The organism is Enterococcus songbeiensis, assembly GCF_005405265.1.
GTDB lineage: Bacteria > Bacillota > Bacilli > Lactobacillales > Enterococcaceae > Enterococcus_C > Enterococcus_C songbeiensis.
Genome location: NZ_BJDS01000020.1, coordinates 1 through 57,671 on the forward strand (window position 1 = coordinate 1; position 57,671 = coordinate 57,671).

The 57,671-nt window shown below is 39.5% G+C and carries 59 protein-coding genes and 1 other annotated feature; of the genes, 9 read left to right on the forward strand and 50 right to left on the reverse strand.

The features are described 5' to 3' along the window. The first annotated feature begins 247 nt into the window (after positions 1–247). The 3 genes from FFM66_RS09305 to FFM66_RS09315 all read left to right on the forward strand — a co-directional run bounded on the left by FFM66_RS09305 (position 248) and on the right by FFM66_RS09315 (position 1,821). The gene (locus FFM66_RS09305; RefSeq protein WP_048603062.1) at positions 248–571 is read left to right on the forward strand and encodes a DUF1827 family protein; all 324 of its coding nucleotides are present in this window, start codon (positions 248–250) and stop codon (positions 569–571) included. Between the two features lie 262 nt (positions 572–833). Beyond that, positions 834–1,181, forward strand: coding sequence for a hypothetical protein (locus tag FFM66_RS09310; RefSeq protein WP_048603063.1), 348 nt, complete (start codon positions 834–836; stop codon positions 1,179–1,181). Positions 1,182–1,284: 103 nt separating this feature from the next. Further along, positions 1,285–1,821: a ClbS/DfsB family four-helix bundle protein gene (locus FFM66_RS09315; protein WP_137605735.1), complete on the forward strand. Its 537-nt coding sequence runs from the start codon at positions 1,285–1,287 to the stop codon at positions 1,819–1,821. Between the two features lie 132 nt (positions 1,822–1,953). On the opposite strand, the gene FFM66_RS09320 is transcribed toward FFM66_RS09315, so the two are convergent. The 3 genes from FFM66_RS09320 to FFM66_RS09330 all read right to left on the reverse strand — a co-directional run bounded on the left by FFM66_RS09320 (position 1,954) and on the right by FFM66_RS09330 (position 6,335). Continuing rightward, entirely contained in the window at positions 1,954–3,531 is a 1,578-nt protein-coding gene (locus tag FFM66_RS09320; RefSeq protein ID WP_137605736.1) for a peptide chain release factor 3, read from the reverse strand. Between the two features lie 193 nt (positions 3,532–3,724). Beyond that, positions 3,725–5,098 (reverse strand): hemolysin family protein, encoded by a 1,374-nt coding sequence (locus FFM66_RS09325; RefSeq protein WP_048603069.1) that lies wholly within the window; start codon positions 5,096–5,098, stop codon positions 3,725–3,727. 103 nt (positions 5,099–5,201) lie between these two features. Continuing rightward, the gene (locus tag FFM66_RS09330) at positions 5,202–6,335 is read right to left on the reverse strand and encodes an AI-2E family transporter (RefSeq protein WP_048603159.1); all 1,134 of its coding nucleotides are present in this window, start codon (positions 6,333–6,335) and stop codon (positions 5,202–5,204) included. Between the two features lie 126 nt (positions 6,336–6,461). Here FFM66_RS09330 and FFM66_RS09335 point away from each other — a divergent pair, with 126 nt between their 5' ends. Next, on the forward strand, positions 6,462–6,893 hold the full coding sequence (locus FFM66_RS09335) for a GNAT family N-acetyltransferase (protein WP_048603070.1): 432 nt from the start codon (positions 6,462–6,464) through the stop codon (positions 6,891–6,893). A 38-nt stretch (positions 6,894–6,931) separates the two neighbouring features. On the opposite strand, the gene FFM66_RS09340 is transcribed toward FFM66_RS09335, so the two are convergent. From FFM66_RS09340 to recX, 4 genes are all read right to left on the reverse strand, one after another. Further along, positions 6,932–7,921, reverse strand: a complete 990-nt coding sequence (locus tag FFM66_RS09340) for an N-acetylmuramoyl-L-alanine amidase family protein (RefSeq protein WP_137605737.1) — start codon at positions 7,919–7,921, stop codon at positions 6,932–6,934. 138 nt (positions 7,922–8,059) lie between these two features. Continuing rightward, entirely contained in the window at positions 8,060–8,593 is a 534-nt protein-coding gene (gene ntdP, locus FFM66_RS09345) for a nucleoside tri-diphosphate phosphatase (protein WP_048603072.1), read from the reverse strand. A gap of 91 nt (positions 8,594–8,684) precedes the next feature. After that, positions 8,685–9,839, reverse strand: a complete 1,155-nt coding sequence (gene mutY / locus FFM66_RS09350; RefSeq protein WP_137605738.1) for an A/G-specific adenine glycosylase — start codon at positions 9,837–9,839, stop codon at positions 8,685–8,687. After that, complete coding sequence (recX, locus tag FFM66_RS09355; protein ID WP_137605739.1) at positions 9,832–10,629, reverse strand: recombination regulator RecX; 798 nt, start codon at positions 10,627–10,629, stop codon at positions 9,832–9,834. The genes mutY and recX overlap by 8 nt, the downstream gene beginning before the upstream one ends. Before the next feature lie 106 nt (positions 10,630–10,735). Between recX and rlmD the strand changes: the two genes are divergently transcribed. Beyond that, on the forward strand, positions 10,736–12,112 hold the full coding sequence (gene rlmD, locus FFM66_RS09360) for a 23S rRNA (uracil(1939)-C(5))-methyltransferase RlmD (RefSeq protein WP_048603075.1): 1,377 nt from the start codon (positions 10,736–10,738) through the stop codon (positions 12,110–12,112). Between the two features lie 7 nt (positions 12,113–12,119). On the opposite strand, the gene FFM66_RS09365 is transcribed toward rlmD, so the two are convergent. The 12 genes from FFM66_RS09365 to FFM66_RS09420 form a co-directional block, all read right to left on the reverse strand. After that, the gene (locus FFM66_RS09365) at positions 12,120–12,317 is read right to left on the reverse strand and encodes a hypothetical protein (RefSeq protein ID WP_048603076.1); all 198 of its coding nucleotides are present in this window, start codon (positions 12,315–12,317) and stop codon (positions 12,120–12,122) included. 98 nt (positions 12,318–12,415) lie between these two features. Then, positions 12,416–16,771, reverse strand: coding sequence for a PolC-type DNA polymerase III (locus tag FFM66_RS09370; RefSeq protein WP_137605740.1), 4,356 nt, complete (start codon positions 16,769–16,771; stop codon positions 12,416–12,418). Between the two features lie 111 nt (positions 16,772–16,882). After that, positions 16,883–18,601 carry a proline--tRNA ligase gene (locus FFM66_RS09375; RefSeq protein WP_137605741.1) on the reverse strand — a complete coding sequence of 573 codons (1,719 nt, stop codon included), beginning with the start codon at positions 18,599–18,601 and terminating at the stop codon, positions 16,883–16,885. A 39-nt stretch (positions 18,602–18,640) separates the two neighbouring features. Next, complete coding sequence (gene rseP / locus FFM66_RS09380; protein WP_048603080.1) at positions 18,641–19,909, reverse strand: RIP metalloprotease RseP; 1,269 nt, start codon at positions 19,907–19,909, stop codon at positions 18,641–18,643. A 146-nt stretch (positions 19,910–20,055) separates the two neighbouring features. Next, positions 20,056–20,853, reverse strand: a complete 798-nt coding sequence (locus FFM66_RS09385) for a phosphatidate cytidylyltransferase (RefSeq protein WP_048603081.1) — start codon at positions 20,851–20,853, stop codon at positions 20,056–20,058. Next, positions 20,853–21,653, reverse strand: a complete 801-nt coding sequence (gene uppS, locus FFM66_RS09390) for an undecaprenyl pyrophosphate synthase (RefSeq protein WP_048603082.1) — start codon at positions 21,651–21,653, stop codon at positions 20,853–20,855. Before uppS ends, FFM66_RS09385 begins: the two co-directional genes overlap by 1 nt. Before the next feature lie 150 nt (positions 21,654–21,803). Continuing rightward, positions 21,804–22,361, reverse strand: coding sequence for a ribosome recycling factor (gene frr / locus FFM66_RS09395; protein WP_048603083.1), 558 nt, complete (start codon positions 22,359–22,361; stop codon positions 21,804–21,806). Positions 22,362–22,363: 2 nt separating this feature from the next. Further along, a complete protein-coding gene (gene pyrH, locus FFM66_RS09400) occupies positions 22,364–23,086 on the reverse strand; it encodes a UMP kinase (RefSeq protein ID WP_048603084.1) in 723 nt (240 codons plus the stop codon). A 132-nt stretch (positions 23,087–23,218) separates the two neighbouring features. Beyond that, positions 23,219–24,100 carry a translation elongation factor Ts gene (gene tsf, locus FFM66_RS09405; protein WP_048603085.1) on the reverse strand — a complete coding sequence of 294 codons (882 nt, stop codon included), beginning with the start codon at positions 24,098–24,100 and terminating at the stop codon, positions 23,219–23,221. Between the two features lie 114 nt (positions 24,101–24,214). Beyond that, positions 24,215–25,012, reverse strand: coding sequence for a 30S ribosomal protein S2 (gene rpsB, locus FFM66_RS09410; protein WP_048603086.1), 798 nt, complete (start codon positions 25,010–25,012; stop codon positions 24,215–24,217). Between the two features lie 649 nt (positions 25,013–25,661). Continuing rightward, positions 25,662–25,889, reverse strand: coding sequence for a hypothetical protein (locus FFM66_RS09415; protein WP_137605742.1), 228 nt, complete (start codon positions 25,887–25,889; stop codon positions 25,662–25,664). After that, positions 25,889–26,539, reverse strand: a complete 651-nt coding sequence (locus FFM66_RS09420) for a hypothetical protein (protein WP_137605743.1) — start codon at positions 26,537–26,539, stop codon at positions 25,889–25,891. Before FFM66_RS09420 ends, FFM66_RS09415 begins: the two co-directional genes overlap by 1 nt. A gap of 185 nt (positions 26,540–26,724) precedes the next feature. Here FFM66_RS09420 and FFM66_RS09425 point away from each other — a divergent pair, with 185 nt between their 5' ends. After that, positions 26,725–27,027 carry a helix-turn-helix domain-containing protein gene (locus FFM66_RS09425; protein ID WP_137605744.1) on the forward strand — a complete coding sequence of 101 codons (303 nt, stop codon included), beginning with the start codon at positions 26,725–26,727 and terminating at the stop codon, positions 27,025–27,027. Between the two features lie 714 nt (positions 27,028–27,741). On the opposite strand, the gene FFM66_RS09430 is transcribed toward FFM66_RS09425, so the two are convergent. The 13 genes from FFM66_RS09430 to FFM66_RS09485 form a co-directional block, all read right to left on the reverse strand. Further along, positions 27,742–27,975, reverse strand: coding sequence for a hypothetical protein (locus tag FFM66_RS09430; RefSeq protein ID WP_137605745.1), 234 nt, complete (start codon positions 27,973–27,975; stop codon positions 27,742–27,744). Between the two features lie 441 nt (positions 27,976–28,416). Continuing rightward, positions 28,417–30,822 carry a phage tail protein gene (locus FFM66_RS09435; protein WP_246038435.1) on the reverse strand — a complete coding sequence of 802 codons (2,406 nt, stop codon included), beginning with the start codon at positions 30,820–30,822 and terminating at the stop codon, positions 28,417–28,419. 59 nt (positions 30,823–30,881) lie between these two features. Beyond that, positions 30,882–31,157, reverse strand: coding sequence for a hypothetical protein (locus FFM66_RS09440; protein WP_137605746.1), 276 nt, complete (start codon positions 31,155–31,157; stop codon positions 30,882–30,884). Positions 31,158–31,160: 3 nt separating this feature from the next. Beyond that, complete coding sequence (locus FFM66_RS09445) at positions 31,161–31,823, reverse strand: hypothetical protein (RefSeq protein ID WP_137605747.1); 663 nt, start codon at positions 31,821–31,823, stop codon at positions 31,161–31,163. After that, entirely contained in the window at positions 31,824–32,066 is a 243-nt protein-coding gene (locus tag FFM66_RS09450; RefSeq protein ID WP_137605748.1) for a hypothetical protein, read from the reverse strand. Further along, entirely contained in the window at positions 32,063–32,644 is a 582-nt protein-coding gene (locus FFM66_RS09455; RefSeq protein WP_137605749.1) for a hypothetical protein, read from the reverse strand. The genes FFM66_RS09450 and FFM66_RS09455 overlap by 4 nt, the downstream gene beginning before the upstream one ends. Beyond that, positions 32,641–32,886 carry a hypothetical protein gene (locus tag FFM66_RS09460; protein WP_137605750.1) on the reverse strand — a complete coding sequence of 82 codons (246 nt, stop codon included), beginning with the start codon at positions 32,884–32,886 and terminating at the stop codon, positions 32,641–32,643. The genes FFM66_RS09455 and FFM66_RS09460 overlap by 4 nt, the downstream gene beginning before the upstream one ends. Next, positions 32,879–33,097 carry a hypothetical protein gene (locus FFM66_RS09465; RefSeq protein ID WP_137605751.1) on the reverse strand — a complete coding sequence of 73 codons (219 nt, stop codon included), beginning with the start codon at positions 33,095–33,097 and terminating at the stop codon, positions 32,879–32,881. The genes FFM66_RS09460 and FFM66_RS09465 overlap by 8 nt, the downstream gene beginning before the upstream one ends. Further along, the gene (locus tag FFM66_RS09470) at positions 33,094–33,534 is read right to left on the reverse strand and encodes a hypothetical protein (RefSeq protein ID WP_137605752.1); all 441 of its coding nucleotides are present in this window, start codon (positions 33,532–33,534) and stop codon (positions 33,094–33,096) included. The genes FFM66_RS09465 and FFM66_RS09470 overlap by 4 nt, the downstream gene beginning before the upstream one ends. 722 nt (positions 33,535–34,256) lie before the next feature. After that, complete coding sequence (locus FFM66_RS09475) at positions 34,257–35,144, reverse strand: hypothetical protein (protein WP_137605753.1); 888 nt, start codon at positions 35,142–35,144, stop codon at positions 34,257–34,259. Positions 35,145–36,033: 889 nt separating this feature from the next. Further along, positions 36,034–36,921 carry a tyrosine-type recombinase/integrase gene (locus tag FFM66_RS09480; protein ID WP_246038436.1) on the reverse strand — a complete coding sequence of 296 codons (888 nt, stop codon included), beginning with the start codon at positions 36,919–36,921 and terminating at the stop codon, positions 36,034–36,036. Next, entirely contained in the window at positions 36,887–37,009 is a 123-nt protein-coding gene (locus tag FFM66_RS11500; protein ID WP_281276028.1) for a hypothetical protein, read from the reverse strand. Before FFM66_RS11500 ends, FFM66_RS09480 begins: the two co-directional genes overlap by 35 nt. A 418-nt stretch (positions 37,010–37,427) precedes the next feature. Beyond that, complete coding sequence (locus FFM66_RS09485) at positions 37,428–37,661, reverse strand: hypothetical protein (protein ID WP_137605755.1); 234 nt, start codon at positions 37,659–37,661, stop codon at positions 37,428–37,430. Positions 37,662–37,905: 244 nt separating this feature from the next. Here FFM66_RS09485 and FFM66_RS09490 point away from each other — a divergent pair, with 244 nt between their 5' ends. Beyond that, positions 37,906–38,376, forward strand: a complete 471-nt coding sequence (locus tag FFM66_RS09490) for an arginine repressor (protein ID WP_137605756.1) — start codon at positions 37,906–37,908, stop codon at positions 38,374–38,376. 47 nt (positions 38,377–38,423) lie between these two features. Here FFM66_RS09490 and argS read toward each other — a convergent pair whose 3' ends face one another. From argS to arcA, 4 genes are all read right to left on the reverse strand, one after another. Further along, positions 38,424–40,115, reverse strand: coding sequence for an arginine--tRNA ligase (argS, locus tag FFM66_RS09495; protein ID WP_137605757.1), 1,692 nt, complete (start codon positions 40,113–40,115; stop codon positions 38,424–38,426). Positions 40,116–40,182: 67 nt separating this feature from the next. Beyond that, positions 40,183–40,374 (reverse strand) — a binding site (T-box leader). A 192-nt stretch (positions 40,375–40,566) separates the two neighbouring features. Continuing rightward, positions 40,567–41,511 (reverse strand): carbamate kinase, encoded by a 945-nt coding sequence (arcC, locus tag FFM66_RS09500; RefSeq protein WP_137605758.1) that lies wholly within the window; start codon positions 41,509–41,511, stop codon positions 40,567–40,569. 116 nt (positions 41,512–41,627) lie between these two features. Then, positions 41,628–42,647, reverse strand: coding sequence for an ornithine carbamoyltransferase (gene argF, locus FFM66_RS09505; protein ID WP_137605759.1), 1,020 nt, complete (start codon positions 42,645–42,647; stop codon positions 41,628–41,630). A 76-nt stretch (positions 42,648–42,723) separates the two neighbouring features. Continuing rightward, complete coding sequence (gene arcA / locus FFM66_RS09510) at positions 42,724–43,956, reverse strand: arginine deiminase (protein ID WP_048603092.1); 1,233 nt, start codon at positions 43,954–43,956, stop codon at positions 42,724–42,726. Between the two features lie 479 nt (positions 43,957–44,435). On the opposite strand from arcA, the gene FFM66_RS09515 reads away from it, so the two are divergent. Continuing rightward, positions 44,436–45,107: a Crp/Fnr family transcriptional regulator gene (locus FFM66_RS09515; protein WP_048603093.1), complete on the forward strand. Its 672-nt coding sequence runs from the start codon at positions 44,436–44,438 to the stop codon at positions 45,105–45,107. Positions 45,108–45,225: 118 nt separating this feature from the next. Here the strand turns inward: FFM66_RS09515 and tsaD are convergent, their stop codons facing one another. From tsaD to FFM66_RS09555, 8 genes are all read right to left on the reverse strand, one after another. Then, positions 45,226–46,233, reverse strand: a complete 1,008-nt coding sequence (gene tsaD, locus FFM66_RS09520; protein WP_137605760.1) for a tRNA (adenosine(37)-N6)-threonylcarbamoyltransferase complex transferase subunit TsaD — start codon at positions 46,231–46,233, stop codon at positions 45,226–45,228. Continuing rightward, positions 46,230–46,700 carry a ribosomal protein S18-alanine N-acetyltransferase gene (rimI, locus tag FFM66_RS09525; RefSeq protein ID WP_048603095.1) on the reverse strand — a complete coding sequence of 157 codons (471 nt, stop codon included), beginning with the start codon at positions 46,698–46,700 and terminating at the stop codon, positions 46,230–46,232. The genes tsaD and rimI (FFM66_RS09525) overlap by 4 nt, the downstream gene beginning before the upstream one ends. Beyond that, the gene (rimI, locus tag FFM66_RS09530; protein ID WP_137605761.1) at positions 46,693–47,235 is read right to left on the reverse strand and encodes a ribosomal protein S18-alanine N-acetyltransferase; all 543 of its coding nucleotides are present in this window, start codon (positions 47,233–47,235) and stop codon (positions 46,693–46,695) included. The genes rimI (FFM66_RS09525) and rimI (FFM66_RS09530) overlap by 8 nt, the downstream gene beginning before the upstream one ends. Then, positions 47,219–47,932 (reverse strand): tRNA (adenosine(37)-N6)-threonylcarbamoyltransferase complex dimerization subunit type 1 TsaB, encoded by a 714-nt coding sequence (tsaB, locus tag FFM66_RS09535; RefSeq protein WP_137605762.1) that lies wholly within the window; start codon positions 47,930–47,932, stop codon positions 47,219–47,221. Before tsaB ends, rimI (FFM66_RS09530) begins: the two co-directional genes overlap by 17 nt. A 114-nt stretch (positions 47,933–48,046) precedes the next feature. Next, positions 48,047–49,033 (reverse strand): LacI family DNA-binding transcriptional regulator, encoded by a 987-nt coding sequence (locus tag FFM66_RS09540; protein WP_137605763.1) that lies wholly within the window; start codon positions 49,031–49,033, stop codon positions 48,047–48,049. Positions 49,034–49,045: 12 nt separating this feature from the next. Then, a complete protein-coding gene (galT, locus tag FFM66_RS09545) occupies positions 49,046–50,524 on the reverse strand; it encodes a UDP-glucose--hexose-1-phosphate uridylyltransferase (RefSeq protein ID WP_137605764.1) in 1,479 nt (492 codons plus the stop codon). Between the two features lie 15 nt (positions 50,525–50,539). Continuing rightward, positions 50,540–51,529, reverse strand: a complete 990-nt coding sequence (gene galE, locus FFM66_RS09550) for a UDP-glucose 4-epimerase GalE (RefSeq protein ID WP_048603100.1) — start codon at positions 51,527–51,529, stop codon at positions 50,540–50,542. A 78-nt stretch (positions 51,530–51,607) separates the two neighbouring features. Beyond that, positions 51,608–52,768, reverse strand: coding sequence for a galactokinase (locus FFM66_RS09555; RefSeq protein WP_137605765.1), 1,161 nt, complete (start codon positions 52,766–52,768; stop codon positions 51,608–51,610). A 143-nt stretch (positions 52,769–52,911) separates the two neighbouring features. Here FFM66_RS09555 and FFM66_RS09560 point away from each other — a divergent pair, with 143 nt between their 5' ends. Beyond that, positions 52,912–53,079: a DUF3042 family protein gene (locus FFM66_RS09560; RefSeq protein ID WP_069959616.1), complete on the forward strand. Its 168-nt coding sequence runs from the start codon at positions 52,912–52,914 to the stop codon at positions 53,077–53,079. A gap of 22 nt (positions 53,080–53,101) precedes the next feature. Here the strand turns inward: FFM66_RS09560 and FFM66_RS09565 are convergent, their stop codons facing one another. From FFM66_RS09565 to FFM66_RS09590, 6 genes are all read right to left on the reverse strand, one after another. Beyond that, on the reverse strand, positions 53,102–54,901 hold the full coding sequence (locus FFM66_RS09565; RefSeq protein WP_137605766.1) for an FAD/NAD(P)-binding protein: 1,800 nt from the start codon (positions 54,899–54,901) through the stop codon (positions 53,102–53,104). Further along, positions 54,898–55,251 (reverse strand): DUF488 domain-containing protein, encoded by a 354-nt coding sequence (locus tag FFM66_RS09570; RefSeq protein WP_137605767.1) that lies wholly within the window; start codon positions 55,249–55,251, stop codon positions 54,898–54,900. Before FFM66_RS09570 ends, FFM66_RS09565 begins: the two co-directional genes overlap by 4 nt. Before the next feature lie 99 nt (positions 55,252–55,350). After that, positions 55,351–55,749: a rhodanese-like domain-containing protein gene (locus FFM66_RS09575; protein WP_048603104.1), complete on the reverse strand. Its 399-nt coding sequence runs from the start codon at positions 55,747–55,749 to the stop codon at positions 55,351–55,353. A 15-nt stretch (positions 55,750–55,764) separates the two neighbouring features. Further along, entirely contained in the window at positions 55,765–56,730 is a 966-nt protein-coding gene (locus FFM66_RS09580) for an ROK family glucokinase (RefSeq protein ID WP_048603105.1), read from the reverse strand. A gap of 6 nt (positions 56,731–56,736) precedes the next feature. After that, complete coding sequence (locus FFM66_RS09585) at positions 56,737–56,943, reverse strand: YqgQ family protein (RefSeq protein ID WP_048603106.1); 207 nt, start codon at positions 56,941–56,943, stop codon at positions 56,737–56,739. Between the two features lie 190 nt (positions 56,944–57,133). Beyond that, complete coding sequence (locus FFM66_RS09590) at positions 57,134–57,499, reverse strand: nuclear transport factor 2 family protein (RefSeq protein ID WP_137605768.1); 366 nt, start codon at positions 57,497–57,499, stop codon at positions 57,134–57,136. Between the last annotated feature and the right edge of the window lie 172 nt (positions 57,500–57,671).

Here is a 57,671-nt window from a genome sequence, read left to right on the forward strand (position 1 = left end):
GTTTGCCACAAAATTAGCAAACAGCTCTCTAAAAATTTTATTATATTTCCGTGTCCACTTGACGGGGAGCCAACCATTTCATCAAGTGCTTGCCTTTTTTTACTTAAAATAGAAGGATGTATAAATAGGAAACTATTCTACTGTTTTTTTGATGTTTTTTTTCAGAATAAGGGTTATCCCTTTCCAATTTCTCAAAAAAAAATATATAATAGACTTAATCAAAGGTACACTACGAGGGGTGAAAAAAATGAAATTAATCAATGTAACCAACAGCCATTCTCGCATGGTCAAAAACCAACTTGAAAATACAGATGCTGAGTTAGTTAAAGTTTATACCGATGGAAATACTACCGTTGTGTACACCGTTGCCCCATCACATAATGAAATTCTTTTAATTAACAAAAAGCGTAATCTGCGTTCTTCAGAAATCCATGAAGTAAAGGAGTATTTCTTGAAAAAAATGCCCACCGGCTCTTATTATAAAGATTCGATTCAAGTCATCGAGATGCCCGGCTTGGTTGAAATTTCTATTAAAAAACCAGTGCTCACCGAAAAAACTGCCAGTCTGTAATTTGTCCATTCGTCTAAAAGCTGATTTAAAGATCAGCTTTTTTTATACCCTATTCTCTAAAAAGTTGCCTTTAAAGAAAACAAGAAGAAACGCCTGACTAAAAGCACGTTTCCCCTCTTTTCTTCGCTGAAACCTTGCTCCTGTTTAGGGAAGAATCTATGCTAAGTTTAGCATAGAGAACTTTTTTATTGAAGTGTTTTTTTACATTAAGCATGTTTTTTTAACTGATTTATTAAATTTTTTAGATTGGGAGAGGAACAACATGAATCGTTTAGAGGGACAAAAAAAGTTTGCGGAAAAATCCACCATTCGTTCCAGCGAATACAATCGTATCAACACGAACGGAACACAAGGCAGCAATCCAATTCAAAAAGGAAATTCTTTACTTTCCTTTAATCCAAAAAGTTGGCAAACAAATGGATTGGGTTTTTGGCTGATTAGTGTTGCTTTTGGTATACTCTTTTTCTTGCTTATTCCTCCATTAGGCAAACACATCTTCAGTAATACTTTTTACTACGGCACAGCGTATTTATTTTTGTCTCTCTTACTTTCCGTCGGACTGGCTTTGTTGGTGAGAATGGTTCTAATATGGATGAGTAGGAAGAAATAAGTGTACCCTTCTTCCTGATAGATACTTCACTCAAAATGAGGATGTTTGCTAGAAGTATAATCCATCTGCGCTATAATAAATATAAAAACGGGAGGACATACCTATGGCAAGACCAAAAACAAAAGCGGAGCTAATCCAAACAGGAACTGAAGAATACGAGAAATTACTCGCACTAATCAATTCTATTCCAGAAAAAGATGTAGACGGTGTATTTCGTTTTGATATTGAAAAAGAAAAAGGAGCCCACTGGAAAAGAGACAAAAATATTCGAGATGTACTCGTTCATCTGTATGAGTGGCATAAATTACTTATAGACTGGGTATCTGCGAACCAGAAAGGTGTAGAAACGCAGTTTTTAAAAGAAGGCTATAACTGGAAAACCTATGGAGCAATGAATCAGGTATTTTGGGAAAATCATCAGGAAACCTCCTATGAAGATTCTCTAAAATTACTGACAGACAGCCATTCACAGGTAATGAACCAGATAGAAACTTTCTCAGAGGACGAATTATTTTCTAAAGGAGTCTTCAAATGGGTTGGCGGCAGCACTTTAGGTAGTTATTTTGTATCGTCCACTTCAAGTCATTACAATTGGGCAAGTAAAAAAATCAAAAAATATAAGAAGTCTTTAGCTGTGTAATTTTTTCCTACCTCTCTTCTCTTAGAAAGACTGTCAGTCATTGTATTTCACCAAAAAGTCCCATCTTATCTAGTAATAAGATGGGACTTTCAGCACTTAAATCAATCGATGCTCGTTTTGCTCTATTGTTTTTTACATCAAACTCTTTAACTTAACTTTTGGATACTTATCCGCAAACCAGCGTTCCGCAAATTGATTTTCAAACAAGAACAGTGGTTGGTCAAAGCGATCCTTCGCCAGAATATTTCGGCTAGAGCTCATGCGTTCATCCAAATCGGCTGGATCGATCCAGCGAGCGATTTTATGCCCCATTGGTGTCATGATTACTTCAGCGTTGTATTCATTTTTCATCCGATATTGGAAGACTTCAAACTGCAATTGTCCGACTGCCCCGATGATGTATTCTTCCGTCAAGTAAGTTTTATACAGCTGAATGGCGCCTTCTTGCACCAGTTGGTAGATTCCTTTGTGGAAGGATTTTTGCTTCATCACATTTTTTGCAGAGACCCGCATAAATAATTCCGGTGTAAACGACGGTAATTCTTCATATGCGACCTTCAATTTGCCTTCGTAGAGAGTATCCCCGATTTGATAGTTTCCTGTATCGTAAACCCCAATGATATCACCGGCAACCGCTTCTTCGATATTTTCTCGTGTGTCCGCCATAAACTGCGTCACGTTGCTTAACTTCATTTTTTTATCTGTTCGTTCTAAAAAGACATCCATTCCCCGTTCAAATGTTCCTGAACAAATACGAACAAAAGCGATCCGATCTCGGTGAGCTGGATTCATATTGGCTTGGATTTTAAAAACAAAACCTGAAAAATCAGCTTCATAAGGACTGATTTCTTCGCCATCCATCGTTTGATGCCCGTATGGAGATGGCGCAAATTGCAAGAAGGTTTCCAAGAAAGTTTGTACACCAAAATTAGTCAATGCAGAGCCAAAGAAAACCGGTGTTTGTTTTCCTGTTGCAACTTTTTCTGGATCGAATTCATCTCCTGCTTCCTTCAACAACTCAACTTCTTCCAATACCTGTTGGAAAACGCCACTTTGTTGCAAGGGATGATCTTCAGGAATCGCTCCTGCTTCATCCAGAGGAACAAACCGCTTTTCAGGAGTTTCTGGTCGGTACAATTCTACCCACTGATTATGGATATCATAGAGACCGGCTAATCCTTTTCCCATACCGATTGGCCAATTCATCGGATAGGATTCGATATTCAGCAATTCTTCTAATTCTTCCAATAAATCTAAAGGTTCACGACCGTCACGATCCAGTTTATTGATAAAAGTAAAAATCGGGATTCCGCGTTTTTTTACAACTTGAAATAATTTTTTTGTTTGGGCTTCGATCCCTTTGGCGCTGTCAATCACCATCACAGCACTATCCACAGCCATCAGCGTACGATAGGTATCTTCTGAAAAGTCCTCATGTCCTGGAGTATCCAGAATATTGATGCGTTTTCCATTGTAATCAAATTGCATCACCGAGCTGGTTACAGAAATCCCCCGTTGTTTTTCAATTTCCATCCAGTCAGATTTTGCAAAATTCCCGGTCTTTTTTCCTTTGACCGTTCCAGCTTGACGAATCGCTCCGCCAAATAAAAGCAATTGTTCCGTAATTGTCGTTTTCCCCGCATCCGGGTGGGAAATAATCGCAAAGGTGCGGCGACTATCGACTTGTTCTTTTAATTTAGGATTGTCCATTTTTTTCATTCCTTTTCACTGATCTTTATCTATCATTCCTGCGTCGCATTTTTTCAACTAGGATAGTATAGCATGGATAGCAGGGGATTTCCAAAACTGTTTTCTTTCTCCTGCTATTTTTTCCGAATAAAAGGAGCAAGACCAAGTGGCTCGCTCCTCCATTTTACCTATTTAGTCTTCTGTAAACTTTCTTTCATCTGCGGGGTTCATCTTCTTCAAAATCTTTACGAAAATGCCGGCGTTCTTCCTCTGGATCTACGTCGGTTTCCTCTGGATGAAAGATTGCTCGAATTTTAAGAACTCGTGAACCTTCCATTTCTTCAGAAATTAAAGTGACATTATCTACGTTGAAGGATAATTTTTCTCCTTCATCAGGAATCGTTCCTAACGCAGTGATCAAATATCCTGCCATTGTATCCACATCGCTCATATGCAGATTTGTTCCAAAAAGTTCATTGAATTCATCAATCAGCATACGACCTTGGATCATATATTCATTTTCATCAATTCGTTCATAAAGATTTTCAACTTCATCGGATTCATCATCAATCTCGCCAACAATTTCTTCCAACAAGTCCTCTAAAGTCACGACACCGACAACGCCACCGTATTCGTCCAGCAAAATCGCCATTTGGTTTTGGGTACGTTTCAGTTCATAAAGCAAATCATCGATAAAAACAGTTTCCGGCATGAAAAGCGGCTCTTGCAAAATCTTATGCAGATCCAATGCTTCAAACCCAACTTCATAGGCTGCCTTTAACAAGTTTTTCGTGTGCAGCACCCCGATTACTTTATCTTTATCTTCTTCATAAACGGGAATTCGTGAATAACTCTCAGCTAAAATTTCTGAGACGATTTCGTTCACAGAATCATCAATATCCACCATAAATGCATCCGTTCGCGGAACCATCACTTCTCTAGCAACTTTTGTGTCTAATGAAAAAACGCCTTGAAGCATTTCCCGTTCTTCATCTTTCAGTACGCCTTCTGTTTCCAACATATAACGCATCTCGTCACGGGTCATTTTTCCATCTTCGTCATCAAATTCCATTGGCGTGATTCGTGCTAACAAACTTGTTGAAGCTGAAAGCAACCAAACAAACGGTTTTGTGACTTTTCCCAGAAAACGAATGACGCCTGAAGTAAACGAGGCAACTTCTTCTGATTTATTCAATGCGATTCGTTTCGGATATAGCTCGCCAAAAACGATTGAAATATAGGTCAATATCGCAAGAACGATGATACTAGCAATATTTTTTGCCCCAGGGATATCTCCTAATACCGGCGCCAAGCGTGTCGCCAATGTATCTGCTAATGAAGCCCCTGACAAAATAGTTACCAATGTAATTCCTACCTGAATAGTTGAAAGAAAATTGGTTGGATCTTCTAATATCTTCAGTAGTTTTTGTGACTTGATATTTCCTTCTTCGGCTTTTTGCTCCACCCGATTTTTGTTAACGGAAATCAGTGATATCTCCGATGCTGCAAGAAAGGCATTGATCAACGTAAGAACAATTAGTAGTAAAATTTGCGCTAAAAGCGACTGACTCTCCGGGTCAGCATTCATAATAGCAATCTCTCCTTATTTTTAAACAATTTTCTAGAAAAAAAGCGTGGCAAGTGCCACGCTAAAATCGTATCACAAAGCGATTTTCTTTGCAATAAAAACCCTATAGCTGTAAATCACTGCTATCAGTGATTTTGTCATGATTTTCTTTGATACGGTCTGCTTTTACCAATCGAATGATAAAAATAATAATCGTACGGCAAATCGCATAAAAAGGAATTCCTAAGAATATTCCCAACAATCCAGCAATATTCCCTGCTACCAACAAGACTAAGATGATTGTCAACGGATGAATTGCCAAAGATTTGCCGATAACATTTGGATATATCACATTCCCGTCGATTTGTTGAACAATGATTACAACCACCGCACACAAAACAGCTCTTAATGGATCATCAAAGACGGTCGCCAGTACCGCAGGCAATAATCCTAAGTAAGGACCAAGATAAGGAATCAGATTCGTGATTCCCGCAATCACACCGAACAGAAAGGCATAATCAACACCGACAATCAAATATCCGATAAACGTGAAGGTGCCGACAAAAACACATTCAATTGCTTGACCGCTGATATAATTAGACAGCGTTTGGTGCAGTTGACCCAATAAGTCAACGATTTGTGCCCGACGTGTTTCAGGAAAGAACCGTTGAATATTCGGTACTAAACGATCGCCGTCTTTTAACATATAGAAAAGAATAAACGGTACCGTCACAATCGTTACCGTCGCAGAAGCAATCGTTCCTACGATTGAACCTAAACTTGTTGAAAGACCACTCAAGAATTTTTGAATGATAGATGAATAAGAAATATCCATTTTTTCGATTTGTTCTACGATATTTATCTGACTGAAAATTGGATTATCTGCGAGCTTCATACCCCAAGTCTGCATGTTTTCCACAAAATTTGGGATATTTGATGCCAAGGAAGAAATTTGACTTACCAAATTTGGAATCACACTTAAAATCATCCAGACGATAACCCCAACCAACAAAATAAAAACAAGGATAATGGCAAAAATCCGCTTTATTTTCGTATACTTTATCAAGAAGTTGACAATCGGATTTAAGACATAGTAGAGAAATCCCCCCACCAGAATCGGTACAAACAAGGTTCTAAAAAATGTACCAATTGGTTGAAACAAAAAATTTATTTTTGTTGAAACAAAAACCAACGTCGCTAAAATCAGCAACTCAAGCGACCAAAACATTAATTTTGAATTTTTTAATTTATCAAACAAGGCCATCCCTCCCTCATTTTCATATTATAACCTAACTTGCAAAAAACAGCTTCTTTTTCTCTCGATTTAGACAAGTTATTTTGCAGATTGTTAAACTTTGGGTATACTACTATCGAGGTGAGTGGAGTGACTGTTGTCCAAACAAAAGATACCATGAGTCAAATTTATCTTGATGCTGTTAAAATTCGTCATCAAGTCTTTGTAAAAGAACAAGGCGTACCATTAGAAAGAGAAATCGATAAAGATGAAGCCTATGCAATCCATTTCGTGCTTTATGAGGAAGGTCAGGCGTTAGCAACCGTCCGTTTATTGCCGCTAAATGAAACAACCTTGAAACTGCAACGCATGGCCGTTCGCAAAGATGCCCGTAAAAAAAATTTAGGCAAGCAGGTGATCACAGAAGCAGAAAAATTTGCTAAGCAACAGGGATTTTCTATGATTCAATTGGGGGCACAACTGCCCGCAGAGCCCTTCTATGAAAAAATGGGGTATCACAAATATGGGGAAGTTTTTCTTGATGCAGGTATGGAGCATATCGCAATGAAAAAAAACCTATAAAAAAATGAGAAAAACCGCAAATGGTTTTTCTCATTTTTTTATTCTCCCATTCCAAATGGAAAATAGTTCTGTCCAAATTTTTCAACACCAGAAAGAATCGCTGCTGCAACTTTTTCCCGGTATTCCTCGGTATTGATTTGAGCCAGATCCTGATCAGAATTCATATAGCCGAGTTCCAGCAACAAACTGGGAACATAGGATTCACGAATCACCAGATAATTTCCTTGACGAATCCCATTATTTGTCAAATCAATCTGTTTTGCCAATTCTTGATTGATTGTTTCCGCAAAAGATTTCATTTTTTCATAATAATAGTAGGTCGTAAAACCAGACATCACATTTGCATAATCATAGTTATCATAATGAAGACTCAGAAATAAGTCAGCATTTTTTTCCAAACTGATTTGAGTGATATCTGTTAATTCAAGATACGTATCTTTTGTACGTGTATAAACCACGTTAATTCCGGCAGCTTCTAAAACTTTCCCCACTGTTTGTACAGTTTTAAGTGTCAAATCTTTTTCATTCAATACGCCATCTGAGCTAGTCGCACCCGTATCGGAACCACCATGACCAGCATCCAGTACTACTGTTAATTCTTTACCTTCTGTACGAGTCACTTCTTTTTCTTTGCTGTTCTCTTTCGGGATATACCCTTTATTTCCCTTATTCGTCTGAATGTAGATCCAATCTCCCTCGGTTCCTAAATAATTGGTCCATTCACCACGATGGATTTTTTCCAAGACGTTGCTTTGACTGTTAGGTTCCTCCTGTAATGGAACAAAATCATTTTCCGTAACCGTCGTCGTGTCGTATAATTCTGGCGCAACATATACTTGAACCAATTTTTCAGTCACCTTTTCTTCAGGAATCTCCGTAACAGATTCACTGGCGTTCGTTTCATAAACACTGGAGTCAGTAGTCGGTACTTCTATTTTTTGCCATCCCAAACTAAAGACTACAGCCACCAAAAGTAAAAAAATAATGAATAAATAATATTTTTTCTTATTATTTTTATGTTCTTCCATATACCAACCTGCTTTTCCTTAATACATTTATTGTACCTTACCTATCTTAACTTTGTCTTAAACAAACTATTTCACTTTCAAAGCTAATTATGAGAAAAAAGCAATAAAAAACAGCAGACCCTAAAGATCTGCTGTTTTTTATTTACGTGACAATTGCTTGTAGCGGTTATACCAAATATCAATATAGCCTTCTGAGAATGGTCCTTTGCCATTATTGATCCAGTCTACTAGAATTTTGACATTTTCTTTTAATACATAGTCAATATCATCCGGATAATGCATGATTTTACTGTGAAGCTCATACTCATCCACATCCAATAAACGTTTTTCACCATCTGGAAAGACCTTGATATCCAAATCATAATCGATATATTTCAAGGCTTCTTCATCCATCAAATAAGGTGAAGCTAGATTGCAATAATAGGAAACCCCCTTTTCTCTAATCATTGCTATTACATTAAACCAGTATTTTTTATGAAAATAAACAATTGCTGGTTCGCGTGTTACCCAACGACGACCATCGGATTCAGTCACTAACGTGTGATCATTCACACCAATCATTGAGTATTCACTAGTTTTCAATACCATTGTATCGCGCCACGTTCGATGCAAATTGCCATCATGTTTGTAACTTTGTATGGAAACAAACTCTCCTTCTTTAGGAATTCGCATAGCTACCCTTCCCTCAGCAGACACACTGCATTTGTTTGGGTGTTCATTACACCGACATCGTAAACATTATAGCAATAAATCAATGGTTTGCCTAGAAATCTTTATCTGATAAATGATTTTTCTTCAATTGTTCTACTAATTTTTGCTGTGGCTTAGGAAAAACGTATTTCTCAAAGTCGCTCATTGCAGCAAAACGCTGATTTTCATTGACTTCCTTTTTTCCTGTTCGCCCATAAAACAGTAAGACATGCCATTTTAAATGACTAAAAATATGTGTAATTTCGCCTAAATGCCGCTTTTGCCAAACCACCTCTTCTTCAAAAATATCCGGTAACAATTGATCTTCTGCCACAAAAAGAGAAAGTTGATTCATTGATTTTTTTGACCAGGTAGCTTCAAGCTGCCGGTATTCTTTTTCCGTCACTTCCATCATCGGAAAAGTCCACATGGAAGCCAATAGACCGGTTGCTGGTCGTTGTTGCAATAAATATTTTCCAGTAGGATTTTCTAGGGCCGTCGCAATATAATAAACATCCTTAGGCTTAGCCTTTTTGGTTTTAACTGGAAAATCAGTTTGACGATTCTCTTGGTAAGCCAAACAAAAATCCTTCAACGGACATGCAGCGCAATCAGGAGACGTTGGTGTACAGATGCTCGAGCCTAAATCCATCAAGGCTTGATTGAATTCTCCCGGTTCATCAGGATCAATGATTTTTCTCATAGCATCCTCAAAGAAATGACGACTGCTGGCCTTTGCGATATCCGCATCGATTTCAAATAAACGACTGACCACCCGCATCACATTACCGTCGATTGCCGGTTCCGGTAACCCAAAGGCAATGCTGGCAATCGCACCGGCTGTGTACGGTCCAATTCCCTTCAATGTACGAATCTCATCAATGGTCGTCGGCATTTTTCCATCATATAATTCAACAATCTGTTGGGCAGCAATTTTTAAATTTCGTGCCCGTGAATAATAGCCCAGTCCTTCCCAGACTTTTAAAAGTTTTTGTTCCTCAGCCTCTGCTAAATCCTGAATAGTAGGAAATAATTCCATGAAACGATAATAATAATCGATTACCGTATCCACACGGGTTTGCTGAAGCATAATCTCCGATATCCAGATAGCATAAGGATCCGTTGTCGCCCGCCAAGGAAGATTTCGTTTTTTATCATGATACCATGTCAAAAATTCTTGTCGCAGCTGACTGATTTCAGCTGCGGATAGTTCCGTTTTCTTAGTCATCTTCTAATCCTTTTTCTTCTAAAAATCGCTGGATTTCATCTAGCTGAAACCCTTTTTGAAACAGGCCTTGTTTGACCTTATTTTCCCGCTCACGTTGCGCTTTACGTTGGTGCCGTCGCCATAGCCGTTCTCCTTCTTTTACAAGGGCATCATATTCTTCATCCGATTCCTTTTCTAACGCTAAATCCTCCATTGTAAGAGAGATACTGTCGCCAGAAAAACCTTTTTGCATTAATGCAGTACGAATTTTTTGGATCGTTTCTTTGTGACTCTTTCCATGAATTCGCCGTAAACTTTTTTCAGCCACATGCTTAGCTACCTCTAGTTGCTGATCAAAGGTGTACAAATGAAGAACTTCTTCAATCAAATCCTCAGACAGCCCCTTTAATCGTAATTGCTGCTTAACAACAGTGGGGCCTTTATCCGAAGTACGCATCTGCGTACGAACATAACTCTCCCCATAGACCCGATCATCAACAACCTTTAATTCTTTTAATCGTTGAAGGATTGTATCACGGTCATGCGCTTCAATTTCTTTTTCTTTAAGATAACTTCGAACTTCTTTTTCTGAACGTAACTGATAACTAATATAGTTCATCGCCAATTGTAGGCCCAAATCATATCCAGTACTCTTTTTGACCTTTTGAAATTCTTCTTCTGAAAGCTCCATTCCCTTTAATAAACGGTAGCGAACCAATAAATCTTCCGAAACCCGCAATGCTTCTCCGTTTGAAAACTCTACTTTATAAAAATTTCCTTTACCTTTACTGATTCGTACGATCGTGATCATAGTGTCCTCCTTACGAACATATATTCTAGTTTACCACAAAAAAGAACTTTCTCCGACAATTCTATGGTAAAATAAAAACAGAAATTTATTTACATGAGGAGCAATTATGGCTGAAACAATAGTAAAAAATGGGCAAACAATAAAATTAAAAATCAAACGTCTGGGAATTAATGGCGAAGGAATCGGCTATTATAAACGTCTGATTGTTTTTGTTCCAAAAGCTCTGCCGACCGAGGAGATACTGGCGACCATTACTCAGGTTAATCCCCGATTTGCAGAAGCTGAACTGACTAAGATCATTAAAAGCAGTCCAGACCGTATGACACCTCCCTGTGTTTTTTATGATCGTTGCGGAGGATGTCAGCTGCAGCACCTTGCCTATCCAAAACAATTGGATTTCAAAAAAGATTTATTAAAACAGGCTTTAGAAAAATTCAAACCAGAAGGCTATAAAAAGTATCAACTAAAGGAAACCATCGGCATGGATGATCCTTGGCGCTATCGGAACAAGGCACAATTCCAGTTGCGTTTCAATGAAAAGACCCAGCTTGCAGAAGCCGGCTTATACGAAACCAATTCTCATCGATTAGTAGCAATTGACGACTGCATCGTCCAGCATCCCGCAACACAAAAAGTAATCAACCTACTAGTGCAACTGATTAATGAGTACCATCTGCCTATTTATGATGAACGAAAAAATGCCGGAATTTTGCGAACCTTAATGGTTAGAGAAGGTGTCGAAACTGGTGAGCTCCAGATTGTTTTTGTCACTAGTACACCTAAATTACCGAAAAAAAATGCCCTGATTCGGGAAATCAACGCGCAACTACCAGAAGTTGTTTCCATTATGCAAAATGTTCAAAATCAAAAAACTTCTGTCATCATGGGAGATGAAACCATCCATTTATGGGGAAAAGAAAGCATTCAAGAACGACTGAACGACTTAACATTTGATCTATCTGCCCGAGCTTTTTTTCAATTAAATCCTGAACAAACCGCTACTCTCTATGATGAGGCTCGCAAAGCATTGGCACTGCAAAAAAATGAAACACTGGTAGATGCTTATTGTGGTGTAGGGACGATTGGATTAAGTTTAGCTTCTTTAGCAAAAGAGGTCCGAGGAATGGATATCATTCCGCAAGCAATCACTGATGCCCAACACAATGCGCAAGCAATGGGCATGACAAATACCCACTATGAAACCGGTGCAGCAGAAGAATTGATTCCAAAATGGTTTCACGAGGGCTTTGAGCCGGATGCAATCATTGTTGATCCTCCACGAACCGGGCTGGACAATCAATTACTAAAAACACTGGTTGCTTATCCACCTGAAAAATTAGTTTATATTTCCTGTAATGTTTCTACTTTAGCACGTGACCTTGTTCAACTAGCAAAAATCTACGACATTCATTACTTACAATCGGTAGACATGTTCCCCCAAACTGCGCGTTGCGAAGTCGTTGTCAAATTAACAAAAAAATAAGTCGGAGCTATTCCGGCTTATTTTTTTGCTGTGCTGTGGATGGTTGGTTCCACAAGCGAGGACTCCAGATCGTTCCTTCAAGAGAGACCTGCAGACTTTCATTGTCATCTTCTAGCTGCTCAATATAACGGATCGTTTCCTCAATCACGAGGGGATTTTCCTTCTTCAACAAGTTCAACTGCTCCGCCAACCAAGTATTACGCATTTTCTTCACCTCGAAGCCAGTGTACCACACATTCTAATAACACCTTCCAACTAATGCTTGAAAAAAAAGCCGAGAAGCTTTCGCTTCTCAGGCTTTTTTTATAACATATCAAACAAGGATAATTGATTTTCATCCGGCAGATCCTTCAATACACCATTTTCCGTCATGTATTCAATCAAGGTTTTTGAAACTTTTCCTCGATTGGCAAGATCTTCTTTAGATAAGAATGGTCCGTCTTTTCGTGCTTCAACGATTTGTTTTGCCACGTTGGTTCCCAAACTTGGGACTGCTCGAAATGGTGCAATCAATTTATTTCCTTCAATGACAAAGTTTTCTGCATCCGATTTATACAAGTCAATCATGCCGAACTCAAATCCTCGTTCGATCATTTCATTCGCCAGTTCTAAAACCGTCAACATATTTTTTTCTTTCGTAGAAGCATCCATACCTTTATCCATGATTTCTTTCATGCTTGCTTTAACGGCATCTTTCCCTTTTGCCATTGATATCAAATCAAAGTCATCTGCCCGAACGGAAAAATAAGCACAGTAATAAAGAATTGGAAAATACACTTTAAAGTATGCTACCCGTAACGCCATCAACACATAGGCTGCTGCATGGGCTTTTGGAAACATATATTTTATTTTTGAACAGGAGTCAATGTACCATTCAGGGACGTTATTTTCTCTCATGGCTTTCAGGTACGTTTCCCGCAAATCTTCTGGAATTTTATTCCATTGTCCTTTACGAACTGTTTCCATAATTTTAAAGGCCATCCCGCTGTCCAAACCGGCGTGCATCAAATAAACCATGATATCATCCCGACAACCGATTACGTTTGCCAATGTAGCTTCTCCTCGACGGATCAGTTCTTCGGCATTCCCCAACCAAACATCCGTCCCATGAGACAGACCCGAAATTTGCAGCAATTCAGCAAAGGTCGAAGGGTGGGTTTCTTCCAACATTCCTCGAACAAAACGTGTCCCAAATTCTGGAATTCCCAAAGTACCCGTTTTGGAATAAATTTGATTTTCTTCCACATTCAATACCTCTGGACCATCAAAGATCCGCATTACCTCTGGATCATCTGTGGGAATTGTTTTGGGATCGATTCCTGAAAGATCCTGCAGCATCCGAATCACGGTCGGATCATCATGCCCTAAAATATCAAGCTTCAAAATATTGTCATGGATCGAGTGGAAATCAAAGTGAGTCGTCCGCCATTCTGAATTCAGATCATCTGCTGGATACTGAATCGGTGTAAAATCATATACATCCATATAATCTGGAATAACAATAATACCGCCGGGATGTTGACCTGTGGTTCGTTTTACGCCTGTGGCACCTTTTGCCAAGCGATCTACTTCTGCCCCGCGGAAATGCAGGTTGTGGTCGCGTTCATATCCCTTAACAAAACCATAAGCAGTTTTATCTGCCACGGTACCAATCGTCCCTGCCCGATAAACATAGTCTTCACCAAAAAGTACTTTCGTGTAATTATGGGCTTCTGGTTGATATTCCCCTGAGAAATTCAAATCAATATCCGGTACCTTATCGCCATGGAAGCCAAGGAAGGTTTCAAAAGGAATATCATGTCCATCTTTTTTCAAGCGGGTGCCGCAATTAGGACAGGCTTTCTCCGGCATGTCAAATCCCGAACCGTAAGAACCATCTTCATAAAATTCAGAGTACTGACAATTTGGACAATGATAATGTGGTGCTAAAGGATTTACCTCTGTAATCCCTGTCATAGTTGCCACGAAACTTGAGCCCACTGATCCTCGGGAACCAACCAAATACCCATCCGCATTACTTTTATGCACCAGTTTTTGGGCAATCAAGTAGATAACCGAAAAGCCATTTCCGATAATTGAATGCAATTCTTTTTCCAATCGTTTTTCTACAATCTCAGGTAATGGATCACCGTACAATTCTTTTGCTCGTTTGTAACTTAGATCCGTGATTTCTTGTTCTGATCCAGGAATTTTCGGCGTGTACAATTTATCCTTCACAGGAATAATTGTTTCACACAAATCAACAATTTTATTGGGATTTTCGACCACGATTTCTTTTGCTGTTTCCGCACCTAAAAATTGAAAAGCAGTCAGCATTTCATCTGTCGTTCGAAAATGAACATCCGGCAAACTGTGACGATTCAATGGATTGGCGCCTCCCATTGAATTAATCAAAATTTTTCGATAAATTGCATCCTCTTCATTTAGATAATGGACATTTCCTGTAGCTACGACCGGTTTATTCAATTCATGTCCGATCTCAACTAAATTTCGGATGATTTCTTCCAAATCTTTCTCATTTTTGATCAGTTCTTGTTCAATCAGGGGTGCATAGACTTCTTTTGGCATAACTTCAATATAATCATAAAATTTTGCCAATCCTCGTGCTGCTTCAACACCTTTTTGCATCATCGCTACGAAAACTTCACCTTTGTCGCAGGCTGTTCCAACCAGTAATCCTGAACGCAGCTTAACCAACTCTGACCGAGGAATCCGTGGAACTTTTCCGTGGAAATAAGTAATATTCGACATAGAAATCAGCTTGAACAGATTTTTTAGTCCATCTTGTGTCTGCGCTAATATCGTTGCATGGAACGGTCGGGCCGCTTTAAAAGAATTTTCTCCGCCGACATGCCGATTCAAGTCATCGTGGTAAAACATGTCGTGCTTTTCCATGGCCTCTTTAACAAAAATCCACGCCAAATGTCCAGTAGCTTCCGAGTCATAGATTGCCCGGTGATGTTGTTCCAAACCAACACCGAATTTTTTAGACAGCACACCCAGTCCAAATCGTTTGAATTCCGGATAAAGATAGCGGGCCAATTCTAAGGTATCGATGACAGGAGCCTGCGTTTCTGGCAAGGACAATCGCCGATAGGTTGTATTAAGAAAGCCCATATCAAAGGACGCATTGTGAGCCACTAATATCGTATTTTCCGAAAATGCACGAAAAGCTTCTAGTACTTCTCTTTCTGACTTAGATCCGCGAACCATTTCATCCGTGATCCCTGTTAAATTCACCGTGGTATTTGATAATGGATGCCCAGGATCAATGAATTCGTCAAAAGTATCGATCACATTCCCCTTATGCATTTTGACAGCAGCGAGTTCGATGATTGTGTCATATACTGCAGAAAGTCCAGTCGTTTCCACGTCAAACACCACATAAGTCGCATCGGTCAAGGAAATATGTTGATCATTGTAAGCAATCAATACCCCATCATCGACGACATTAGCTTCAACCCCGTACAAAATCTTCACGCCAGCTTTTTGACCTGCTTGATGGGCATCAGGAAACGATTGAGCCCCACCGTGATCAGTGATGGCAATGGCTTTATGACCCCAGCGTCCGGCTTGAGCAACAAGGTCTGCCACATTATTTGTCGCATCCATCGTACTCATATTTGAATGCAGATGCAATTCGACTCGTTTTTCTCCTTCTGGTGCATAATCTTTCCGTTCAGGATGCTTCACTTCTATCAAATCCTGCGCATTCATTACTAAATCCCGCATGAAGGTATCTTCTTGAATACTTCCGCGAACTTTTAGCCAGCTTCCCTTTGCGATCGCATCAAAAATTTGCTCATCGGTTTCATTATTGGAAAATTTCTTAACAATGAAAGAAGAGGTATAATCTGTAATTTTCAGCGTGAGAATTTTTCGTTTAGAACGCAATTCCCGCACTTCTTTGTCAAAAACATACCCTTCAATCGTGATTCGCCGTTCTTCTTCCAAAATATTTCCCATCGGTGTAATTGGTTCATCCGTTGGAATATTTCTTCCCAGCTGAATCGGTCCTTCAAGCACAGGTCCCCGCTCTTTCTTTTCTTTTTTCCGTTGTTCGTGGGCTGCCAAATTTTCGGCTGCTTGTTGCATAAAGGCCTGTGCTTGTTCTTCTTTTTTTGTTTCCAATTCCTGCAAAGCCGCTTTTGCTTGTTGTTCATCTACTTGCGGTTCAATGCGAAATGCGGGAAAACCCATTTGCCGATAACTTTGTTCGACAATTGGCAAGTATTGCTGAACCATATACGGAATAACTGCTTCATTAGAAATAGGCAAAAGAATTTTCTTTTCTTTCAAAAGTGGAAGTTGAGACTTGATGGTTTGCTGAACCAGTTGCGTATCACACGCATTGTTTGCAATAGCTACTCCCCAATATTCTTGAAGTAGAACTTCATCAAATCCTGAATCCTTCGTTTCGATGGTTACTGCGACCTGAGCAATTTCCTTAAACGCCATTTCTAAATGCTGGCGAAAAGATTGATACAAAAAAACCGGCAATATTTGATCAAAAGAAAAGACGAATGACCAAACCTTAGATTGCCGATGGACAATGACTTCTTTGATTTCACCGGTAGAAATTAAGGGATGTTGTCGTTCTTGTGGCTCAAGCTGAATTTGATCCAAAAGTATTTCAAAGGTTTCTCTATTTTTTGACAAGTTTATTTTCCTCCCTTTTTCATTCAACAGTTTCTAGTATAACGTGCTTTGATTGATTTTTCATTAAAAAAAATAAGGAGTCGCTTTCGACCTCCTCATTTTTTTCGTCACTCAGTACGGTTCATCCAATGTATCAAGTAAAATGGCGATTGTGTCTACCAGTTCTTCTTTACGAACCTCAACCATTGCACCGGTATTCTTGATTTTAACTTCTACAACCCCGTCTCTGGCTTTTTTCCCAACGGTGATTCGCAAAGGACAGCCGATTAAATCCGCATCTGCAAATTTGACACCAGCTCGTTCCTCGCGATCATCCACCAACACTTCGTAATCTGCCGCAGTCAAAGTCGTTGCTAATTCCTCGATAAGTTCTGTTTGGAAGTTATCCTCCATATTTACTTGGATGACATGCAAATCAAAAGGCGCGATTCCCTTGGGCCAGTTGATTCCTTCTTCATCTGCATGTTGTTCAACAATTGCTGCCAACAAGCGGCTGACACCGATCCCATAACTGCCCATTTCAACGGGAATTTTCTGTCCGTTTTCATCAAGGACCATCGCCCCCATTGCCTGACTGTATCGTGTACCTAGTTTAAAAATGTGACCCAATTCAATCCCTTTAGCAAAGGTCAACACGCCGTGACCGTCTGGTGATGGTTCTCCTTCTCTAACAAAACGAAAATCACCGTAAGCTGCCGGTTGAAAATCACGGCCAGGATTCACGTTAACAAAATGATAGTCCGTGCTATTTGCCCCTGTGACCGCATTCGTCAGGTCCTTTACATAAAAATCACTATAAATTTCAATTCCTTGAGGCAGCTCAACGGGTCCAATCGATCCAAAATCTGCCGCAAGCAGAGCAACAGCTTCTTCATTAGTCGCTGGAATCAATCGTTCCACTTGAAGATAGTTTTTAATTTTCACTTCATTTACTTCATGATCTCCCCGGACCAAAACCATGATTGGCGCGTCATCAGCTAAAAAAAGCACGGATTTAATGATTTTTTGTGGTTCAACGTTCAAAAAGTCTGCAACTTCTGCAATGGTTTTGACACCGGGTGTTGCTAGTTTTTGACGTTCCTTCAAAGTTTCATGGGATCGTTTAGCAACATATTGACTTGTTGCCATTTCGAGGTTGGCCGCATATTCACTTTCCGTTGAAAAGCAAACCGTATCCTCTCCAATTTCAGAAACTAGCATATATTCTTTTGAATCTTTGCCACCCATTGCCCCGCCGTTTCCGATGATGCCACGGACTGCTAAACCGCAGCGAGAAAAGATTCGACGATACGCCTGATCGTATTGTTGATAGGTTTTCTCCAAACTTTCTTTTGTTCCATGAAAAGAATAGCCGTCTTTCATTATAAATTCTTTGCTACGTAACAGTCCAAAACGGGGTCTTTTTTCATCACGAAATTTTGTTTGAATCTGAAAAAGATTGATTGGCAAGCGTTTATACGAACTGACTTCATCCCGAATCAATGCCGTAAACGCTTCCTCATGAGTTGGCGCTAAAAGATAGGTGCGTTCACTGTGATCATTCAGCCGATAAAGACTAGAACCATACGTCTCCAAACGACCAGATTCTTCCCACAATTCAGTTGACAGCAACAGCGGCATTTGCATTTCCTGCGCATCGATTGCTGTCAACTCTTCGCGTATGATTTGTTTGATTTTTTCTAACACTCGGTATGCAAGGGGCAGATAACAATAACTGCCGGATGAAAACTGTCGGATATACCCCGCTCGAATCAGTATTTTATGGCTCAATGCTTCTGCTTCGTTTGGTACTTCCCGCAAAGTTGGAATCAACATCTTTGATTGCTTCATTTTTTTCTCCTTTACCTTTGAACTTAGCTACCAACTATTTTAGAAAAAGAAACGTTGGATATCATTCCACGTAACAAAGACCATCAACACCATCAGCAACCCAAAGCCGACAAGTGTCAGTATGCCTTCCTTTTCTTGACTCAAAGGTTTGCCTCTAACGCCTTCAAAAATATTTAAAACTAATTTCCCACCATCCAATGCAGGAATCGGCAATAAATTAAAGATTCCCAGATTCATCGATAAAACTGCCATCAGTAATAACACCGTCATTGGACCCTGCTCAGCTGCCTGAGAGGACATTTGAAACATTGCTACTGGTCCGCCTAATTTATTAATATCCGGTTGCACAATCAAACTCCCTAATGCGGTAAAAATTGCTAGTGAACTGTCGATTGCTTGTCGAAATCCGCCAGTGATTTTAGCAGAAAATCCAGTATCCATCGGTACATGAATACCTAGTTTTCCCACTGTTTGATTGCCGCTTTTCTCAGCTTCAGGTGTGATTGTCTTTTCAAATTTTTCCGATCCTCTTTGTACTTCAAAGGTCAGTTCCTTATCAGGATTTTCAGTAATAATCGTTGTTAATTCATTCCAATTATTGATCTTTTCTCCGTCGATACTGACAATTTTATCCTTCTCCTCCAGTCCGGCTTGTGCCGCCACCCCATCGGGAAGAACTTCACCAATTGCATTTGTATTGGTGATAGTAACGCCACCTTGCATGAAGGTAATAAAAATAAAAAGTAAAATCGCTAAAATAAAATTATTCATAGGTCCGGCAAAATTTGTCAACATCCGTTGCCATAGTTTTGCTGATTGGAATTGGACATCCCGTGGTGCAATACGAACCTCGGTGCCATCCTGCTCAATAATCGTCGCATCATGCAAAACAGAATAGGTCACTAACTGGCTCTCATCGCCATTGATGTACCCGGAAATCGTCAGCTTATCTTCCAAATCAGCTTCTGCCAACTCCATTGGAAATCCATTTGGTAACTGGATTTTTTTACTGGTATTGATTTTGGTGATATCTCCTTGCTCATTTTGTAAAAGCGCAATGGGCATGCCCGGTGAAAGCTCCGTTTCATCTTCCCCCATCCCTGCCATGCGGACATATCCACCAATTGGCAATAATCGTAATGTATACGTTGTACCGTCTTTTCCTTGATGACCATAAATTTTTGGTCCCATTCCGATAGCAAATTCCCGCACTAAGATTCCCGCACGTTTTGCAAAAAAGAAGTGACCAAATTCATGTATGATTACGATAACACCAAAGACAATGATAAATGTCAAAGCTGTTTTCATCTTGTTTCCTCACTTTCAAAGTGTATTAAAATCAAATTAAAACTCTTTTCTATTCTATCATACCGGAAATGAATAACCAATCATCCCTTTTTGGATTGATTAGAAAAAAACTGTAGCCGCTCAAAGCAACTACAGTACGGTTTCTTTTAAAAAACTCCTAATAAATGCATGATAGGGAAAACGAATAATAAACTGTCAAAGCGATCTAAAATTCCGCCGTGTCCCGGTAGAATATTTCCTGAATCTTTGACTCCGTAATGCCGTTTGATCGCTGACTCTACTAAATCACCAAATTGACCAACAACGGAAAAAACAATGGTCAAAATCAACATAATCGGTGTACTGTGTCCAAAAAATTGTTTCCCTGGAAATAGCAGTAAATAAATTGCAGCCACTATCACTGCACTTAAAATTCCGCCCAGAGCGCCTTCTACCGTTTTATTAGGTGAAATTTCCGGCCATAATTTTTTTCTGCCGTATCTGCGACCAACCATATAGGCACCGATATCCGTCGCCCAAACAACAAACAAACCAAAAACCAATACCGTCAAACTTTCACTTCGCGCTGCGACGAAGTTTTGGAACCCAACACCAACATACAAACTAACGATTACTGGAAAACCCGCTTCATCAATCGTATACGTATTTTTAGAAACAACGGAGACTCCCAGCAAAATCATCACTGTCAAATAAAAAAGTAAATAAGGATTTGTCTGTTCCGGCAAAATCAACCAGCGATTGATCGGCAACACCAGAAAAACGGCACCGATTGCTGAAATGATTCCTTCAAAACTAACAATATTCAATCCTTTCATTCTAAAAAGCTCATAAACCCCAACGATTGCCAACAAGGCCGCCGTAATTTCAATAGCGATGCCACCCACATAAATAATCGGCAAAAATAATGCCAAGGCAACAACCGCTGTAATCACACGTTGCTTCACTATTTATCCTCCTCTTTGCTTTTCAGTCCGCCAAATCGTCGATCACGATTTTGGAAGGACGCAATTGCCATTTCTAACAGCTCTCCGTTAAAGTCTGGCCAAAGTGCTTTTGTAAAAAAGAATTCACTATATGCTATCTGCCATAACAAAAAGTTGCTGATTCGTTCTTCTCCACTTGTTCGAATCACCAGCTCCGGATCTCGCAAATCCACAGGTAAAAAACCGGTCATTAGATGATCTGCAATCATTTCTTCTGTGATGTCATCTGAAGAAATTGTCTCTTTTTCTATTTTTTTCGTAATATTTTGAACAGCCGTCACGATTTCTGCACGACTGCCATAATTCAACGCAAAATTTAGAATCATCCCCGTATTTTCTTTGGTTTGCTCCATGGCTCTTTCAACCGCCCCTTGGGTATGGGCCGGCAACAAGTCCGTATACCCCATCACATGGACCCGCACATTTTCTTTGATCAATTCAGGAACGAAGGTATCAAAAAAATCGACAGGCAGCTGCATCAAAAAATTGACTTCATCTGTCGGTCGTTTCCAGTTCTCTGTAGAAAACGCATAAAGAGTCAACACTTTGACACCAAGTTTTGACGCATGCTTGGTAACCGTTTTGACTGTTTCCATTCCTTCTTTATGACCCGCGACCCGTGGCAAGCGCCGATTTTGTGCCCAGCGACCATTTCCGTCCATAATAATCGCTATATGTTTAGGAATCGGTCCATCTTGTGCAAACGCAAAGTCGCCTGTTTCCTGGATATATTTATTTTTTTGTGGAAAAAAACGTAACATAAGCTCGGCTCCTAACGAATTTACAATTTCATCTTCCCTATTATAACAATAATTTCATAAGTTTCCTATGAAAAATCACCTTTGTTGCAGTGATTTTACTGAAAAAAAAGAAATCTGGCGAACACGCCAGATTTCTTTTGTACTTACGAATTATACTTCCAATAGTTCTTTTTCTTTATCGGCAGCAATTTTATCGATTGCTTTGATGCTATCATCCGTCAACGTTTGCACATCTTTTTCCATTCCACGCAAATCGTCCTCAGTGATATCACCGTCTTTTTGTTGTTTTTTGTAGCTGTCCATTGCATCACGACGAATGTTACGAATCGCAATTTTTGCATTTTCAGCTTCTTTTTTTACTTCTTTTGCTAATTCTTTTCGGCGTTCTTCCGTCAGTTGTGGAATAACTAAACGAATCACATTGCCGTCATTTGCTGGTGTGATTCCGATATCACTTGTTAAAATCGCTTTTTCAATATCTTGAATGATCGATTTGTCAAATGGTGTTACCATCAAAACTCTCGCCTCTGGAATGGTGATTGAAGCCAATTGATTGATTGGTGTTGGTGCGCCATAGTAGATCACTGAAACACGATCCATCAAGCTGGCATTCGCACGACCTGCACGAATTTGACCAAGATCACGCTGCAAACTTTCTGCAGCTTTTTTCATTTTTTCTTTTGCTTCTGCCATTATTGCATCTGCCATTACTATTTCCCCCTAACTGTTGTTCCGATATTTTCTCCCATAACCGCACGGCGGATATTACCTGCTTCATTCAGATTGAAAACAACCAACGGAATATCGTTGTCCATACTTAATGAGCTTGCGGTGGAATCCATTACTTGTAATCCTTTTGCAATCACATCTAAATGAGTCAATTCATCAAATTTCACTGCATTGGCATCTAATTTTGGATCTGCAGAGTATACGCCATCCACATTGTTTTTTGCCATCAAAATAACGTCAGCATTGATTTCAGCCGCACGCAACGCTGCGGTCGTATCGGTTGAGAAATAAGGATTGCCGGTTCCGCCTGCAAAAATAACAATTCGTCCTTTTTCCAAGTGTCGTTCAGCACGGCGTCGAATGTATGGTTCAGCGATTTGACGCATCTCGATAGATGTTTGCACTCGTGTCGGTACTCCTTCATTTTCAAGAGTATCCTGCAACGCCAACGCGTTCATGACAGTTGCCAACATGCCCATATAATCTGCTTGGGCACGTTCCATTCCCATTTGTGCGCCGATTTGTCCTCGCCAGATATTGCCTCCGCCAACTACAATCGCCATCTCAACGCCCAACTCATGGACTTCTTTGATTTGTTTCACGATTTCTTTGATGGTTGGTGGTTTGATTCCAAAGCCGTCTTCACCCGCTAATGCTTCACCACTTAATTTTAGGACAACTCGTTGATATTTTGTTTTAGCCATTATGATTCCTCCGTATTTCTCTACTGTTATTGTAGCATATCGCTAAAGTTATGCCAGTAATAACTTGACAGACTTGCTTAAAAAAAGGGAGCGCACAATTCATGCGTCCCCATCTATTCAACTGAATAGTAATTATTTTTTCACTTGGCTCATAACTTCTTCAACAAAGTTATCTTCGCGTTTTTCGATTCCTTCGCCAACTTCAAAGCGGACGAATGATTTCACCGTTGCACCTTTTGATGCCACATATTTTTCAACCGTCATATCTGGATCTTTAACAAATGGTTGGTCAACCAAAGCGATTTCTGCTTTGAATTTGCTCAAACGACCTTCAACCATTTTTTCAACGATTTTAGCTGGTTTACCTTCGTTTAATGCTTGTTCTGTCAACACAGCTTTTTCATGTTCTAATTCTGCTGCAGGGATTTCTTTTTCGTTTACATAACGAGGATTGATAGCTGCGACGTGCATTGCTACATCTTTTGCTACTGAATCGTCTGTTGTTCCTTCTAAAACAGTCAACACAGCGATACGTCCGCCCATATGCAAGTAACCGCCAAATGCTGCGTTATCCTCTTTTTCAACAACTTCAAAACGACGGAAGCTGATTTTTTCACCAATTACTTGTGTTGCTTCGATCATCGTTGCTTCAATCGTACCTTTTGCTGTTTCAAGCTTCATTGCAGCTTCCATGTCAGCAGGTTTATGTTCAGCAATCAATTCCGCAACTTCTTTAACTAGGTCTTGGAACATTTCATTTTTAGAAACAAAGTCTGTTTCTGAGTTGATTTCAACAATAGAAGCTACGTTGCCTTTTACTGCAACAGCTGCTAATCCTTCAGCAGCGATACGATCGCTTTTCTTCGCAGCTTTAGCCATTCCTTTTTCACGTAAAAGATCCACTGCTTTTTCCATATCGCCTTCTACTTCTACTAATGCGCGTTTCGCATCCATCATTCCTACGCCGGTCATGTCGCGCAGTTCTTTTACCATTTTAGCTGTAACGTCTGCCATTTTAAAAATTCCCTCCTGAATTGGTTGATTTATAATTATTTTCTTAAAAAAAGCTGTTTCAAAGGAGAGTGAGGCTTGACCGCCTGGCCTTTGAAACAGCTCCGTCATTCAAAATTATTCAGCTGAATCAGCAGAAGTATTGTCGCCTTCTACTACATCAACGATTTCTTCGATTGAAGTTGCATTTTCAGTAGTTTCTGCTGCAAAATCTTCTTCTACAACTTGATCTTCCCCTTGATTTCCTTCGATGAAGGCATCAGCCATTTTAGCAGTAATCAATTTTACCGCACGGATTGCATCATCATTTGAAGGGATAACTACGTCGATTTCATCTGGATCACAGTTCGTGTCAACCATAGCGACGATTGGGATATTTAGTTTGTGTGCTTCTTGAACAGCAATGCGTTCTTTACGTGGGTCAACGATGTACATTACATCAGGAATTCTTGGCATATCAGCGATACCGCCTAAGAATTTTTCAAGACGTTCACGTTCTTTGTTCAAACCAACAACTTCTTTTTTAGGAAGGACATCAAATGTGCCGTCTTCTTCCATTTTGCTGATTTGTTTCAAACGTGCAACACGTTTTTGGATTGTTTCCCAGTTAGTTAAAGTTCCACCTAACCAACGATGGTTTACAAAGTATTGACCAGCGCGGGTAGCTTCTTCTTTAATCGCTTCTTGTGCTTGTTTTTTTGTTCCTACGAACAATGCAACGCCACCTTCTTCTGCAACGTTTCTCATGTAGTCGTAAGCTGCATCGACTAATTTAACTGTTTTTTGCAAGTCGATGATGTAGATTCCGTTTCTTTCAGTGAAGATATATTTCTTCATTTTTGGGTTCCAGCGACGTGTTTGGTGTCCAAAGTGTACGCCGGCTTCTAGCAATTGTTTCATACTGATTACTGCCATGATTTGTTTCCTCCAATTGGTTTTTGTTTTCCTCTTAAAAGCCGTAAACTCCACAGCAGACTTCGCAAGCAAAGCACCCTGACTGTAAATAGACCTTTAATGTGGATTTGAATGCTGTTATATCAACAAACTAACAGCACACCTCAGATAGTATACAGGAATTTTTCAGACTATGCAACAGTAACTGTTTTTATCATCTTACTTTTTACCTGCTGACTAATTTTAACTAGTTTTTACACTAAATTCAACTGTTTTTTGTTAAATAACTGCCCACTTTTCGCCATTATGGCAGTAATTCCCATGACATTTATGCCATTTTTTCTGTTATTTTACTGGTGTATAAGCATTTGGACTTTTTCCAATGCAACATGGCAGTAATTTCTAAACAGGTATTATGAGCATTTTTTCTGCAAACTCTTAGCAATTTCCTACTATAATATAGTGATTTAAGTATCACTCTTTTACATTCAATTGCTATCTGCCCTGGGAGCTTACTCGCTTCCTTCTACGGGGTGCATTAATCATCAAAGAATAAGCAGCCAGTACAGCAAGCAGAATATTTCTGACAGTTTCAAGGCTAGCAAAGCTGGATACAGCAATGCCTACGGTAAAAAATAGAATGAACAAGAATAGCTGTTTTGACTGCTTCTTACTCATGATGGGCACCGCTCTTTCTGCTTGCTGTATAGGCATCAATGACAGACTCTGCAGCACTAAACAGGTCTAACCACCGTTGGTAGCTGTAGTCTGACTCTGACAATAGCCAATACAGTACTAACTGTATAATCAGACTGGCTTCTGATTCTGTTTTATCTGCCAACAATGGGAGCATTGCCTCAGTCAATCTGTCCAGTTGTTCATCAGTAAAAGCATTCATTAGCAGTCACCTTCTGACTGTTGAGACTGATAATACTGTTTGAAGTCTGCACGGGCACGCTGTAAACGTTTCTTTACAGCTTCTGCAGTCATCTCTTTATTGAACAGCGCTTTAATTCTATCCTTTTTTGACAGGACTTCTGATAATAAATCACATTCAATCAGAATGATTGCAGCATTGTTAGCCTTGCCTTTGCTAATCTTGCTGTAGGAGTCTAATGCTGTCATTACATCATCATAGTTGCCAGTTTCATCAACAGTAAGTACCTCAGCCATTTCTGGACTCAGGCTGACAGTACCACCAACCGGAATACTTCTTTTTCTGTTTAACTGTTCAATGACATTAGCCTTTTTATGCTCCAAAATTGCATTCAGATACGTATAAAATGTTGCCCCACGTTCTGGCTTGTAGCTGTCCATTGCTGCTAACAGTGCATCATCAAATAGAGCGTATAAATCAGCTATACAGATTGCTTTTGGTACTGATCTACGCAACGCATTGACTCTTGCAGTTTTAAATGCTTTCACTGCTTGCATGATGTTGAATACTGCAAAATCCTGTTTCATGCCCCCGGCTTCATATTGCTGGTAATCAATTACTAACTGTTCTACTACTTTCACTTGTCCTACTGTTTCATTAATTGTTGTCATGTTGCTGTTCCTCCCTTGAATTGGAAAGGAAAAACTGTTAAAATAGTGACGGTATATAGACAGTTTTTCCGAGAGTCAGTGGTTGGACACTGGCTTTTCTTTTAAATCAAAATAGACATTTAAAGTCTTGTTCAAAAAGAAGTATACAGACATTAAACGTCTGTGTCAAGAGAGGATTTTTAAGAATGGCATTATCAGACAAATTAAAGCAAGCACGCCTCCATTTAAAAAAAACACAGCCAGAAATAGCACACTCATTGAATATAACTGTGCGAACATTAGCCAGATATGAAAACGGCAGTATACTTCCCCCAATGGATAAATTGGAAGCTCTGGCAAAGCTGTATAATGTTCCTCTTACATACTTGGTATCAGACAGTGAGGACAGCAACAGCAGTGTACGTGATTGGATTGCAACCCTACCTGCAAAAGAAATGCAGCAACTCTCTGACTACATCAATCAACTGTTAGCCGACAAAGAAGCATAGTCCTGCATATACAGGACTCTGGCAAGAGTCAGTATCTTGTTCAACCTGTCGTCATCAGTTTAGCAGTCATCTACTTACTTTAATCAATTTTAAGCCTGTTTTTCTGCATAACTATTGGAAATAAACAGACTGTAACTGTTAGCAGTATAATTACCTTGCTATCCTTGTTCCCTCTGTAATGCTACTGTAGTTAGCAGTGGAAACAGCAATGGACTCTGACCACTGCTTCACTGGTGAAAAAGGGTAAAATTTATTATGTAATTTTTCTGGGGCAGTGCTTTAATTCCAGAAACTACTTTCACTAAGTGGGGTATGGCAGTCCAGGCTGTTTGCACTGTCAGAAAACTGTAAAATTTACTGTGTATTTATTCCCGCAGTCAGGAGAGCCAGAAAAAACCCCCACCTCCCCCTGCACCGGGGTCTGTTATTCTGTGATCATCTGTTTGGCTGAAAGAACAGAAATAACTGTAAATCTGACAGCAGAAAGAGTATAATGAAACTGGTTTAATACTGTTTAATCAAGTAAAATAAATAACAGAATTACAGATATTAGACAGTTGAAAGACAGTTGAACTTCACAAACTTTTAGTAATGCTGATTGCTGTTCTATCAACGTTTATCAGTTGAGTAATAGCTAGACGACTGTAATTTCACAAGATAATTAGCTGAAAGTGTTGGGAACAGTACTACTTCATTTAATCAGTGTTATGTAAACTAGCGGTATTTACAGGAATAATATAACAGTAAGTCAGTGCAATCACTCTTGTGCTTGTTTTTTTTGCTGTCAACCATGGCAATACTGGGATAGCAGTAAACAGTATGGAGCCAGCTTTCACTAACTGTAGCCTCCTGTTTTTCTAAAAGTAGGGCGCACATAAAGACTGCTTGCTTGACTGTTGCAAGACTGTCAGCCTGTTTGATTGCAAGAATATCTGCCCACTGTGTCAACTGCTCCCCTCCATTTCTTCACTGTTCCCACTTTTTTAACTGTCCTAGGTGTAAAATCTGCAGACAGTTTACACTAAGCAATGATAAAATCTGTAGTACTGTAAAACACTGTTGTAGCAAGGCTTAGACTCTGGCTGTCGCTACTGTAACTGCCACTGCAACTGATCTATGCTGCTTTACATCTAATTTTACAGTGCATAAAAAAATAGCCCCACTGTCAATGCAGACAGCAGGGTAATTTACAGCATATTCAGTTATTACACTATTGGCCATCCAACTGCATAATTCAGTTTGGAGCAGTTGGACAGCCATGCTTGAATGGGCGAGTGTTACAGCTATCTTTTTAGAAAGTGATTACAGAAAGGAGATAAACTGCAAGTAAGCTGTTTAACGCACTCTATGGACAGCCTTATTTGTGTGATAAGACTGTCTGACAGTACATTAAACGGGTATTATTCTAGTTCCTTGCCTACGGGCTTCCGAGCGTGACAACCTATCTGTTTCAGAAACCATTGCTACTGCAGTAGCTTTTGCAAATTGTCTACTGTCCATGAAAAATGGCACTTCAACAATTATTCTCTGTGCCACGCCATTCCCACTGTTACTACTGCTGCTATCCTTATTCATGTAGTCAGATACAGCTTTAGCAAATGGAGCCATTCTACTCTTATTGGACAGTGGAACTACAGCTTCATCCCCTGCTTCACCAACACCAATCACAGAAGCACCAGTAAAGATACCACCAGTTTTATACCAGTCAATCCCAACAGAAGGTATCTTACCTTTCAGTGGATTGAAGGAACCACTTAGCTTAAAGTGTGGCAGTGGAATATGTGGGATACTGATTGATGGAAATTTCAGCTTAAATTTGAACAGCCCTTTAATCTTGTCAACAATGTTTTTTACTGTATTCTTAGCAGCTTCAATTGGTCTGGTGATAGCAGTCTTAATGCCGTTCCATACTGAGGAAGTAACTGACTTAATACCGTTCCAAACAGAGGTAACTTTTGTCTTAACAGCATTAATGGCGTTTGAAACAGTGCTTTTAATGCTATTCCAGACATTACTGATTACTGACTTAATGCCGTTCCAGATAGAACTGGAAACAGATTTAATTGTGTTCCATACACTTGTGATTATTGACTTAACTGCATTAATTGCAGAAGTAACTGCAGATTTAATAGCATTCCATGCAGTACTAATCACTGACTTAATTGCGTTCCAAACTGTAGATGTAACAGATTTAATGCTGTTCCATGAATTACTAATAAAACTGGAAATTGCAGCAACTACCACAGAAACTACGTTCTTAATTCCCGTCCAGACCGCTGATAAAAAGACTTTAATACTGTTCCACACAGCAATAGTGGTGGTTTTAATTGCAGTCCAATTCTGGATTACTATGTTCACTAGCCCCGCAATGGGATTAATGATTGCAAGTACAATCTGTCCAATGGTTGTGCTGAAAAATGCTTTCAGTCCATCCCAAATTGCAACAGCAAACTCTTTAATACCATTCCAACAGCCAACGAGAAATTGGCTGATTGCATCCCATTTCTGCCACACTAAAACGCCAATGGCAATTAGTGCTCCAATTGCAGCGACAACCAGACCAACGGGGCTAGTTAGAAATGCAATTGCTGCACCAACAGCACTAATGACAGATACTACTGTTGTAATTACCTTTATTGCTACAATTGCGCCGACAACGCCAGCGATAATTGGGGCAAGAGTTTTCAGTATGTCAAAAAACTTCTTGAATGCGTTGACTACGTCATCAAGCGTTATACTTTTCAAAACACTAGAAACAGTAGTCATACCTTTCTTAATTGCTTCAAAAACAGTTTTTGCAATTGGCGTTAACTTTTGTAATAACGAAGCCAAACCACCGAGCCATTTTTCCATACTCGTTCCAATTGAGGATACTATTTCTGCAATTCCCATTCCTGTAACAGAAACGAGAAAATCATCAAAAGCCTTTATCATGGAAGCAACTCCCCGGGTAATTGCAGTTTTTGCATTTTCAATGCTACTACCAATTCCCGCTGTAGAGTCTTTTGCAATTTTTTGCAGGGATTTCAGTCCACCGCCACCATGTTCATTAAGGTTAATTAGCCCATTCTGAAATGTTTCAACCGATACTGAGCCATCAGAAAGTCCTGCTTTCAGTTCCCCAGTAGTCATGCCCATCTGTTTAGCTAAAGCATTTAAAGCGGGGCCAAGACCGCTATCGATCATGGAATTCCATGTCTCGGCGTCCACCTTGCTATTAGAAAAAGCCTGTGACAACTGAGTAATTGCATTTTGAACTTGTTCTGTTGAACCTCCAAAACCTAAAATACCATTGTTTAGTGCTGAAAATATCTCCTGAGATTTTCCTAGATTTCCTGTGCTTGCAGCGAGGAGTTGCACTCCTTGCACCGCACTGTCTAAACCAGTAGGCAACCCCTTCAAGCTATTAGTTAAGTTCTTCATCATTTCAGAACTTTCTCCCGCTGAAAAACCCATGTTTTCAAACACTCTGCTACTGTTATTCAATGTATCTATGCGTGAAATTGCTGAACCAACACTTGAAGTTACCGCATTAAGAGCAGAATTTACGCCTTTCATTGCTACGCCAATTGTACCAACTTTAATTGCAGTTTTGGCAAGTCCTCCAAATCCACTTGTAAGTTTACTGATTGGGCTACTAACAGTTTTCAACTGTCCTACCATACTGCTGAAACTGTTAGCAATTGGTTTTGTAGCGGACTTTGTGGCCTCTCTGGCTTCTGTTACTGCCTTACGCAACTGAGAAATATCTGCAGTAATTTTAAAATTTATTTCTGATACAGCTATATTGTTCACCTACTTTTTTACAGCAAAAAAGCAACAAGCTGTGTAGCCTGCTGCCTTACTGAATTTATTTATCTTCTGTCAAACACTGCTTGAACCTCTTCATACAGTTGCTTGGTTGAATACTGTTTCATCTCTGATGCAACTTCCTGTTGCGTTACATCAGCATAATTATCAGCTAACATCAGTGTAAGCCACCTGAGTGCTTGCTTTCGACTGCGGTAAACCAGTTTATCTGATTTCTTGATTTCTGTAACCAGATTAATACCAAGTTTTTCTGCGGCAACTGCACTTGCTAAATTGCAAGTCAGTTTAGCAGAGCTACCTCTGAATTGCAGCCGGGTCATTTGCTACTGTTGCGCTGCATGTTTCCGTTCCAGAAAAGCAGTTTCAATTTCTGAATGCTGAACCGCAGCCAATTTTTTAGCTTCAAGATTGAACCTCACGGGCATTCTAGCAGTTTGTGACAGAATAGTTCTGCTTTGATATCCCTTCACCGTTGCAGTAAGTGACCAAAATAAGTTGGTGGATTTTTCTAAGTCACCGCAAATTAAGCGAAATACTTCATCAACTTCTGCAGTATTTGCAGCGGTCTCAAAGTTTTCCTCCACAGCCGCTGCATTTGTTTCTGCTACTTTAACTAAGTTCATAACTTTTGGGTGTAAAGAAGCTAGGCGAGCATCTACATATTCAAAATACCACGTTTGCAGTGCTTCTTTTTCTGCTTCAATCTGTTCTGCTGGGCGCTTTTTAGTTGCGGTTAAAAAGAAGTTCTTTACAGCGTCAGATATTGCAGACAATGAGTCACCTTCTGTGGGGACTTTTTGCTCCTCTGCTAGCGCTGCAAGTTCCTCATCCAATGCTTTCTGCTTTGCTTGATACTCTCGCCACAACTTCAAAAGTGACTCATTCTCTTTGTCAACCTCTGACAGCAGAGCAGCATCTGGTTTCAGTTTATTTATATCCAACTGATCTTTCAGCGGGCGTTTATCTTTCAAAAATGGAAATGACATCTACATGCTCCTTACTTGCAGCTGTGCTGCTGATATTTTTGCCATTCTACTTATAAAGTCTGCGCTGTCTTTAGCGCTTACAGCATAATAAGAGTCAGCTTTTGTAATTGCCATGGCTTCATCTAAAGCAGCAAGCACTACATTTTTGCCAAATTGCTCAACATAATCTGCTGCTAATTCAGCATGCTGCAAGAATACAACTTTAGAAAGTTGTACAGCATTATCTACAGGCATTTTACTCATCTGAATCCTCCTGCTGCGGGATTGCTACCAATGCTCACGACAGTTTTCTTCTTTTCAGTCTGATCAAGTTCTGCTGCATTGATTTCAACTTTATCTGCTTCAAGTTTTGCCATATCCGCCTCATACTGCTGCATGCTGGCTGCTAAACCTTCCGAAAAAGTGGTAACAGTATTTGGATGTTGATACTCTTGTAACTGTTTCAATGCACTGTCTAGCTTTTCAAGTTCTGCTTGTACTAAAACGTAGTTATCCGCTGCAGTTTCATGAATTAATCTGTAAGGTTCAACTGTTTTCAGTTCTTCAAGTGCTGTATTTCTACGTGATTCTAACATGTTTTTTAAGTCATGCAATTTATAATGTTGATATAGCTCATCTTTGCTACCAATGCTGGGCTCATGCCGCTCTGATGCTGATTTAGATTGATATGCAATCCACTCTGCTGTATTGACAGCTGGGCTAATCAGAAAGCTAGTGTTGATACGTTCATTGTCAACTTTGGCCTGCTCTTTCTCTAGTTCTCTGTTTCTGAAATACTGTACAATCTTGTCTTGCGCTGTCACTGATTTTTCTGTGGTCATTTCTGTTTCTCCTTTAGTTGTTTCGCTTTTTCAAACTTGATAATGCTGTTCATTACAAAAACTGTCATCCCTTTTGCTTTTGCGTAACGTTCAACTGTTACCATTTTTTCACCATGGTTACGTTGATGAAGCAGAAACTCATTGTAAACCTCTGCACGTGATGGAAACGGTACAATATTTGGCTCTACATGTGTGTTAAACAGTCTTTGCTGCTTCTTGTCCTCTGCTGACTGTTTAGCCATTTTTCTGGGAATACTCTTTCAGAATTTTGCTGACAGTGGGGACAGACATTTTCTTGGCACTTGCATAGCGTGTTAACGTGACTAAGTTACCATACTGTGCTTGCAGTTCATAAAACTCTGCCGCAATGTCTGCATGTGATTGTTTGGGCTGGATAGTTGGTGCAATTACATTATCAAAGATTTCTTTGTGCATATTTACTGTAGTTTTCATAATTGGAAACCGCCTCTATCTGGTTTTTCTTGTGTAGCCTTTGGCATCGCTGGGTTAAACAAGTATTTGTAGTGAATATAATCTAACGTTTTCATTGATTTCATTGAAAACTCTTTACTATAACGTGCTTTCTGCTGTCGCCATGATAATACCGGGTTTTCATCTGTTTTCTTTTTTCTAGGAGATGACAGATAATCTTGCAGCAAATAGTTAGACAGATAATACAGAATAACAGAGTTCGGATACTGTCCAAATTTCTGAAAAAAATCTTCTGTCAACTTGTCAACTGTCGCTACTCTGACAGGCGTTTCTGGCAGTTCAGCTAAAGGAGTTTTCCGCAAAACTTTTTTAATATATGTCAGCAGTGCATCTGTTGCTTGTGGATACTGGTCAGTTGAGTAATCATTAATATTGTATGTAATTTCAGGCTTTCTCAAGTTGTTCCTCCTGCTTAAACTTTCTTTTTTACATGTAATAGCTGTATTTTTAAGCAAGTGAACAACAAGAAATGAAAAACTTTTTTAAACTTTTTACATAAAGAAATACAGTTTTTACAGAAAAAAACCTGCCTTTCTGTTCTATACTGCAATTACTGCTGCTTTTTAAAGCACTGCTAATTGATGGTCGCTAAAGCTCCCATGTGATTCCGCCTTGCGGCTACATCACGTAGCATTTTAAACAGAATAATACGTCTAAAACAGCTAACAGAAATAAGAGTGTAATACAGTATACAGTAATAATACAGTAATACTGCTATTATCACTGTATGCTGTTATAATCATTTAAGTTTTGTTAGCTTTTATTTACATTGAGCGTTGGCAGCTTGCTGCCAGCGCAAGGCTTTAGCCTTTTGCACTTAATCAACTGCGCTTTATAAAAGCGGCTGTGATTACTGTTTACTACTGTTAGACTGTTCACTGTTTGAAGAAAGAATTGGGATAATAGAGTAATAGATGTTAAGCAAAAGCGTAAAACGCTGTATTCTTACTGCCACAAGGGATTGCTGATTTTACTGTTTGCACTAAACTTACCTAAACTTTTCAAGAAATGGCGGTATATCAACATCATGCTTGCACTAAACTTACCTAAACTGTAGCTTTTTCTCTGCAGAAACAGAAAAAACAGGGATACTGTTTCCAGTTTTCCCTGTTTTTTCTGTCTAACTGTAAGTGTAAGAGCCTTCAACACTGTGAAACATTACTTCATCAGCAAAAGCGGTAACGCCCGCTTGTCTGGTTGAAATTTCAGGGTTCAGCTTATATCTTACAGTTTTCCCAGTGATTACTTTAGCAAATGCCCAAATTCCATGATATTTTGCTTTGTTTACAATGTTAGCAGCTGCTTGCCTGCTGATTCCAGCAATTTTAGCTGCATCATCTAGCTTCATATGCAACAAAACATCATAATCAATGTCTCTGTTTGGGTTCAAACAGATAATGTTAGTCTGTTTATCCAGAAATGGCAGCATCTTTGCAATAAAAGCTAGCGTTGCTGCATTATTCTCTAAGTAAAGCTGTTGAATAACCGCATTAAATGCTTTTGCAGTGTGATTGTAATTGCCGTCTTTCTTGTTAAAGGCTCCTCTGTAAAAATAGGTATCATTCAACTTGTAACAGTTATACTGCTTACCGCCAACTTCTTTTATTTCTGCTGACAGTAAACCAGCTTCTTGCAAACTAGCTATTACTTTCATAGCTGACCGCTTACTTACTTTTAGTAACTCTGTCACACCATCTGCAGCAAGCGGTATCTTGTTTCTTTCTTGTGCATACAGAATATTATCGTAGTGCATAAATGATGACAGATACAAAGCGTGACCCAAGTTAGCATTAGTAATACTGCTATCACTGATAAATTGCTCCCAATTTTCCATTTTTACATTAAAAAACGTGCGATCATCTCCTTCTTTTTTCCAAAATGTGCAAGGTGCGGTTTCAAAAGGTTCTAACTGTCTTTTCTGATAATGCACAGTGTCAATCAGTACTTCGCCAGATTCTAAATCTAGCTCTACAGCTCTCACTAGCTTTCTTTCTGTTGACTTTGACAATGCTAGTTTCCCCTACTCCTGTTGCTGTAAATATAATTGTACATTGTTTTCCTCCTGTTTTTTCTGTGATTTCTGTTCTATGTGTGACTGATGCACAGTCTATTGCGTTAAACGCTATGTATTGCTGACAGAAAATCAGGAGATACTCTACACTTACTTATTCAGCAAAATTTACAGAAAGGGACATTTTGACAGTAATTATTTTGAAGCGTAAAAAACAGACTAAACAGTGAGAGCAGTGTTTCACTCTAAAACTGTTTAGTCTGTTTCTTACCCGTAGTATGAAAAATTGTTAGTGCTACGCACAGTCCTCCCCTTAAACCCTTCAGACCATTGACCGTAAGCAGCTTGTCTGATTAGCAGGTCTGAGGCAAACTTCACCCTAGGAAGCAGTGAAAAGTTTTGAGTATAAACTTAAGACACATTTTATGCAGCTTTCCAGCCCTACTGCAACCTTTTCTGCGAGTTTGAGGTTGTTCCCCCAGTTGTTAGCTGAGAGCTGTTTGTTCAGGCGGTCAGACTCATGTAAACACCGCAGACAGAAAAGGGAATGCGCCCCACCATCTGGAGTACCTCCCGTGCTTTTTACTGATGGGCAACACTGACCCATTTACAACCAACAGTTTCCACAGAATTGGGCAGAGTCTAACACTTGCCGCCTGTTGTCAGCAAATTTTGTGTGGCGGTCATGCTGCAGACCTCTGTTACTTCTTTATCAGCAGAAGAACGTCCTTGAAGAAGGCTGACAGAATGCCACTTGCATTTACAGTAGTTAAGCTGTAAAATACTGTTAGTTGAATGTTAGTTGTGGATTCTGTTTATTCAGTTTTCATAAAACATTGGAGTCACCTGTTTGCAGCAGGTGGCTTTTTTTGTTACTGAGGTGCTGTTAGTGCAGGTTCATCAGTGGACTAGTCTTGATAGCTGATTGCACCAGTTCTTCATCTGCCAGTCCTTCCAGATAAATCTGAGTAGTAGTAAGGTTAGTGTGGCCCAACAGCTTAGACAGCGTGTAAATGTCAACACCGTTTTTCAGTTGAGACTGTGCGAACCAATGGCGAAAAGTATGTGGGCTGTTTCTGACTTCTGGTCGCAAATGTGTTGCACGTTTACCAAGCCGTTTCAGCATTTTTTGAACGCAGTCATTTCTGATATGCTCGCCATCACGGTTTCTAAAAAAGAATTTATTCTTGCTGATTCCTCTTGCTTCGAAGTACGTTTCCCGTATACGCTTATACTTCATAATTTGCTTAATCACTGGAGGAGTCAGATACAGCATTCTTGTTTTATCCCCTTTGCCATGCACCAGCAGCTTATCTTTCAGAAACCAGTCATTTTCTAGTTCACAGAGTTCATGCACTCTTAGCCCACAGTCGGCCATCAGCATGATTAACAGCTTATCTCTTGCCGCAAAAAACTTATTCTTCTGATTTCCTGCTAGTTCCAGAAATTTTTGAACCTCCGCATCATTGAAAGGAAGGATAATCTCCTTAGAAATTTTCAGAAATTTAACACGCCGCATTGGATCATCTATATCTCGCATTTCTTCTTCATCAATCAGATAATTGTAAAACTTCCTTATTTTTGAAATGTGTGCATTGATAGAGCGAGAAACATGCCCATCTTCACGTAAAAAAGCAACGTAATCTCTGATCATACTTCTAGTAACTTGAGTTGGGTACAAACAGTGTTTCTGTTCAACACAGTAAATCTTAAATCTGTCTAGGGCTGATTTAGTAGTTTTAATAGTCCCTTTTTGTAAGTCCTTCTGTTTCACACAAAAGCAAGAGTTCTTTGATTGCTGGAACCCAGCCAATTTGTGTGTCAATTTGTTCTTCAATATCTGCTTGCGCTTGCACTGGCATAATAAAAAAGCCACCTACTTTCTCCTGTTATATTTCAGGTAAAAAGTAAGTGACTTTTGAAGTCAAAATATTATAATAAAATAACTGTTCTCCTACATATTAGACGGTTAAACTACTGCACACCTCTGCTAGAAACAGGTTCCTGATTGAAGGTTTACAACTGTAATCATACTGATTACTGCCATGATTTGTTTCCTCCAATTGGTTTTTGTTTTCCTCTTAAAAGCCGTAAACTCCACAGCAGACTTCGCAAGCAAAGCACCCTGACTGTAAATAGACCTTTAATGTGGATTTGTGCAAGACTCGCTCACACCTAGAACAGTATACAGTAGGCAAAACTAAAATGCAACGATTTTTCCCGTTAAAAAAAACACATTCTTCTGATTTTCATCGAGAACGCGTTTTTTAAATTCAGTACTTATTTTGCTAAACCTTGTGAAAAATGAGTCATTGCTTGTTTGACTTCATCTACTTTATCTTCTTTAACCAATGGTAAAAGCTTTGCTTGCAGTTTCTCAAAATCTACATAGGTAAAGTTTTCTACTTGTTGATCTGCAAATGACTTTACTAATAGCTTTTTTGCCTCATCCACATGGGCCGCTTCTACGCGATCTAAAAAGAAATGCAAAAATTTTTCTTGTCCAGTTTCCATTAAGATTCACTCCTTTAGAATTTCATTGCTAAAAGAAAGCAACGAGTTATTTCTAAGTAAAGTATACTCCAATTCAAAAAAATACGTTACTTTAAACGCTTCTCTCAATGTAAAAATCGTAATCTTGTTGACCAATTAAGATGAAAATTCAGCTTTTACGGATAAAAATTCACTCATCAAAGTGGGCAGAAGGAAAATGATTTGCTATGATGAAAGGAACAAAACGAATAAAGGAGATTCTACTATGCGCAAAGCTGACCGACACTTACTAATTAAACAGATCATTAGCAGCCAAACAGTCCGCACTCAAGAAGAATTGCTTCGATTATTGGAAGAAAAAGGCGTCACTGCGACGCAAGCAACGATTTCCCGCGATATTCGCGATTTAAAAATCATCAAAGCCCCTGACGAAACCGGTCAAGCACGGTTTGAAATTTTCCAAGGAGAACGTTTTGGACAAGACGGACAGGAAGAAGAACAACGATTGATCCACATGATCGAAGATGTTGTGACGAAAGTCGATCGGGTTCAATTTTTGACCATCGTCAATACTTTGCCGGACAATGCCCAATTGATTACAGCGGTCATTGATGAAGTCCACATTCCTGAAAAAGTAACGACTATCGCCGGTTTTGACACGGTCATTATTATCTCCCGAACAGAAGAAGATGCAAAAAAAATGGAACGCTATTTCAAAACCCACATATTAGCATAGTGAAAAGACTGACATCGGTTGATGTCAGTCTTTTTTTGGCTATTTTCTTACATTTTGTCTGGCGCATGAAGTCCCAAGAGACGTAAATCTTCTTTCAACAAGACTGTAACGGCATAAACTAATGCCAAACGAGCATCTTTTTGTCCGTCATCTGCCAAAATTTTAGTTTGAGCATAGTATTTATTGAAAGCTTGTGCCAATTTAATCGCGTGTTTTGCAATAACAGATGGTTCAAATTTTTCTGCTGCTTGCATGATTGTTTCAGGATATTTTTGAACCAGCTTGATGACTTCCCAGCTTCCTTCATCAGCTAACGCGTAACTTTGATCGGCTTGAGGAACAAAGCCGGCTTTGGCAAGAATACTCATTGCTCGTGCGTGGGTATATTGTACGTAAGGACCGGTTTCTCCTTCAAAGCGCACCACTTCTTCCAAAGTAAAGTCAAAGGTATTCAAACGATCATTTTTTAAATCATGGAAAATCACAGCTCCAACGCCGACTTGTTTTGCTACTTCATCTTTGTTTTCCAAATCAGGATTCTTCTCTGTAATTTGCTCCTTGGCAGAATCGATGGCTTGATTCAAAACTTCTTCAAGTAAAACGATTTTTCCTTTACGGGTGGATAATTTCTTCCCGCCTTGGGTAATCAAACCAAATGCAATATGATGCATGTCATCTGACCAGTCAAAGCCCATTTCCTTCAATACAGCTTTTAATTGTTTAAAGTGATAGCTTTGTTCATTCCCAACAACATAAATAGATTGGGCAAAGTCATACGTCCGTTTACGATACAAGGCAGCCGCCAAGTCACGAGTGATATATAAAGTGGCTCCGTCTGACTTACGGATCAAAGCAGGGTTTAGATCATAGGCAGAAAGGTCAACAATTTCTGCGCCCTTGTCTTCTTTCAATAGATGTTTTTCTTCAAGTAATTCGATGACTTCATCCATTTTATCATTGTAAAAAGCTTCCCCATTTAAAGAATCAAACTCGACACCCAACATGTCATAGATTTTATTGAACTCTTTCATGGATTCATCACGGAACCATTGCCATAAGCTAACAGCTTCTTCGTCGCCGTCTTCTAATTTTTTGAACCAAGCCCGTGCTTCATCATCCAATTCTGGTTCTGTTTCAACAACTTCATGGAATTGAACATACAAACGTAATAATTCATTGATTGGTTCAGCTTTAACAGCTTCTTCAGAGCCCCATTTTTTGTAACCTACAATCAATTTTCCAAATTGAGTACCCCAGTCACCCAAGTGATTGATACGAATTGGATTGTAGCCGATTTTTTCCATAATAAACCCAATGGAATTTCCGATTACGGTAGAACGTAAATGTCCCATTGAAATTGGTTTGGCAATGTTTGGTGAAGACAAGTCAATCGGTACATTTTTGTTTTCGCCGATGGAAGCATCCCCGTAATGATTTTTTTCTTTTACGACGGTTGCCAATACTTTTTCGCTGATGCTGGCTTTATTCATAAAAAAGTTCAAATAAGGTCCAACTACTTCGATTTTTTCAAAATCTGTCCCATCGATTTTTTCTGCTAATTCCGGTGCGATTTGTTGTGGTGCTTTACGATAGGCTTTTGCTAATGCAAAAGCCGGAAAAGCCACGTCTCCGTGATCTGCCGATTTTGGGTTTTCCAATAATTTTTCTACTTGTTCTAAGGATAGATCATCCTTGACTACCTCATAAATAGCTTTTGCAACGACATCTTTATTATTCATTTTACTTCCTCCTTGATTTTTTGAGAGATGATTTGAAGCAACAAAAAAAGCCCCCAGTGAATCCTTCACCAGAGACGAGATTACCCGCGGTACCACTCTAATTGTTCTAAAAAGAACCTGCTTCTCTAATAACGGTAGATAGCCGTCTGCTAGGCAGATTTTCCCAAGTGCGGTTCTCTCTTGTTTTCCCATTCGGCTCTCACCTACCCGAACTCGCTATACGTTCATCAAAAGATACTCTCTTGTTCATCAAATCGTTTATTAAACTGCATTGATTATAGCAAAGGTTTTTGTGAATGGCTAGTATTTTCCTGTTTGCGAATTAATTTTTAAAGATTTTTAATCAAAATTTCTTTTCACGTTTCTTTAAAAGCCTTGAAGTATGCACTAAAGGAGAAAATCACACACTTCAAGGTTTTCTATAAACCAATCGCCTACGCGATAGATTCACTTATTTTGCGACAACGATCGTTCCTTCTTCATTGGCTAATAGGTTTTCGATGTTTTCCAATGAAGTGATGATTGCTTTGCCCTCTGGACGAGCTTCAGCAAATTCGATTGCTGCTTGAACTTTTGGCAGCATACTGCCTGGTGCGAACTGGTTCTCTTCGATGTATTGCTTCATTTCAGCCACAGTAACTGTCTCTAATTTTTTTTGATCAGGTTTTTGATAATTCACATAAACATTATCCACTCCGGTCAAAATAATCAGCAAATCTGCTTCAATGATTTCTGCCAATTTTTCTGAAGCAAAATCTTTATCGATCACTGCTTCGCGACCTTCTAAACCGTTAGCTGTTTCAACAACGGGAATCCCACCGCCTCCAACTGAAATGGTAATCACTCCTTGATTGACCAGACTTTCAATTACTCGTGCTTCCTTAATTGAAATTGGTTTTGGTGAAGCGACTACTTTTCGCCAGCCACGACCGGCATCTTCTTTAAAGGTTGCGCCGGTCTCTTTCATTTGTTGCTGTGCTTCTGTTTCAGTAAAAAATGGACCAACTGGTTTCGATGGATTTTGGAAAGAAGGATCATTTTCATCGACGATAACTTGCGTAACTAAAGAAACGACATCTTTATCGATTCCTTTTTCTTTTAGAATACTGCCCATTTCATTTTGCAGCCAATACCCAATAGATCCTTCTGTCATAGCGACACAGGTATCAAGCGGCATTGCTGGTGTTTTTTCAGAATCGGCTGCTGCTTGCTGGATCAATAAGTTTCCCACTTGTGGACCGTTTCCGTGAGAGATAATCAATTCATCGCCTTGCTCAATAAATTTCACTAAATATTTTGCAGTTTCACGTAACGCGCTTTGTTGCGCTTGGGCAGTTGCGTCATCAGAAAGAATAGCATTTCCCCCTAATGCGACAACAACTTTACGATTTGCCATAATGGCACGCTCCTTTTCGACATTTTTAAGAATGACAAAGCGGGCCAGCGCCTGTCGCCTGTTTTTTCAAACCTACAACGTTCTGACCCGCTTTTGTTAAAGTAAGTAGTTTTTATTTATACTCGGGGAATAAACAGATTACCCAAAGTTGCTGCCATGATGGCTTTAATGGAGTGCATCCGATTTTCCGCTTGATCAAATTGACGGGCATATTTGCTGTTGAAAACTTCGTCCGTCACTTCCATTTCCGTGATACCGAATTTTTCTTTCATTTGTTCCCCGTAAACCGTTTTTGTATCATGGAATGCTGGCAAGCAGTGCAAGAAAATCAGTCTGTCTGTGTTGTGGGTTTTTTCAATCATTTCCATATTGATTTGATAAGGTTTCAGTAATTTGATGCGTTCTTCAAATTTGTCTTCTTCTCCCATTGAAACCCATACATCAGAATAAAGAACATCTGCACCGTCAACGCCTTTATCTACGTCATCTGTAATCATTAATTTCGCACCTGTCTTCGCTGCAAAACCTTCTGCTAATTTCACAACTTCTTCGTCCGGTTGTAAATCTTTCGGTGCCACGATACGCATATGTGTTCCTAAAATCGCACCAGTTACCAATAAAGAATTTGCCATGTTGTTCCGACCATCGCCACAATAAGCAACTGTAATACCTTCCACCGTTCCAAAGTTTTCTTGGATTGTTAAGAAGTCAGCAATCATTTGCGTTGGATGCCATTCATCTGTCAAACCGTTCCAAACAGGTACACCGGAGAATTCTGCTAGTTCTTCGACCATTTTTTGGCTGAATCCGCGGAATTCAATTCCATCAAACATCCGACCAAGAACTTTGGCCGTATCTTCCGTCGATTCTTTTTTTCCTAATTGGATATCATTCGCACCCAAATATTCTGGATGTGCACCTAAATCCACTGCAGCAGTAGTAAAGGCTGCCCGTGTCCGAGTCGATGTTTTTTCAAAAAGCAGTGCGATATTTTTTCCTTCTAAATAGTGATGAGGAATGCCGCGTTTTTTTAGATCCTTTAAATGTTCTGAAAAATCGATTAGGTATTGTAGTTCTTCTTTGGTGAAATCTTTCTCAGCTAATAAACTTCTTCCTTGAAATACAGATTCTTTCATATTAGTACTCTCCTTTAGTTTGGTCATTAAATGAATCCGAAGGCAATGAGATCACCGCCTCGGAAAAGTCAACGAATTATTTTTTCAAATCTTCACGAACGAGAGGTTGACTCATGCAACGTGGGCCACCACGACCGCGGGACAATTCCCCTGAATGGATTTCCAACACTTTGATGCCATAGCTGCGCAACAATTCATTGGAAACATAGTTACGATTATAAGTGACTACCACACCCGGTGCGATTGCCAATGTATTTGATCCGTCATTCCATTGTTCCCGAGGTGCAACAATAGCATCCCCGTTTCCAGTTGGAATCAAAACCAAATCGTCTAAATGCAATGCTGCTTTTAATGTACCATGTAAATCTTGGCTATGTGAAATTTTGATGTCGTCACCATCTGGTTCAATTGTGTAAACGTCGATTTTTCCGTCAGCATCTTGAATTTCTGGATGAATCGTAAATTTATCGTAATCAACCATTGTAAAAACAGTATCTAAGTGCATCATCGCGCGATTATGCGGGATTTTGATTGCCAAGACTTTTTTAAAGCCAGCATTTTTTGCGAACAAATTGCGGGCTAATTTTTCTAGTGAACGCGCATGCGTCCGTTGGGAAATTCCGATAGCTACTACTTCATCGCTAAGAACTAGTTCGTCGCCACCTTCAATATGCCCATCGACATCACGATCCAACCAAACTTCAACACCTTTATTTGCGAAGCGTGGGTGATGATTTAGGATATAGGTTGTAAACATGGATTCCCGACGTCGTGCTTCAAATGCCATCTTGTTAACTGTCATTCCGTTTCCGATTGAGGCGGACGGATCTCGTGTGAAATATAGATTTGGCATTGGGTCCATAAAGAATGGGTAGTCATCATCTTTTGAAAGATCAAATAAAGAGTGTGGTTTGACATCGATTTCTTTCGTCCGAACACCCGCCATGATTTTATTAACCATGTCTTGGGTTTCCATTGACAATAAGTATTCAAACAATCCTTGACGAACCGTGGCAGAGTCAATAAAGGATTCATCCAACATTCGATTTAAGAATTCTTCTTTGACATTGCCCGCATCAATTGCTTCAGCAACTAGCTTTTCTAAGTACAAGGTTTCAGTTCCGTTGTCTTGCAATACTTTGGCGAACTCATCATGTTCGTCCTGAGCGACTGGAAGATACGGAATATCATCAAACAATAGACGTTCCATAATATCTGGGGTTAAATTTTCTACCTCTTGTCCCGGTCTTTTCAATAAGACGGTTTTCAATTTTCCTATTTCAGAAAATACGTGAATCGGTTTATCCATTTTGCTGCCTCCTCTTTCTTGATTACATGAATAGCTTAACGCGTTACAGAAAGCCCTTTCAAAAATATTCGTCATTGGAAATGCCAAATATTTCACGTTAATAGTTATGTTATTTATATTTAACCGCATTTATTCTTTATTGTCAAAAAAATCCGTTGTTTTTATGCAAAATAAGAAACAAAAAAATATTTATTCATTCAGAAAAATTTATTGTATATTTTTATTTTTCTTTTTAAATAATATTGTTATCGCTTTCCGATGTCGGCGTTTCCTTTTTTATGTATATTTTTTTATACATAAACAGATTTTATTCATTTTTACAACTATTATGTATCTTTTATTTATTATGAATGAATTGATTATTTAATGCTCCTTTCAAAGGGAATTTTTGCCATATTCTTTGCATTTTTATCTTTACAAACATTTAAAAAAAAGCAACAATTGATATGAGAGAAATAACCAAGAGATGAGGGCTATGAATGTATACCGATAAAACCGATTTTCAATTTTCTCGTTTACGCTATCAGGATGACTTCGAACATTTGACAGAAGAAGAATTTAATCTTTTAAAGGCCAATGTCCTGCTACGCTCGTACAAAAAAGGACAGATTCTTTTTGATGAGGGCGATCCTCGTGATCGTCTGTACTTCGTCACTGAAGGGCTTGTCCGTTTAGAACGCTACGATGAAAGCGCCACTTACTATTACTATGACTATGTATCAAATTGCAGTGTTTTTCCAATGGGGGGCATTTTCCGTGAAGAGTTATATTCCCACAGTGCTCAAGCGTTGACCGATATTGATACTTTTTATTTTCCGGCACAGATTTTTGAACAGATCTGTCAGAATAATCCAAAGCAGCTGATTTACTTAATAAAAAAATTAAACGGCATTATTGCCTCCCACCAATTACGATTGCAAACTGGATTGACCTCAAATGCCCATGATCGTGTGACACAAAATCTTTACATTTTAAAAAAAGAATTAGGAAAAAAAGAAGCAACCAAAACGGTGATTCCTTTTCCTATTACCCTGAAAGAATTAGCTGTCAACAGTGGAACGACTCGCGAAACGGCTGGTCAGGTCATTAAAAAAATGAAGAAAAAAGGCTTGTTGGATTACGACAAAAAAATGTTTACCTTTTATGATTGAGAAAAGCTTCGATTCTATGCAAAAAATCCGAAGAATAGGAAATGCCTATTGTCCAGTGGTCTTTGTCAGAAGACTGTGACGTGTCAGGTTCCTATTTTCCGGATTTTTTTGTATTTTATTAAAAGGATAAACTTGGGACAGCATTTAACTGCCAATCAGCAAAATGTCGTTTTTTTAATTCAATATGAGCTGCTGCACCGATCATTGCGGCATTGTCGCCACATAATTTCAACGGCGGAATAATCAATTCGACATTAGGCAGTGTTGATGCCACCTGCTGCTGCAAACTTTCTCGCAACCCTTGATTCGCTGCTACTCCACCAGCGACAACTACTTGTTTGACCGGATATTTTTGGCAGGCTTTAATCGTCTTTGTCGTTAAGACATCAACCACACTTGCCTGAAAACTTGCAGCTAAATCATTGGGCACCAGTTTTTCTCCCCGTTGTTCTGCATTATGAACCAGATTGATAAAGGCACTTTTTAAACCACTGAAACTAAAATCAAAATTGTCTTCATGAATCATTGCCCTTGGAAAATGATAGGTATCTTGTCCCTCATGAGCCATGCGGTCAATTTCTTTGCCGCTGGGATAAGGCAACCCCAAGACCCGACCAACCTTATCATATGCTTCACCAGCCGCGTCATCCCGCGTTTCTCCAATAATTTCATAAGAACCATCTTCTGCCATATAAACAAGCTCCGTATGCCCGCCACTGACCAACAGCGCCATTAATGGAAATTCCAACGGTTTGACAAAACGGGCCGCATAAATATGACCTGCCATATGACTAACAGGAATCAACGGCAGACTATTTGCCCAGGCAAAAGCTTTTGCTGCAGAAATACCAATCAGCAACGCACCGACTAAACCCGGTCCATAGGTTACTGCCACTGCCGTCAAATCTTCAGGAGTTACTTTGGCTTCTTGCAACGCATCATCGATACATCTGGTAATTTGTTCAACATGGTGTCGGCTGGCAACTTCCGGCACAACACCACCAAAACGTTGGTGACTTTTAATCTGAGAAGCCACGATATTGCTACAAATTATCGCCCCATCTTTTACGACCGCCACACTTGTTTCATCGCAACTGCTCTCAATTGCTAAAATCAATTCATTCATTCATTTTCCCTTACTTTCTTACGCATCACTAACGCATCTTCCACAGGTGCCGAATAATACTCTTTTCGCCGACTGATAATTTCAAACCCACAAGTCAGATACAAATTTTGTGCTGCATGGTTAGAGACTCGCACTTCTAAAAAAATAGTTGCTGGAGTCATTCCCAGCTGTTGAATCAAATGCTGCAATAATTTTTTACCGTGTCCCTTTCCTTGCTCCCTCACCGAAACTACAAGATTTGAAATCTCCACTTCTGATAACAAGTGTTGATACCCAAGAAATCCAATCAGTCTTTCTTCTTGTTTCAGAAGTAAGTAATTGTTATACGGTGTCTTCATATCTTCAAGAAACTGTTCTTGTGTCCAAGGGGAATGATAGGTGTAGGCTTCATTTGCCAAATGATAAACAGATGCTGCCCATTTTTCACTTTCTTCTTTTTGTGCTTTTATAATTTGCAACTTATTCATTTATGTATTTCACCATATCTAATGCATCCTCATTTGTTTCATCATAATAGCCATTTTTAATCGTTCGTGACACAAAGCCAAATTTTCGGTACAAACGTTGGGCATCGCGATTCCCAAGACGGACCTCTAAAGATAAAATCTCACACCGCTGTTTCCGCGCATAGCTCTCGATTTCCTCCAGTAAAAAAGTACCCAGTCCTCTTCCTTGATAAGTAGGCAAAATAGCAATATTGGTAATATGTCCATCGTTTCCAGTGACTCGGCAGCCAATAAATCCGACTAATTCGCCGCCATACTCAAGACAAAGATACAGATGAGGCACAGACGATAACAACTCAGAAAGAAAAGCGGCTCGTGTCCACGGTACCTCCCCTGCATAAACGTGCCGTTCTACCTGCAAAAGAGCTTTAATATCTTCCCGCTTCATTGCTCGAACCAGATAGTCTGTTCCCTGAATTGATTTCACCCGCGTCGGATAGTTTGTCCTTTTTTTGAAGGTCCATTGTTGGATAAACAGACTAAATTTTTTCAACATACGCTTCATCTCCGGGTTCGTGAGACGCCAGCCATTTTTCTTCTGCCTCCACACGTTTTAAATAATTCGGTAAAAAAGTATCTACAGCTGTCACCGGTTTTTTTGCCCCCAATTCAGCAAGGACAACACCTGATGGATAGTTCCATTCAGGAATTTGATTGATTGTAGCATCAGGTAAATTCTGCTGAATCTGTTCCGTAAATTTTGACACATCTGCTCCGACAAAAAAAACTTTTTGCTCACGAACTTTTTCACTCAGTTCTTCAAAGGAGATATGCTGATCCGGCCACACATTTATCAATTGCTCTTTTTGCCATTGGTAGGCACCTGCGTAGACATTTCCCCGCCGTGCATCAAAAATTGGTAAAATCCACCCATCGATATTGCGACAATTTGCAGCAATCACGGCTAAACTTGATACGCCCACAAGCTCCGCAGACAACGTATCTGCCAAGGTTTTCCCGGTCGTAACACCTATCCTCAAACCGGTGTAGGAACCCGGACCTTGTGCAACCACGATTCGCGTAATCTCTTTTGGTTTCCAATGCACCATTTCCACAAGTCCAGCAATTGCCGGCATCAAGGTAACACTATGATTTTTATTTACAGTTGTCTGCAACTGCCCAACAACCTGATCTTCTTCCATCAATCCGATTGCTAAGGATTGATTCGATGTATCAATGGCTAAAATTTTCATTTTTGCACCCTTCCTTTAAACACCATCATATTTTACCACAAATCAAAAAGAGGTACAGCCCATTGTTTTTCAAAACAAAAAAACGGCTAAAACGAGCCGTTTTTTGCTATCATTTTACTTTTTTGTCGATTCCCGTAAAACTAATTTCGTTCCCAATGTAATTTTTCTAGGAACGGGAGCTTTTTCTTTACTAATATCTTGCAACGTAGTTAGAGCCAGTTCTCCCATCCATTCAGTCGGAACATTAATGGTAGAAAGTGCTGGAAACACATACTTGGCAACACTGACATCATTAAAGCCAATCAGTGAGATATCCTTTGGTAAGGACAGTCCTTTTTCTTGAATCGCCCGCATCGCACCGATTGCTAAGGCATCACTGGAAGCAAAAAAAGCGGTTGGATACTCTTTATTCGCCGCAAGAAAAGTTTTCATCACTTGATAACCACCTTCCACGGAAAATTCCGCAGAAAGATGACTGTCCGCATCGTATATTTTTAATTGCGTCATCCGCTGCCGAAAAGCCGTTAAGCGGGGATCTTCAATTTCATTGTGGTTTCCCTTGGTATATTCCAAACCAGAAAGAATTCCGATTTTCTCATGTCCCTCTGCAATAAAATGATCGATTACCAAATCTACTGCTTGTTGAAAATCAACCGTCAATGAATCATAGCCTTCACTCATCGCATCATAGTCCACAAAAAGAATCGGCTGATTCAGTTGAGAAAACCGTTTGACTTGTTTTCCATCAAATTTCCCCAGAGCAATCGTTCCATCCGTCTGTGTTTCGGAAAGCTGATCAAACGGTTCCTTAATCAAGCGGATATTCAATTCTTCTGCTTTATTCTCAATCCCCAAACGAATTGCGAGATAATACAAATCCGCCAATTCTTCTTCTGCCTCGTACCATTGGACTAAACGAAAAACCTGCGCTTCTTTTTTCTGTTTGATTTTGTATTTCGTATAATTCAATGCTTCTGCCGCTTCAAAAATCTTTTGTTTTGTTTCTTGACCGACTGAAAGCTCACGATCATAATTCAATACGCGAGAAACGGTTGCCGGTGAGACACCCGCTTTTTCTGCGATATCTTTAATGGTAGCCATTCCTTACTCCCTTCACAAAACTTCTATAAACCGAGCAAAGGCAGCCTGTCCTTGTTCATCTCGTTTGAAAACACCGGCATCTTCCAACACCCGTGCAAAAATCAGTCCTACTTCTTTGCGCAGGATAGCTTCCGTTGTTTCTTTCGTAAACGTATAGTTGGTTTTCAATTCATTCGCCCATTTCAAATGATAAGGTGCGATTTGATTGACTTCACCTAAAAGATATTTTTCGACTTCCACCAATTCAGTAGCTAAACGTGGGGGCAAAACAGCCAGTCCCATGACTTCGATCAATCCGATATTTTCTTTTTTAATGTGTTGAACATCTTGATGAGGATGGAAAATACCGTCCGGGTGTTCTTCGGAGACATTATTGTCTCGCAAAACCAAATCTAATTCGAACAAATTATCTTTACGACGAGCAATTGGTGTGACCGTGTGATGTGGCGTACCATCTTCCGAGTAAGCCGAAATTTCCACCAAGTAATCGGAGTAATCACGCCATTTTTCAAAAATAAATTCTGCTGCCTCCACCAATTCTTCTTGCTTTGCAGATTGCAAGCGAATAACGGAAAGAGGCCATTTGACAATTCCTGCTTGAACATTTGGAAAGTCAGATAACGTCACATTTTTCTCGATTGGGGCATTTGCCATTGCAAAAGTGTGTCTGCCACCTTGATAATGGTCATGAGATAAAATCGATCCACCAACGATTGGCAAATCCGCATTTGACCCTACAAAATAATGCGGTAAAACTTCCGTAATCCGCAACAAACGTTCGAAGGTCTCCTTGCCGATTTTCATTGGTCGATGTTCTTCAGCTAAAATAATACAATGTTCATTGTAATACGCATAAGGCGAATATTGAAAACCCCAACTCTCCCCATCCAGATTCATCCGAATGATTCGATGATTGGTCCGAGCAGGATAATTGACCCGACCTTGATAGCCTTCATTTTCCATACAAAGCATACATTTAGGATAATTGACCGCTGTCACATTTCGAGCAGCAGCAATTTGTTTAGGATCTTTCTCTGGTTTCGAAAGATTAATGGTGATTTCCAATTCTCCGTATTCTGTCTCCACTGGAAAAACGATATTTTTTGCAATAGCACGAGTTTTGATGTAATCGTTTGTTTTACATAACTCGAAAAAGTAATCGGTAGCTTCTTGCGGACTTTTTGCATATTGTTGGGCAAAAAGTGCATTGACAACTGATGGTGGCGGTGTCAAAAAATCCATCAGTTGACTTTCCAAGATTTCTTTTTGCGGTGTGTCTGTGATTACACCATTTTTTTGGGCTTGCATAATTAATTGATCCAGCAATTCCACTGATGACTGTTGTGGTTTTTGGCTGATAGTTTCATCCAGCGAATCTTCTCCGATTAGCGCCAACAAGCGATTATGCAGGTAAAGACGATCAAGATCCATCCACCCACCTGCTTGGATGGCTAAAGTTGTAAAGTCAAAGATTGTTTGACTGATTGACATGAAATCTGTTCCCTCCTATTTTTCATACCCGTTTGGATGACTAACGTGCCAATCCCAAGCCGTTTGAATAATTGCTTTTACATCCGTATATTGCGGTTTCCAGCCTAATACTTCCTGTGCTTTATCACTTGCTGCAATCAAAGTACCTGGATCACCTGCACGACGTGGTGCTACGTTTGCCGGAATTTCTTTTCCTGTCACTTCTCGAGCAGCATCCAACATTTCTTTGACAGAATAGCCATGATTGCTTCCTAAATTAAAGGCATTGCTTTCATTGCCCGCTTTTAAATATTCCAATGCAAGGATATGAGCAGCAATCAAATCCTCTACCTGTACATAGTCCCGAACACAGGTCCCATCAGGTGTATCATAATCATCCCCAAAAATTGCCAACTGTTTCCGTTGCCCTAGTGCAACTTGCAAGATAATCGGTACCAAATGCGTTTCCGGATTGTGGTCTTCCCCGATGGAGGCGTCTGCTTTAGCGCCTGCTACATTAAAGTAACGCAAAGCAACATATTTCATTCCATACGCGTTGTCGCACCATTTCATCATTTTTTCCATCATTAATTTACTTTCGCCATAGGGATTTTTAGGCTTTTGTGGTGTTGTTTCGCGAATCGGTACTTCTTCTGGTTCTCCATAAGTAGCGGCTGTTGATGAGAAAACGATATGTTTCACATCATTTTCCTGCATCACTTCCAATAACACCTGCATCCCGTGGACATTGTTATTAAAATACATCAGCGGTTTTTCAACTGATTCTCCTACTAATGAGCTTGCAGCAAAGTGAATGACACCTTCGATGGCTTCTTTTTCAAATACTTGCTGCAAAAACGGTTTGTCCCGCACATCGCCTTCATAAAAACGTGCAGCAGGATGGATTGCCTGTTTATGTCCGGTTAATAAATTATCAACAACTACGACGTCGTATCCTTTTTCAATAAGCTGATCAACAGCATGAGAGCCGATGTAACCTGCCCCGCCTAATACTAAAACTGCCATTTTATCTTCTCCTTTGTCTGTTGGGTAACTAATTTTTCACTTTTTTCGACCTGCTCCACTAAAAACAGCCTCAGTAACCTAAGAAAGTTTTCTTGCCCCGTCATCAATGCTTGCTTTATAAATATCTGTGGCATAGCCGATTTTATTATTATACTCCTTCTTCACTGTGGCAACAAAATTTTCCCATTCAGAATCTTTGACCAGGGCAATCGCGCAACCGCCAAAACCAGCGCCGGTCATCCGCGCACCGAGAACCCCGGGCTGTGCTTGAGCAGCAGAAACAAGTGTATCCAATTCGATACCAGTTACTTCATAATCATTTTGTAAAGAGTCATGAGAAGCATTCAATAATTTACCAAAGGTTTCTAAATCTCCTTTGACTAAAGCAGCCTTCGCTTTTAATGTCCGTTGATTTTCTGTGACCGCATGCTTTGCTCGTTTGATCAACGTGTCATCTCCGATAAGCTCTGTATGAGCATAGAACGTTTCTTCATCCAATTCACCAAGTGACTTGATCGTGAGCTTGGTTTGCAACCGGCTTAATGCTTCTTCACATTCCGCTCGCCTTTCATTATATTTGGAATCTGCTAATTCTCGCCGTTTGTTAGTGTTCATGATTGCAACCACGTATTCTCCAAATTCTGCCGGTACTACCTCATATTCCAATGTATTCGTGTCTAATAATAATGCATGATCTTTTTGTCCCATGCCAATCGCAAATTGATCCATAATCCCAGAATTAACACCGATAAATTTATTTTCTACTCGTTTGCCGGTAATGACCAAGTCAAGGCGTTTCACCGTCAATTGGAATAAATCTTCTAAAATAACTCCCGTCAAAAGTTCGATAGAAGCAGAAGAGGAAAGACCTGCACCATTCGGAATCGTACCGTAAAAAACAATTTCCATCCCAGTGTCGATTGCATGTCCGTCTTCTTTTAGAAAATGCATCATTCCTTTTGGATAATTTGTCCAATCATGCTCTTTTTTATAGTGCAGATCATTGATTGAAAATTCGATGATTCCTTTTTCAGGAAAATTCTCCGAATATAAACGAACGAGATCGTCTTCCCGTTTTTTTGCTACACCAAATGTTCCAATTGTGATAGCTGCCGGAAAAACAAAACCACCATTATAATCCGTGTGCTCACCAATCAAATTAATTCTTCCTGGCGCAAAATATTCGCCTGTTGGTTCTGTTCCAAACTTTTCTTTGAAGATCTCTTGTAAATTTTTCATCGTACACCTCTCACTTTTTATTTAGTAAATTTATTATATAATATTTACTAAATATTTTCAACGTTTTTGTAAGTGTTTTAACTTTTCATTTTTCGCAGTTTCCGTCATAATGAAAGAAGAAGATAAGGAATGGAGTGAGTCCGATGAAAAAATTTGCTTCAGGTGTCTTAGTCGGCACATTAGCAACCGTAGCGGCAGCAGCAGGATTTGTCTTCGCTGTCAAAAAACAAGTGATCGATCCAATCGATGAAAAAGAAGCGATGATCGAAGAAAATCGTAAGAAAGCAATGCGTAAACGTGTTGCTCGCTAAAAAGAACCGCTGATTTCACTAATCAGCGGTTCTTTTTCATTAGTAATAGAGAAATCTTATCTGCCTGACGTAGATTCCATGCATTGGTTCCTGGACGAGAAACGCTTGCCGTCAACCAGTCTTCTCCCTCGACTGGAAGACCGAAACAATAAAGGTTTGGCTGGGGAATTCCCTTTGAAGTCAACACACGATTGGTTTTTCTTTCAACAGCCAATGCACCAGTCTTTAATTTGCCTGAATAAGTAAAAGATGTTGCCAATCCTTGTTGGCGGAGATTTTTCAGCAAAGGATTCCTTGTAGCAAAAAGCTGTGTATCTGGTAATCTTGCTTCAATCAATGTGTCAGATAAAATTTTTTGTCCATTTAAAGAAACAGAAAATTTTTCATCTAACAATTTAATAGGCGTTTTGGGCGGAAGAATCGTCAAAATACCCGACTCAATCAACGCAAGCAACTCTTCACTTCGTTCCAACGTTGGACCAATTGTTAAAAAAGCATCTAAAGGAACAAACCATTGCCACATACACTCTAATTCTTCCTTGCTGAACAAATTATGGAACAGCATAAACCGCACCGGGTCTCGCAAATCTTTCCAGACGTCAATTGCTGCAGCTACCGGCCCATCTATGGTTCCTTTTTTCGCCTCACTAATTTGCCACTGCAAATAAGCTATCAGTTCTTGTTGAAAGGATTCTGTGAAAAACCGCGCCGGATCAGCTATCTTCTCCCAATTCCAACGCTGTTTATCCAACGAAGGAAATGTTGAAAGGATTTCTCTACCCTTTTCAATAAACTGATTTGTAAATGTATCAACAGCAATCGGCAGTTTTTCTTCAAGAATTCGTTGTCGATAATAAACCAGCTCCACTTCCTTTTTCATGTTATCAAAAAAAGAAGGAACTTCTGCAGATTGTTTTCTTTTATTTAAGTACTCAGGAGTCAGAAAATGCGGTTTCGCTGCTTCTCCCCATCCTTTTTGATTTTTGCCTCGAGGAAAATAAGGGACCCCTCGTCTAGATACGGCATACATTTTCGGCTCTCTGCCTGAAGGGATGTACCGCAATTTTTCCTCTCCTTCAAATTTTCCACCTCGTTGCAAAGAAAACAAACTAAGATAATCAAAAAATGCCAATCCTAATCCCCGAAAAAAAATCGGCTGTGCTCCTGGAATCGAATCCACCACGACATCGGCTGCATTACTTGGCGGTTGGTAAATTAAGCCATTTTTTTTCGCATATTGAAAAAATTCCGTTTCTTCTTTAGTCCCTTCATTTTGCCAATACCCAGTAGCCAGTGCCAATTGATCTACAAACTGTGGTTGATGCTCCGTGGTTACTAAAAAGCCTTGTTTATGAGGAAGTGCCGCAAGAACTTTAGTCTTAAAAAAAGTCACTTGTTTTTTTGGGGAGAGTTGTTGCCGTAACTGTTGATAAAACCATCGTTGGTAGAATCCGTAAAGCGCCCTGCTCGTGACATCGTTTTCCTTCAGCCGCAATACTTCTTCCATAAAATACTGTTTTTCTTTGCCACCATTTCTTTTGATAAATTCATAACCAAGTTGCTTGCTCCATTGAAAAAGATCCAAGCCATTTCTTTTTTTTCCCATTATATCTACGCGATCATCCGTGAATAAAGTCACTTGCTGAGCAACGGTATTCATCTTTAAATTTTTGGATTGCTCTTCTCGCCAAACGCTGCCGCCAATCCCCACATGATCAAAAAGAAAAATTTCTATTGGTTCATCTGCCGCAGAATGATTTACCACTAAGCGCTCACACAAAGACAAGCCTCGAGGTCCTGCACCTACAATCCCAATTTTCATAGGCTTTCCAAATATTCTTTTAGTACGACTGCCTGGTTCTCGGTTTGATTTTTGGCACCGTATAAAAGAGTGACCGTTGGATATTTTTGGATGTCATCTTGCAAAATAGTCACTGCTTCTTTAGCAGGGGATGTTTTTAATTCTGCAAGATATTTTTCTCGAAACATTGGATACTTCCCCGATTCATGATTAAACCATTTTCGTAACGCTGTCGTTGGCGCAATCTCTTTTAACCACTCATCCAATTGAGCCTCTGTTTTTTTTATTCCTCGAGGCCAAATGCGATCAACCAGTACCCTAAATCCGTCAGTTGGTTCTGCTTCTTCATAAATTCTCTTTAATTTGATCATTTCGATCCCCTCCACTTAAAGTGTAGCATTTTCAAAAAGAACCACAAAATCATTGCGCTTTTTCAAAAAAAAATCACCCTTTTCAGAGTGATTTCTTGTTTAAATATTCTTAGATTTTGTTTTGCCCGTCCAGCTTTGATAGCCGCCCTTTAGCAAATACATATCTTTGTAGCCTTGTTTTCTTAATTTATTCGCCGCACGAATACTCATCGATTTTTTTTGATCGTAAATATAAACGGGTTGATCTTTACGGATACTATTGTAAGAATTCGACAAAACGGAATAAGGGATATTTCGTGCCCCTAAAATATGTCCTGCATCAAACTCGTCCTTTTCCCGAACATCAATCACTTGAGCTTTTCGCATGCCTTCTTTAAATTCTTCTTCCGTTAAAACTTTTGCGGAACGTTTTGCCATGATACGTAGATACAATTCATTGGCTCCGATCGCTAGTAAAATCGCTAATAAAATAATATTGATCCAAGCTAAAGGACTCATTCACTTCTACCCTCTCTATTCTACAAATTGCAATGCCAATGAACCTGCTCCGATAACGCCGGCTTCATTGCCTAATTCTGCTAGTTTGATCTGAGTGCTGTTGCGCACTTGTGGAAATGTAAATTCTTTAAAATAGTTTTCTACTCGGCTTCGTAAAAATTCTCCTGCTGCAGATACGCCGCCACCTAAAACAACACTTGAAGGATTCAGCGTATTTCCAAGGTTTCCGCAAGCTAATCCTAGATAGAAACAAACTTTGTCTACAACCATCAAAGCAAAAGGATCATCCTTTTCTGCTGATTCAAAAACATCTTTTGAACTGATATCCTGACCATCATCCAACCGTTTTTTCAGTTCAGAATCTCCAGCATATTCTTCAGCAAGATGTCGTGCTACTCGAACGACTCCCGTAGCACTAGAAACAGTTTCTAAACAACCACGCTTGCCACAGGTACATTCAAATCCATGAGGATCTACGGTAATGTGACCGACTTCTCCGGCACAACCAGCAACACCGTGCAATAATTTTCCTTCAGCGATGATTCCGCCACCAACTCCGGTTCCTAAGGTGATGAAAACAACATCTGGATTATTTTCGCCAGCACCTTTCCAACGTTCACCAAGAGCCGCTACATTGGCATCATTGTCTAAAGTAAATCGAATTCCGGTTCCTTCTTCGATTTGTTGACGAACAGGCTGGATAGTTGTCCAGTTTAAGTTGTAGGCACCCACAACAGTTCCTTTTTCCCGGTCAACACTTCCTGGAGTCCCCATACCGATTCCTAAGAAATCATCCGCTTTCATATCGTAAAGATTTAAATGGTGATTGATTGATTCAATAATATCTGGAACAATATGTGATCCATCATCTAAGATATTGGTTTCAATACTCCATTTTTGTTGAATGTCTCCATCGACTGTCATGATGGCAAATTTAACGGTGGTACCTCCTAAATCGATACCAATAATTTTTTTATCCATGCTAAACTATCCTTTCTCGCGACTTTCCTCAATGCGATGCTCCCGCTTTAAAACACGCCAAGCGGTCATATAAGTTTCATGATCAATCACGCGACCATCATAAAGATTACGCAACTCGATCATCATCAATTCGATGTCATACAGTCGTTTGCCGACATAAATGTACATTCCGAATTGTTTGAATAATTGTTGAACATCGTACAGGGTTTCCATATAAAGCACTTCCTCGACTATTATACAAGTAAATCTCTTGTTGTACAAAAGAATTTCAAAAAAAAAGCAGAAAACAGTTCTCTACTATCTTACTATCTACAGTTCTAAATATCAAAGTACCAAATTTCTATGATTTATTTCGACCAAAAATTACTTTGGATTTTCACTGGAAAAAATAGATAGTTTTCATTCACCCAAACGGACAATATGTCTCATGTTTTGCCTGATATTCTGTCAACTTCTTGATTTTTTCTTTCTTAAATTCAATTATTGATACCCCATCAAAGGCGTATTCCTGCTCTTCCCGCGCACGAAAGTACCACTCAACAACAAAAATATCAGACTGGACCGCAAAAATTCGATCAATCCGCCATTCCAAAACATCTTGCTTTGCTTTCATCGATTCTATCCACTGAGATAGTTGTGACAGTCCACAATAAATCGGCCCATAGCATTCTCGGTAATAGATGTCCTCAATAAAATATTCCTCAATTTTAGAAAAATCTTTTGTTACCCATGACTCAAACCATTCTTTAATAATTGTTTTTTGATCCATTTTCCCCTCCTAAGCTTTCTTTTTCCAATGATTTCTGTTACGTAGTTTCCACGATTACTTACTACTTTGGTAGAGTGAGTATTCCTCATTTTTATCTTCTCTTCATTATAGGATGAGCGCTTGCAAAGAGCAAAACTTATTCAATTCATCCTCTCCTGAATAATTCATAGCT

Bases quoted from the DNA above. Each gene is read 5' to 3' on its own strand.
- FFM66_RS09490 (WP_137605756.1), top strand. From the start codon at position 37,906: ATGCGCAAAGCTGACCGACACTTACTAATTAAACAGATCATTAGCAGC.
- argF (WP_137605759.1), bottom strand. From the start codon at position 42,647: ATGAAAGAATCTGTATTTCAAGGAAGAAGTTTATTAGCTGAGAAAGAT.
- rlmD (WP_048603075.1), top strand. From the start codon at position 10,736: ATGGCTGAAACAATAGTAAAAAATGGGCAAACAATAAAATTAAAAATC.
- FFM66_RS09415 (WP_137605742.1), bottom strand. From the start codon at position 25,889: ATGAATGCTTTTACTGATGAACAACTGGACAGATTGACTGAGGCAATG.
- FFM66_RS09445 (WP_137605747.1), bottom strand. From the start codon at position 31,823: ATGTCATTTCCATTTTTGAAAGATAAACGCCCGCTGAAAGATCAGTTG.
- tsaB (WP_137605762.1), bottom strand. From the start codon at position 47,932: ATGAAAATTTTAGCCATTGATACATCGAATCAATCCTTAGCAATCGGA.
- argS (WP_137605757.1), bottom strand. From the start codon at position 40,115: ATGAATAATAAAGATGTCGTTGCAAAAGCTATTTATGAGGTAGTCAAG.
- FFM66_RS09450 (WP_137605748.1), bottom strand. From the start codon at position 32,066: ATGAGTAAAATGCCTGTAGATAATGCTGTACAACTTTCTAAAGTTGTA.
- FFM66_RS09575 (WP_048603104.1), bottom strand. From the start codon at position 55,749: ATGAGTCCTTTAGCTTGGATCAATATTATTTTATTAGCGATTTTACTA.
- recX (WP_137605739.1), bottom strand. From the start codon at position 10,629: ATGATCACGATCGTACGAATCAGTAAAGGTAAAGGAAATTTTTATAAA.
- frr (WP_048603083.1), bottom strand. From the start codon at position 22,361: ATGGCAGATGCAATAATGGCAGAAGCAAAAGAAAAAATGAAAAAAGCT.
- rseP (WP_048603080.1), bottom strand. From the start codon at position 19,909: ATGAAAACAGCTTTGACATTTATCATTGTCTTTGGTGTTATCGTAATC.
- pyrH (WP_048603084.1), bottom strand. From the start codon at position 23,086: ATGGCTAAAACAAAATATCAACGAGTTGTCCTAAAATTAAGTGGTGAA.
- uppS (WP_048603082.1), bottom strand. From the start codon at position 21,653: ATGTTACGTTTTTTTCCACAAAAAAATAAATATATCCAGGAAACAGGC.
- FFM66_RS09465 (WP_137605751.1), bottom strand. From the start codon at position 33,097: ATGAAAACTACAGTAAATATGCACAAAGAAATCTTTGATAATGTAATT.
- mutY (WP_137605738.1), bottom strand. From the start codon at position 9,839: ATGACTAAGAAAACGGAACTATCCGCAGCTGAAATCAGTCAGCTGCGA.
- FFM66_RS09580 (WP_048603105.1), bottom strand. From the start codon at position 56,730: ATGGATAAAAAAATTATTGGTATCGATTTAGGAGGTACCACCGTTAAA.
- FFM66_RS09305 (WP_048603062.1), top strand. From the start codon at position 248: ATGAAATTAATCAATGTAACCAACAGCCATTCTCGCATGGTCAAAAAC.
- FFM66_RS09515 (WP_048603093.1), top strand. From the start codon at position 44,436: ATGTATACCGATAAAACCGATTTTCAATTTTCTCGTTTACGCTATCAG.
- rpsB (WP_048603086.1), bottom strand. From the start codon at position 25,012: ATGGCAGTAATCAGTATGAAACAATTGCTAGAAGCCGGCGTACACTTT.
- ntdP (WP_048603072.1), bottom strand. From the start codon at position 8,593: ATGCGAATTCCTAAAGAAGGAGAGTTTGTTTCCATACAAAGTTACAAA.
- rimI (WP_048603095.1), bottom strand. From the start codon at position 46,700: ATGAATAAGTTGCAAATTATAAAAGCACAAAAAGAAGAAAGTGAAAAA.
- FFM66_RS09310 (WP_048603063.1), top strand. From the start codon at position 834: ATGAATCGTTTAGAGGGACAAAAAAAGTTTGCGGAAAAATCCACCATT.
- FFM66_RS09375 (WP_137605741.1), bottom strand. From the start codon at position 18,601: ATGAAGCAATCAAAGATGTTGATTCCAACTTTGCGGGAAGTACCAAAC.
- FFM66_RS09565 (WP_137605766.1), bottom strand. From the start codon at position 54,901: ATGAAAATTGGGATTGTAGGTGCAGGACCTCGAGGCTTGTCTTTGTGT.
- tsf (WP_048603085.1), bottom strand. From the start codon at position 24,100: ATGGCAGACGTTACAGCTAAAATGGTAAAAGAACTGCGCGACATGACC.
- FFM66_RS09425 (WP_137605744.1), top strand. From the start codon at position 26,725: ATGGCATTATCAGACAAATTAAAGCAAGCACGCCTCCATTTAAAAAAA.
- FFM66_RS09555 (WP_137605765.1), bottom strand. From the start codon at position 52,768: ATGAAAAATTTACAAGAGATCTTCAAAGAAAAGTTTGGAACAGAACCA.
- FFM66_RS09315 (WP_137605735.1), top strand. From the start codon at position 1,285: ATGGCAAGACCAAAAACAAAAGCGGAGCTAATCCAAACAGGAACTGAA.
- arcA (WP_048603092.1), bottom strand. From the start codon at position 43,956: ATGGATAAACCGATTCACGTATTTTCTGAAATAGGAAAATTGAAAACC.
- FFM66_RS09455 (WP_137605749.1), bottom strand. From the start codon at position 32,644: ATGACCACAGAAAAATCAGTGACAGCGCAAGACAAGATTGTACAGTAT.
- tsaD (WP_137605760.1), bottom strand. From the start codon at position 46,233: ATGAATGAATTGATTTTAGCAATTGAGAGCAGTTGCGATGAAACAAGT.
- FFM66_RS09340 (WP_137605737.1), bottom strand. From the start codon at position 7,921: ATGGAAGAACATAAAAATAATAAGAAAAAATATTATTTATTCATTATT.
- FFM66_RS09540 (WP_137605763.1), bottom strand. From the start codon at position 49,033: ATGGCTACCATTAAAGATATCGCAGAAAAAGCGGGTGTCTCACCGGCA.
- arcC (WP_137605758.1), bottom strand. From the start codon at position 41,511: ATGGCAAATCGTAAAGTTGTTGTCGCATTAGGGGGAAATGCTATTCTT.
- FFM66_RS09325 (WP_048603069.1), bottom strand. From the start codon at position 5,098: ATGAATGCTGACCCGGAGAGTCAGTCGCTTTTAGCGCAAATTTTACTA.
- FFM66_RS09585 (WP_048603106.1), bottom strand. From the start codon at position 56,943: ATGGAAACCCTGTACGATGTTCAACAATTATTCAAACAATTCGGAATG.
- FFM66_RS09560 (WP_069959616.1), top strand. From the start codon at position 52,912: ATGAAAAAATTTGCTTCAGGTGTCTTAGTCGGCACATTAGCAACCGTA.
- FFM66_RS09320 (WP_137605736.1), bottom strand. From the start codon at position 3,531: ATGGACAATCCTAAATTAAAAGAACAAGTCGATAGTCGCCGCACCTTT.
- FFM66_RS11500 (WP_281276028.1), bottom strand. From the start codon at position 37,009: ATGCCAGTGCAAGCGCAAGCAGATATTGAAGAACAAATTGACACACAA.
- rimI (WP_137605761.1), bottom strand. From the start codon at position 47,235: ATGTTGAAAAAATTTAGTCTGTTTATCCAACAATGGACCTTCAAAAAA.
- FFM66_RS09485 (WP_137605755.1), bottom strand. From the start codon at position 37,661: ATGGAAACTGGACAAGAAAAATTTTTGCATTTCTTTTTAGATCGCGTA.
- FFM66_RS09440 (WP_137605746.1), bottom strand. From the start codon at position 31,157: ATGACCCGGCTGCAATTCAGAGGTAGCTCTGCTAAACTGACTTGCAAT.
- galE (WP_048603100.1), bottom strand. From the start codon at position 51,529: ATGGCAGTTTTAGTATTAGGCGGGGCAGGTTACATCGGCTCTCATGCT.
- FFM66_RS09460 (WP_137605750.1), bottom strand. From the start codon at position 32,886: ATGGCTAAACAGTCAGCAGAGGACAAGAAGCAGCAAAGACTGTTTAAC.
- FFM66_RS09365 (WP_048603076.1), bottom strand. From the start codon at position 12,317: ATGCGTAATACTTGGTTGGCGGAGCAGTTGAACTTGTTGAAGAAGGAA.
- FFM66_RS09570 (WP_137605767.1), bottom strand. From the start codon at position 55,251: ATGATCAAATTAAAGAGAATTTATGAAGAAGCAGAACCAACTGACGGA.
- FFM66_RS09590 (WP_137605768.1), bottom strand. From the start codon at position 57,499: ATGGATCAAAAAACAATTATTAAAGAATGGTTTGAGTCATGGGTAACA.
- FFM66_RS09420 (WP_137605743.1), bottom strand. From the start codon at position 26,539: ATGACAACAATTAATGAAACAGTAGGACAAGTGAAAGTAGTAGAACAG.
- galT (WP_137605764.1), bottom strand. From the start codon at position 50,524: ATGTCAATCAGTCAAACAATCTTTGACTTTACAACTTTAGCCATCCAA.